The following is a 57671-nucleotide window of genomic DNA, read 5'->3' as shown; positions in this document are numbered from 1 at the left end:
AACATTAGTAGTATCTTTTTTTGGTATCATTGCATATGCTTCGGCTAACAGCATTAATACTATGGGTTATTTTGGATTCAATCCTTTTTATAGTAATAACAGCAATCATGCCGATACTACGGATAGTGATAGAAATGATTATAATTGGATACAAAACTTGCCTTTTGTACCAAATCAAGTTAAAGATATAATTCAAGACTCCATAGACGAAAGTATACACGATTCCATGATTACTGATTATGATTATACCATCTATGATAAGACTGGCGATACCATAGTAGATAATTTCCCTAGTGAAGACCTAGACAAAATATCTATGAACACAGATGTAGCTTTAATTGTTTTTAAGAAAGAAGATAGAAAAGATATAAAAGTTGAATACACATACACAAAACCAAATACCAATAATTATGCTATCAATTACAATACAGATGTAAACAATAATACTTTAGATATTACTCAAAGAATAGTTGCCAAAAATTTCTTTGGTAGCATGAACAAGAGTAATTATACAAACGATATTACAGTTTACGTTCCTAATGATTTTGAATTAGATACCTTAAATATCAATAATAATCTTGGAGAAATTAATAACAGTGAATTTTTCTCTGATGTCAAAAACATTGATATAACTTCCAGTTTAGGGAAAATAGACATTACTTTAGCTAATCGAAAAGAATCTGTTATCCTTAATAGTTCAATGGGAAAAATAAATTATTATAATAATGCCAAGGTTGATAAATTGAATATATCTTCTAGTAATGGTGTTATATATATGGAATCCAATAACACTATTAAGGATTGTACTGTCAATACAGATATGGGAAGTATCAACATCGTTTCTAATGGTAAGATTGATAATTGTGATTTGGAATCAGATATGGGGGCTATAACAGCCTCTTTCAAACAAAAAATAGATTCTTTTAATATTTCATCTGATATGGGAAGTATCAAGATAAGCCTATATGATAATGATAATTCAATCATATCCACAAATGTTTCTATGGGAAGGATAAAATCTGATTTCCCTACTTCTTCCAAAAAAGGAGATTATAATGTTGATTGTGACATGGGAGATATAACTATCAGGAAAAAATGAATTAAAAGTGGCACATATTAATAAATAATCTTTATTGTATAGTAATAATATTCTTTTTAAATGTTAAGTTGCAAAAAAATTAATTAATATAGCTAAAACTATAGACTTGGATTTATCTTTTATATATAATAATCATATCGTATTAATTATGGATTATGCAATTAACAAGGGGGAATAACAATGAAGTATGTACCAAATATCCTAACCATAATTAGAATGTTCCTTGTGCCACTATTTCCTGTAGTTTTCTTTTCATCGGTGGAGAATGCTCATATCTATGCATTAATAATATTCTTAGTTGCTAGTCTTACTGATTTTCTTGATGGGTATCTTGCAAGAAAATACAATGTGGTTTCAGTTGTAGGAATAGTCTTGGACCCTTTAGCTGATAAACTGATGCTAGTAACTACACTAGGGTGTTTATATTATTCAAAATATGTACCTATTTGGGTATTGCTTATAATTTTAATTAAAGAGACTTGTTTAGTTATATCAGGCATTGTCTTATATTTTAGAAAAGAAAAGACCGTTATACCATCTAACAAATTTGGTAAACTTGCAACTGTAACATTTGCAGTTGCTATATTTTTAATAATTATTTTGCCAAAGCATTTTATAAGTATTACAGTTATGTTCATAGCAATAATTTTGGAGTTGATTGCTCTTTCTAGCTATGTTAGTTATTATTTTAGGAATGTTAGAGCTAAGACTGCTACTAATTGAGAACATTAATAAAGATAGCTCACAGTCGCATAGGTAGTACCTGGGAATATTTCGTCAGCCCGTTAAACGTCCGTGTTTAAAGGGCTGAGTTCGCCGTCCATGGCTCACTGCTTCATATTCCCAGGTACTACCTATGCTCGTTATAATGTATAATTCATATATATAAACTACTGTAGAATTTGGAATGGTAGTTTTTTTGTAAAAAAAATCCTACCACGGCGGTAGGATAAAAATATGTAAATTTATCATAAATAAAAGGGGGGATAGTTTTCATAATTATATTATCATTTTTATGTGTATTTTAGATGTCAATAGCATTACAATTTAATTACATTGGACAATCTATTTCTTTGACCCAATATCCGTATTCTCCTGATTTAGTTTTGGCTCCTGAACAGCATAAAAAATCTTTAAACCCATAGAAATATGCAGCCACTTTATCTTTTGGATAGTATATACCAGGTACTCCAAGTATGAAATATGGTTTCCCTCTGTCACAATCCATATCTCTTCCAAGTATGAGATGTTTATATTTTCTATATGCATTGAGCAAAAATGTATTATTTGTTAGCAGCCAAGATTCTATAGGAAAATATATAATATCTGCAGGTTCTATACGAATCCATTCTTTATTGGAATACTTCCCCTCAAACGGTTTCATTTTTGGATATTCCTTAAATATATTATCATATATTTTAGTCAGTTCATTTTTATCGAAATGATCTTTTATTATATCAAAAGTTTGGTTTCCTATATCATCAATTTCGATAGATTTATCATTTTCTGATCCCTTATTATATGCGTTAGTATTATCTATGGTTGTTTTAGTTTCATCAATTTTTGAATCATTATTAATTTCATTACTTCGTTTTTTGGTTTGAGAATCATTTCTGACATTTGTCTCTGTAGTAATTGTATCTGTTTTGGAGTTATCAGTGTCTGCTTTATTAATATCGTTAGGTTGTGTCTCAATTACTTTATTGTCTTCAATCTTAATATCTTTATTAATTTGTGTTTTTTCTATTCTTGACTGTTTATTGATTTTTCTATCTATATTAATATTTTTTTTCCAAGGATAATCTATTTCTTTTATATATCCTACTAAAGGAAATTTAAATTTATTGTCATTTTCTTTACACGTTATAGCTATAATTGAAATATCATTGATTGGTATATCTTTTTTCATTATGTTATCAGTATCAGTATTTATATTTAAGCTGGCACAATTATTATTGTCTAATTCTATAACTCCTATAGGTATGATATCGCTACTGTTTTCAGTAGTCTTTATAAGACATGCTTTATAAATGTATTGGTTTGATTTTATAAGTCCATTTACAGATAATTTTATTCTACACTTATTACCTCTTGTTTCTATTTTGCAATATCCATAAGATTTGCTTCCTACAGAAACATATCCTTTATCTTCTTGTTCAAACATTGTTACCTGCCGATTATATTTATTTGATTGCACATTAAAACCCCCCTTTATACATTTATATTTATGTTAGGGAGGTTTTAGTATAATTAATAATTCATTTTATTTAATTAATCTGTATAATTCGTTTGCTAAATTAGAAAATTCCTCTAGGCTGAGAGTTTCTCCTCTTACATTAAGTTTTAATCCAATGTTTTCTATAGCCTGTTTTAATTGGTCTTTGTCAAACATACCATCTAAGTTATTATATAGTCCATTAATAAGAGTTTTTCTTCTTTGATTAAAAGATGCTCTAATGATTTTAAACAATAATTTGGCATCCACAACATCTACTGGGGGTTGTTTATGTTTTGTTAACTTGATTACAGCAGAACCGATTTTAGGTCTTGGCATAAAACAGTTGGGTGGTACATTGGCTACAATATAAGGTTCGCTATAATACCCGACAGCTAAAGATAGTGCTCCATAATCCTTAGTCCCAGGTTTTGCCTTCATCCTGTCTGCCACTTCTTTTTGTACCATTACTGTAATACTATCTACAGGAACATTACTTTCAAACAATCCCATTATTATAGGAGTTGTAATGTAATATGGGAGATTGGCAACGACTTTTATTGGTTTATTATCATTTTTTTCTTCTACTAGTTTTACTATATCTACTTTCAAGATATCTTCATTGATAATTGTAATATTATTATAGTCACTTAAAGTATCTTCTAATATAGGTATAAGTTTTTTATCAATTTCTACCGCTATTACCTGTTTTGCATTTTCAGCTAATTGCTGAGTAAGGCTTCCTATTCCTGGACCAATTTCTATTACTACATCTTCTTTATTAATATTTGAAGATGTAATGATTTTATTAAGTACATGGGAATCTATCAGAAAGTTCTGTCCAAATTTCTTTTGAAATGCAAAGTCATATTTTTTTATTATTTCTATGGTTTTTTTGGGAGAAGCAATTGGTTCTATAATATAAATCACCTCTTTTATTATTTTATTTATGTTGTTATGGTAATAAATTAAGTATAATCTGATAATAAATTATTAATATATTGAATATTTGTCATGTTTTACTAATTGTGAATTTAATTTTATAGATAATTGTACATTATATTAAATTCCAATATTTTACATTTATAAACAATATATACGGGGAATTATTTGTATTCTATACTATATATTGTATAATGATGTCATTTAGTTTAAATCCTAAACAAAACATATAAAAATAATTAATTTTTCGAGTTTTTATAAAAATTTACATTTTTTTCTTTATATATTCGATTTATATGATAGAATATATATATAAACAAATTTATTTTTACATAATAAAATATTAACCACTATTCCTGTACTAATTCATTATCTTATTCGCACATATTATTACCTATTATTACTTAATTATCAACGGGCTAGATTCAATTATCAAGTTATTCAAATTCCTATTAATAAGATCAAAAGTTAAGTGAGGTGCCTTCTATGCAAAGTACTGAAATAATTTACCAAGTAAATGAAAATCTATCTAATATCATCAATCAAATTAATAGCAATCTTACTATTGATACTGATATAATAGAAATGTCTAAACAAATTGATTTACTATTAGAGGAATTAATGTCAGAAATAGAAAAAAGTAATTAGAAGATAGGTTAAGTCATAATACTTATTATGGCTTAACCCTAAAACTATCTATTTTATTCTAAATAGTTTTTTTGCATTTTCATAAGTACTTTTTAATACTTCCTCGTAAGACATATTTTTTAACTCTGCAATTTGTTGGATAACGTATTTTAGGTTGCTGGAATCATTTCTTTTACCTCTATTAGGTACTGGTGCTAGATATGGTGAATCGGTTTCTATTAAAATGTTATCAATAGATATTTCTTTTACTACTTCTTTTAGCTTATTAGCGTTTTTAAAAGTAACAACACCGCCAACACCAATATAGAATCCCATTTTAACATATTCCCGTGCTAATTCGCTACTTCCTGAGTAACAATGTATTACTCCACCAATTTGTTTTGCATCAGTTGATTTAATTATATCCATTGTATCTATCGCTGCATCTCTGCTGTGTACTATTATAGGTAATTGTAATTCTTTTGCCGTTTCTATCTGCTCTCTGAACCAAAACTTCTGAAGCTCTTTTGAAGAATTTTCATAATAATAATCAAGCCCTATTTCTCCAACAGCTACAACTTTGTCATAAGCTGATAACTCTTTTATGGTCTTCAAGTCTTCTTTTTTCATATTTTCTACATCATCTGGATGAACACCAACAGCTGCATATATATAATCATATTTTTTTGCTAATTCAACACATTTATAAGCAGAATCAATATTGGCTGCAACATTGATTATATATTCTACACCTTCATTTGGCAGACGCTCCAATAAATCATCTCTATCAATATCAAATTTCTCATCATCATAATGTGCATGACTTTCAAAAATCATTGTTCTCACCTCAATTTTTATTACTATTAGAATAAAATACTAACATTGGCTCCGATAGTATAGAGTCACTACTCTCTACTTATATGCTTTCCTATAAAACAAGATAATTGGGTGTATATACATAATAATATAGTACATACACCCAACCTTAACCCAAGCCATTATCCGGCTAATTTATTAGTTACTCAACTTTCCCACCTTTAATTTAATGCAGGTAAATATAAGGGTTATAGGTTTGGTTTACAGAATAAAAAGATAGAAGAAACACCTATATTTTTATTCTGTAAAGCCTTTTAATTAGCTTACCCGCATAATATATTGAAGTGGGAAAGTTGAGTTAGTTACCTTACAACAGCTCCGCTATTGATGTCTCCATCAACAGTTGCTACAACTAAGTTCTTCTTAAGTGAAGCAGCTAATATCATACCTTCTGATAAGACACCTCTTAATTTGACTGGTTTCAAGTTAGTTACTACAATAACCTTTTTACCTATCATTTCACCAGGTGAGTAACTTTTAGCGATACCTGATACGATTTGTCTTACTTCAGTACCTATTTTTATTTTAGATACTAATAATTTATCAGCACCTTCTACTTTATTACATTCAATTACTTCTCCTACTTTTAATTCTACTTTTGCAAAATCATCAATAGAGATATAATCTTCTTCTTTTACTTCTTTTGGCTCTTCTTTACCAGCTTTTTGTGCTTCTTCTAATTCGTTTAACTCTTTAGTGATATCTATTCTTGGGAATATAATATTACCTTGATTAACTTTTATATCCTTAGATAGTGTACCCCATTTTTTAGTACTTTCCCAAGTCATGATACCTTCATCTGTTATTCCTAATTGTTCTCTTATTAATTTTGGTGTATTAGGCATAAAAGGTTCAATAAGGATTGATATTATTCTAAGATTTTCTGCTAGATGATAAAGAACATTTGCAAGTTCTGGTTTTTTATCTTCTTCTTTTGCCAATACCCATGGTCTTGTTTCATCAATGTATTTATTAGTTCTTCTTACTAAATTCCATATTTCTACTAGCGCATCACTAAAGAATAATTGTTCCATGACATCTTCTACTTTTTCCACAGTGTTAATTGCCATTTCTTCTACTTCTTTGTCATATTCAGTAGCTTCAAACTTAGTTAGGAACTCGTCACCAAAGTATTTTTTGATCATCGCTACGGTTCTAGATACCAAGTTACCTAAATCATTAGCAAGGTCTGAATTAATTCTCTGGATAAGTGTTTCGTTGGTAAAGTTACCATCTTGTCCAAAAGCAATTTCTCTCATTAAGAAATATCTTATTGAATCTGAACCATATCTATCTACCAATATCTTAGGATCTACTACATTACCTTTTGATTTTGACATTTTTCCGCCATTTATAACTAACCATCCATGACCAAATACTTGTTTTGGTAAAGGCTCACCAAGTGCCATCAACATAGCTGGCCATATTATTGTATGGAATCTTACGATTTCTTTTCCTACCAAGTGTACATCTACAGGCCAGTATTTTTTGTATTTTTCATCGTTATCTGAGCTGTATCCTAGTGCTGATATATAGTTTGATAATGCATCCAACCATACATAAACTACATGTCCCTTGTCAAATTCTACAGGAATACCCCATTCAAATGATGTTCTAGAAACACATAAATCTTCAAGTCCTGGTCTTAAGAAGTTATTAAGCATTTCGTTTTGTCTTGTTTTTGGTTGAATAAATTCTTCGTGTGATTCTATATACTCTATTAGTTTGTCTTGATATTTTGAAAGTTTGAAGAAATATGCTTCTTCTTTAACTTTATCCACAGGTCTTCCACAGTCTGGGCATTTTCCATCTTCCAATTGTCTTTCAGTGAAAAATGATTCACATGGAGTACAGTACCATCCTTCGTATGAACCCTTGTATATATCACCTTTATCGTATAATTCCTTGAATATTTTTTGTACAGTTTCTTCATGTTCTTTGTCTGTTGTTCTTATGAATTTATCATATGAAATATCCATGGTTTTCCACAGATCTTTTATCCAATCCACAATGTTATCCACATATTTCTTAGGAGTTATCCCCTGTTTGTTAGCAACTTTCTCTATTTTTTGTCCATGTTCATCTGTTCCAGTTAAAAACATGACATCATAACCACGCATTCGCTTGTACCTAGCCATAGTGTCGGCAGCCACAGTTGTATATGAATGACCTATATGCAACTTATCACTTGGATAGTATATTGGTGTTGTAATGTAAAATGGTTTTTTTGCCATTTGAATTTCCTCCGTTCGTTTTTCTTATGATTATTATCTACGTAATTAGAGTAATTATTTATGATTCATAAGTTTTTAACCTATTATATAGTAATAATCGTGCTTTTATCGTTATGATATATTATATAGTTTTAACAAAAAAAATGCAAAGTATTTTTTGTGTTGGGAAGTATAGAGGGTGGGGTGGTTTTAAATGTTTGGGAGTGTTATGGTGGACTAACGGATGTATAGGGGTGTAATATGTTTGAGGATTTGGGATTGAAATAGGTGGATTAAAGTATGTTTAGGGGTGTAATATGTTTGGAGATAGTTTTATATATATAAGTGGACTAACGGTTATATAGGGATGTAGTATAGGGTTCATTTTACTTCGCCTTACTCCAAGGATCGGTCTTCGTAAAATGAACCCTATACTACTTTCTCTCATGGTACGTTATATTACTAAAAAAAGTATCTATTATCTCTAAAATACGTTAGTCTTGTTCTTACCTATGTATTTTATGATTTTGAATGATTTCAAAATCTATATAATACATATCAAAACGCTATATATTACTAAATAAAAATCCGTTTAAACTTCTGTTAAAACAATTTACCTGGTTAAGTAACAAAATACATCATATTGAAGCTTGCGTAGTTTTACTCCATCAAGAGCGGCAAATATATTAATAACCATATATAGTGATAAGAACGATTTTTACAGCTTGTTGTCATTCCTTTAAAACAGATAAAGACAACAAATGTAACGAGAGTGATTATCACTATATATGGTTTTCACATACAACCGTTGTCAATAAAAATCTTCCTACCTCTAATCCCCAAAAATAATCCTACAAATTCCTTAAGCCTTCAAAGTCTTAAACATATTAGTCTTATAAGCTTCTACCCCAGGCTGATTAAAAGGATTTACCCCTAATATAGTAGCTGACAAATAACACCCGAATTCAAAGAAATAGAATAGTTGACCCATATAGTAAGGTGTTAGCTTAGGTACATTCAGTACTAAAACAGGAACTCCCCCTTCGTAGTGAGCTTTGACTGTAGCATCATATGCACTCTTGTTGAGGAAGCTGAAGTCCTTACCATTTAAATAGTTGAATTCATCTATATCCTCATTTTCAAGTGGGATAGGATAACTGGATTCCATATCTTCTATGTTGATAAATGTTTCAAATAGTATTTTTTGTCCATCTTGAATGTATTGTCCAAGTGAATGGAGGTCTTCTGAGAATGAGCATGATGATGGATAAATACCTTTTCCTATTTTTCCTTCACTCTCACCGAATAATTGAACCCACCATTTGTTGAAGTATTCCATTAATGGTTCGAATATACCCAATATCTCAATGTTGTATCCTTTTTCTAGGAGTATATTCCTTATTAGAGCATAGTTAATTACGTCATTGTTATTAAGGCTTGCAGAGTGGATTGATTTTTCCATTTCGCTTGCGCCTAGTAGGAGTTGTCTTATATCTACTCCTGATACTGCGATGGGAAGGAGACCTACAGGGGTTAGGACGGAAAATCTTCCTCCCACGTCAAGTGGGAAAGGAAGTAGAGTATATCCTTTCATCTTTCCTAGTTGCTCTAATGAGCTGCCATTCAATGAACCTGTCGCTATTATTCTATTGGCGGCTTCTTGTTCACCGTATGTCTTTTCTAGATATTGTCTAAGTACTCTAAATGTGATTCCAGGTTCTAGTGTAGCAAAATTCTTGGCTATTACATTAACGTAGACAGATTTATTTTTTATTTTATCCATCATGTTATTAAGGTATGCTGGTGATAAGTTGTTACCTGCGTATAGGATATCTACTTTGCTGTCTCCCATGGCTTTTATAACCGCTCTAGCTCCTTGATTGGAACCTCCTACACCTATTAATATGAAAACATCTGCATTTTCTCTTATTTCTGCTGCTTTGTCCTCTATTTTCTTTAACATATCTTCGTCATTAGAGTGATAGGTATTAATCCATCCCATAGAGTCAGAATCTGTTGCCTTTGATTTCATACAGTTTTCTAGTAATTGTTTGTTATCTTCAATTCTTTTTTGCAGTTCTTGGTTGTTTATATATTTATCTACATTGGAATAATCTAAACATATTGATTTCATTTTAAAACCTCCTTATAATATGAAGCATGCTATTTTCAATTGAGTACGTTATTTAATATGATTTAACTGAATATAATAGTTATAATGAACATAATTTAATAGTAATAAGCTAATAACAATTTAATAATCACCTTAAAGGGGAGAAACTAATGGGCAAATTTTATTTCAAAAAGAAGACTATAGTGAGTATCTTGAGTACTTTTTTATTGATTTCACTAATTCTTCAAGGTTGTACTAAAAAACCTAATGATGATATAACATATATACCTGACTTACCATCTGAAAAACAGATTACGGAAAATATTAAAATAGATGATAGCAGCAGGTTTGATACATTTCTTGATAATATGTTTAAAGAGTATATTACATCTTCACCACTGGAGATGTCTATGCTTATATCTTCTCCACAGGAATTTGGATTACAAGATACCTCTGATAAATTAGATGATTTCAGCGATGAAGCATTAAAAGCACAATATGATAATCTTCGTGATAATCTTAGAACCTTGAATACCTTTAATATTACTGGATTAACTAAGGACCAACAGCTTTCTTATAAAATAATTAAATATTATTTGGAACTTAATATTGAAGGCGAGGAATATGTTGATTATACTTATAATATTAAGCATACATTAGGTTTTCATATTGGTATACCACTTACTTTGTCCCAGATTCCTATTAAAAACAAAGCTGATGCTGATAATTTTATAGCACGTTTAAAACAATTTCCAATATCAATTACTGAGCTTATGAAAGGCGAACAGGCTAAAGCACAAAAAGGTTATATACAGCCTGAATACATCTCTAATAAAGTTATTGACCAATGTAAAGCTTTTATGACACCACCAGAAGAAAATTTTCTATATTTGGCTTTCTGTGATTATGTTAACCAATTAAGTGATATATCAGATTCTGAAAAAGAATCCCTCAAAGCTGAATGCCTAAAAACAATAAATGATTATGTTTATCCTGCATATACCAATCTCACAGAAGAACTAGAAAAGATAAAGTCCCAAACAATAATTACTTCTGGTGTTTACACTTTTCCAAAAGGTAGAGAGTATTATGCACATCTAATAAAATCTAATACAGGAACTAATATTACACCTGAAGATCTTTTTGAGTGGGCTAATGACTCATTTATTGAATCTTCTAAAGGAATACAATCCATACTTGAAAAATACCCTGACCTCACTGAAATAGATAACTTACAGTCTAAGCCCTTTAATAATTTTGAAGAGTTATACCAAAAATGTAAGGAACTAACCAATAAAAATTTTTATGATTATCATATTCCAAAAATCAATAGTAAAACTATCCCTAACTATCTGGAAAAAGACTTGCCAAGTGCATTCTACCTACCTGTTAGTATTGATCTTAAAAAATACGGAAACATGTTTTTGCAGAATTCTGCTTATAATAACCTTAACATCAATGATTTTCTTGTTGTTTGTCATGAGGGAATCCCTGGACATCATTTTCAATTTTCTATCGCATACCAACAAGAAAATATACCTGATATAAGAAAGGCTATTGATTTCACTTGTTTTTCTGAAGGCTGGGCTTCTTATATTGAAGGTTTGGCTTTTGATTCTATTGATTACGGTAACCCTCAGATAAATCAGTTGATGATATATAATCTTGATGCGTCATATGCACTTTTAACTTTGGTTGATTTATATCTACATTACTATGGAGCTTCTAGAGAAGAAGTTATCAACACTTACTCTTTGTATTTTGGCGAACAAATGGAATCCATAGTAGATAGAGCCATTGCTAATCCAGGTGAAACATTACATTATGCATATGGTAGATATTTTATTAATGATCTAAAAGAAAAAGCTATGAAAGCCCTTAGTGATGATTTTGACATAAAAGAGTTCCATGATGTCATATTAATAAATGGTGAAATTCCACTTTATCTTTTAGAGGAAAATGTATCCGAGTATATCAACAAAAAATCTAAAAGCTAGTTTATAGTTTTTAAAATAGAGCTGTCTAAATTAACCATATACAGTTGTTAGGCAACTCTATTTATTTATTGTATTAAATCAATGCCCTTATAAATATTCTATTGATTTACTAACCCTTATATCTTTTAATCATTTCTTCTAATGATACATTTTCGATTTTTGGAGCATACCCTACTGAACCGAAATTGACAATCAATGTTCCAACTACTTCTTTTACACCACGTCTAATACAATTTGTAATATCAGAAACATCACTATCTGGTTCATTTCCAGTTAATACAGTATCCATAATAGGTGTTAAGTAGACTCTAGGATCGAATGCACTCTTATTATTGTCCATAATAGTCCAAATACCCCCTATGGAATCACTTTTTTGTTTGCTTGGATTGTTTAAGAAATATTCTCTTATATTACGAGTAACTGCTAATCTTATATCTGTATCAACGTTTATTTTACCAATACCCAAAGGTATTACTGACATTAATTCCTTTACAGAGATACCATATGCATTTTGAATATCTCCATCTAAGTTATTGATCTCTTCTACTATGTATCTAGGAACTGTTGATGAACCGTGTGATACTAGAGCTCCGAAGATTCCTTCATGTCTTAAGTTCTCCATAGAAGCTATAGCTATTTCTTTTCTAAGTTTTGCATTCTTTCCTTTTGAAGCTCCGTGCATAGTTCCATAGGAAATAGCTAGACAGTCAACACCTGTTTTTCTAAAGAAATCGCACACTTTCATTGGATTAGTATAAGTTGATGTTTCTGAGAATACATGGTCTTCAACTCCTGCAAGTACTCCTAATTCACCTTCAACAGATACTCCTTTTGGATGAGCGTATTTAACAACTTCTCTAGTAAGTTCTACATTCTCATCATAAGGTAAATGTGAACCATCAATCATAACTGAAGTAAATCCATTATCAATAGCTGCTTTTACAGAATCAAAATCTTTACCATGGTCAAGATGGATGACGATAGGTATTTTAGAATGCTCTCCGATTTTTCTAACTGCATCTGCTATTCTTTTTGCACCTATTTTTTTATCTTCTAATGTTGCATTCATAAAGTCTTTTCTTCCGCCCATAAATCCGTTAGCTAAATCTGCTGCTTGTAGAATTGCTCCTGAACGAAACATTTCATGAACTTCTATAACTGCTTCTGCTTGAGCTACAGCATTCACGTTAAACGCTCCATGAGCAAATTTATATTTATTTGATGCTTCCAACAATGGTCTCAAAGGTACTATTGGCATAATTATGTCCTCCTGAATTATATTTTTTCTATATGAAGTTATAATGTTATATTCTACACTCTTAATATTTATTTTAAGGAGCTGACCAAGAGATAACTCTTCTTGGTAATAAACAGCTCCTTATCATTTTAATTATCTATTCTATAAAACTTCGTCTTTCATCATTAAGTGAACACCAGCTGTTCTAAAAGTCTTAGGTAAAGCTAAGATATTAGGGTTGTCTCCAACGTATTTCTTAGCATCTTTTAATGCCTCTTCAAAAGTAGCACGTGTCTTCATACCCATACCTCTTGCAAAACCTGGTTCATAAGCTCCTACTGCATATACAGCTGAACAATTTTTCTCAGCGATATGTCCACATGATATCATTGAGAATGCATGATATGGATGATAACCATAGTTAAATCTATATTTATCAATATATTCTTTGTTGTTAGATAAGTACTCTCCATATTTTTCTACGTCTGGTAAAGTATTATTATAATCTTTTTGGAATAGTTCATATACTTCTCTATATGAAGGGAACTCTTCATCATGGAAATAACCATTGCAGATTGTTGAGCATATAACTACACAGTTATCGCTTAATATTCTCTTATGACGAATAATGTTAGCAGCGATAGCTTGCATTATTAATATTGGATTGGTTCCATGACCATTACCATAGTGGAAGTTTTGAGGCATACCAAAAACTACTACATCATATTTCTTCTCAGCCCAAGGGATAAATGTACGTTTATCAGCCTCGTCCCAAGATAATGGCTGAATAGATTCTCCATATCCTGAGAAAACAGCTATTTGCCTTTGATAAGTATCTAGTACTGCATCACAACAGAAGAATTTTTTACCCATTTTATCTTCCATGTATTGGCTGATCTGATCGAATTTTTGTCTCATTAAGCTTGTTTTTGTAACAGGTGTAAAGTCGTCTCTATGCATAACTCTTGGAATGTGATGTGCACCTATACATTTCCAGTGAGTTATTCCTGTAGCACTATGCTTGTATCCTCCTGAATATCCTCCATAAGGATTACCAAGTGTATGTCCGATAAGAACTGCTAAATCTGAATCATAAACATCTTTGTTCATGATTATTCTATCACCATATTCATTATATCCTAGATCCACAAGATTATCCCAATCTTCACTATCATGATTAACTATTTGATGAGTATAATAAAAATCATTGAATACTTTTTCCCCTAGTATATTCTTAATTTCATCTTTTCTATTCTTTCTATGAAGTCCATTACTACAGATTAATTTGATATCTTTCTTCTCTACTCCTGCTTTTAAACACTCTTCAATAATTATTGGAATAGAAACTTTTCTATGTGAATTATCTTGGAATCCACCTTTTACTCTATCTGGGAAAATAATTGTTACTTTTGAACCTTTTTTAACTTGTTTAGAAATAGGCTCAAGATCTATTGGGTTAAGAATAGATTGTCTTGTTACCTCTTCCAATTTTTCAGCTGGTATAATCTCAGGGTCTGCTACTGTTTCTCCTGGAATAAAAACATCAGTATTATCTGGTAAATTTGCTTCCATTAATCCTTGTCCATATTCAAATTGTAATTTCATTTGGTTACCTCCGTTTTTTTATTATTTATCCTAATATAAATTCACTGTCAAATTAAACAGAAAGATTTATTGATATTTATAGCTTTTACTCATTATTATTACTAAAATTATGTAAACTTATTAACAATATTTCATAATTATATTTTTTAATCCTTCTGGCTCAAATGCAACAGGTTGAACAAATTTAGTAAGTGCAACTAATCCACCATTGATTGTATCAATACTTGCAATCATAGCTGCATTCTCTTCCTTCAATCCTCCACCATATACTACAGGTATATCATATCCAAATTCTTTCTTAACATAATCCTTGATACACTCAGAAACAAATGCTATATATTCTTTTCCTGGTGGTGTTTTACCTGGTCCAATGGCCCATATAGGTTCATAACCAATAACAATTTTATTATCCTTCATTACATCAGTTGTATTATCAAGACATAACTGTAATTGCTCTTCTAAGACTTCTTTGATACGAGGTTTCTGTTCTTCAAAAGACCCTTCTCCTCTTTCCTCTGCTGTCTCTCCAATACATAATAAAACATTCATATCTTGCTTTAGCGCACACATAACTTCATCATTTATCATTGAATTTACCGCAAAAGAAGCTTTCTTACTATCATAATCCTTATCAAATCTCTCAATAATACCAAGCTTATCTTTTCTTTCCTCAGAGTGTCCAATTATAGACCAGCTAAGTCCCATGCTCTTAGCTGCAGCTGCTGGCAAATTAGTAGTAAAAGCACCAAAATTACCACCTTTCGCAACATCCTCTCTATAAACACCCTCACTTCCCAAAAAGATATTAGCTCTAACATCTTCATCATAACTATTCAACTTCTCTATGGCAGGAATTAAAAGAGATTCTGGCAATAAATAAGTAACCGTAATATCATCTAATGTACCAAGATTATTCCTAATACTCTCAGCAATAACCCATTCAATCCATTCCTTGGAACTTTCCTTAGGACAAATACCACCCTTAGAAACAGGAACATCAAACCTCTTAAGATTCACAAATATTTCTTTCATAAATTTCCCTCTTTTCTTTTTATTATCAACATCTAAAATCTAGTATTAAACGTATTCTCCATCTATTTACTACTAATCTAAAAAAAACTTAAAATACTTACGTACTAACCGGTCGAAGGATAAAGTGTTACAATCACGCAGACCGACCGCTTCTCAGGGTAAGGCAAGTGATTGTAACACTTTACCCTGACCCTTATCTCCTTCTTTAATACAACCTCATATCTTCTTACTAACTTCCTTATTCCTCTCAAAATAAGCATAATCAGGAATATCTCCACCAATCAAAGGCTTACAGTATCTAATAAAGGAATCTGTAACATCAATTCCATTCTCATGAATAAACTCTTTTGGCATCACTTTTTCATCCATCATTACCTTTTCAATAGATATTAAAGTATATTCACATTCATATGGCTCATTACTAACTCTATCAATACCAACCATCATACCTGTATTACCAGCTAAAGCCGCCCTTACAGCTTCTCTACCTGCTTCTATAGCTTCAACTCTATCAACCGAAGACTGTAAAGTAGCACTGGCACGTCCTACAATACCTGGTTTTTCACTTCTTGCTTTGATACCTAGCTTTTTAATAACCAATTCAGCAAGATAAGAACCTACATCTCCAAAATATGTTGCTCTTTCTGTTTTAAAAATAGGTGGAACAATAGGTTTACCCTTTTCATCTTTCAAGCCTTCACTAGCTACTACAACTACGCCGCCTAATCTATTATATAGTTCCTCTACTTTAGTTAAGAACTCTTCCTCTTTGAAAGGAACTTCCGGTAACAAAATCATATGAGGCGCATCATCTTTATTTTTTCTAGCGAGTGCTGAAGCCGCAGTTATCCATCCAACATTTCTTCCCATAGCTTCCACAATTGAAACATGTATCGGCATAGCTCTAACATCTTGTGCTACTTCTGACACAGCTGTAGCAATGTATTTTGCCATACTTCCAAATCCTGGGCTGTGATCTGTAACTGCTAAATCATTGTCAATAGTCTTAGGTATACCCATTACACATATGTCATGTTCTTTGGCTGCTTTGGCTAGATTACCACAAGCATCCATAGTTCCATTACCACCATTAAATAATACATATTTGATATCATGTTTTTTAAGAATGTCTACCATCTGGTTATATTCTTTTTCATATAATGGTGTTCTTGATGTACCAATAGCTGTAGCAGGTGTTGTTTTCAGTAATTCAATTTTTTCTTGTGGTTCTTTATTAAAATCAACAAAATCTTCATTTAAGAATCCTGCTGTACCACCTAGTGCTCCGTATATAGCTTCTATTTCTTCATTTTTCTTGGCTTCCATAATAGCACCATATAAAGAAGCGTTTATTACTACTGTAGGTCCGCCACCATGGACGATTAGCATGTTACTCATTTGATGTTTCCTCCTTTTGTACCAAACGTTTGGATATATGATAAAAATTATGAGAGCTATGAGTGATTATTAATTTATAGCTCTACAACTTTCTCTTTCAATAATTGTAAAAGGTACGTTGACACGTACAGGTAAAGTATGACCATTTTCAATCTTATCTATAAGCATTTTGACTGCAAATTTTCCTAATTCAACTTTTGGTACCTTTATGGTTGTTAATCCTGGTGTTACATATTCTGATAGTTCAATATCGTCAAGTCCTATTATTGAGATATCTTCTGGTACTTTAATATTGTTCTTATGAAGTGCTTTCATTGCTCCAATAGCAACTAGATCATTAGCACAGAAAATTGCTGTTGGCAGCTTATCTTTTCCTAACCTTTTAATCATGTTGTCCATTCCAGTAAATCCATCAGCTGTAGATAGTTCTACATCTTGGATATACTCTTTTTTTACAGGTATCTCTTGTTTATTCATTGTATCCAGATAACCTTCGTATCTATGCTCATTTACTACATTTTCTAATTCTTTTGTTGAGCCTATAAACCCAATCTCTCTATGATTCAAACTAATTAAATATTCTACTGCAGCCATTGCTCCTTTATAACCGTCACATATAACTTCATCAAACCCTGCATCCACATAGTTGACTCCTGTATAAACGATATTCTTGATATTCTGTTTCAAGAAGTTAAGAACATCTTCACTGAATCTCCCAAGTATAACTGCTCCATCAACTGGATTGGATGTCAAGTTATTGTATAATGATGAAAAGGACATATCACAGGATGAAAATGAGTATCCGAGTATATATCCTCTTTTTGATACTTCGTCCTGTATACCTCTGGCTATTTGTGAGAAGAAAGGATCATTATATGTGTCTTTGGTTGATGTAAATATACAACCAATAGCTCGTGTATTAGTGTTTTCTATAATGCTTTCTTGTCCTTTGATCAAATTTCTTGCATTTTGATTAGGTACATAGCCTAGTTCTCTTACTATTTTCCAAACTTTATCCTGAGTTTCTTTACTTGCTGGTTTATTAGTATCGTTATTGATAACTCTGGATACAGTAGATATTGAAACTTGTGCTTTTTTAGCAATCTCTTTCAATGTTACGGACATTTGTAATTCCCCAATTCTTTTTGTAAAAACTAATCCAATCGTTTGGATTAAGTTTATTATATCATTGGAGTTTTTTGTTGTCAATTAAATTAAATGATAGGATTTAAGTTAAAATAAATTTGTTGGTGGTAAGTCAGAAAAATTGTTTTGTTCTGACGAGGTATTTGCAATATAGTATATGTATATGTTCCGCCAGCAAATTACTCGTCCTGAGTAAAAAGCTGGGTTCGGCGTCCATGCCTCACTACTCCACATATACATATACTATATTGCTTGTAGTCTTGTGGTATAGGTTACAAAACATTTTTCTTCTGACGTACAAATCTTTTGGCTAATACGAATTAGGCGATTTTGATTACTCACTGACGAAGGAAGTAAAGGGGTATGTGAAGTCGCGAACCATGGACGGTGAGCCCAGCAATTTAAACATGGACGTTTAACTTGCTGGCGAAACATACCCCTTTACTTCCTGACCGTCTAGGAGGGAGGTAAACAAACAACTAATTCCAAAGGCTCATCTAACTCATTGACCCATGTGAGGACTTTAGCCTCGTAAGGCAAGAATAATTCATCCCCTTGATCCAATTCTACTTCTTCCCCGTTACACAATAGCTTTCCCTTCCCTTTTAAGACTGCTACAACAGCAAAGTTATTGGCTTTATTGAATGATAGGGTTTTTTTGACCAATATTTTTTCCATAGTAAATAGTGGAGTATCTTTTTCAGATATAAGGCTAATAACGGTAGCATTATCATTGTCTAATAGGATACTAGGTTCTAGTTTATATTTTTGTGTTATCTTTTCACGGCTTAATCCTTGGAAATTAAAGCAATCAAACATTTTATGGAAGCCTAATCCTTGATGGCAGGAAAAGTCATCTATTTCACGACCATCTGGGGCAGTTTTTTCTACTCTTATTGTATAATCTGTGGGCTCTTGTATTTCTATAAGGAAGCAACCAGAACCGATAGCATGAGGAACTCCTCCTTCTATTAGGAATACGTCTCCTTCTTTTGCTTGGAATTTGTGCATAGAGTTTTCTAGGGCTTTTATATCCTGAGTTTCAAACAGTTTTTTATATTCTTCTTTTTTGATACCTTCTTTGAAGCCAATAAGTATATAGGGGTCTTCACCATCAATATTTCGTCCACCTATGATATACCATGCTTCTGTTTTGCCGAAGGGTGAGTTGAATAATCTTTTTGCAGTTTCTTTATTTGGATGTACTTGGATTATTAGTCTAGAATAGGCATCTAGTGCTTTTACTAGTATAGCTAAGCTTGTACCATATTTTTTGTAATGGTTGGCACCAAGGAAATCTTGTGGTGATGACTCTATTACTTCTTTTAGGGTAACAGTATTTCCTTCTATCATTAATCTACTCATACCTTCTTTTTCATTGATTTCTTGGCTTCTTATATTAATCAATGAAGCTATCCATCTTTCTCCATAATGATTATCTTTAGGGTTATCATTGCCTTCCCATTCATCAATGGATTTTCCGCCTATAAAGGGTCTGTATACTCGGTTACTTATTAACTTGAGGGGTATTTTTGATAATTTTCTGTAATCCATAGGTTTCCTCCTTATTCAAATAGATACTCCAATTTCAGTTTTCTTATCATTGATACGATTTCCTTGGTTCTCCGTTTTTGGAATTTCTTTAGTAAGCTTGTTATCTGTGATTTTATGGTTACGACTTCTACGTGTCTTAGTTTAGCTATCTCGGAGACTCTCTTGTTCATCAACAATAATCTTATGAGTTCTCGTTCCGTAGGTGTAAGTTTTGAAATGATGTCAAATATAAAAAGCAGACTTTCTTCATTACGTTTCATTCTAGAAAATTCATTTCTTATCTTTTCAGCAATATTGGAACGAATAACTGATTTTCCTTTTACTGCGTTTCTTATGCTCTCTAGGATTTCCTCATATGGTGAGGATTTCACCACATAATCAACTGCTCCTGTGGCAAAAGCGTTAAAGACTGTCTCGTCATCTTCATGGACTGTAAGAAATACTATGGCAATATCAGAATGGTATTGTAGAATACTTTGGGCGGCTTCTATTCCATCATGATATTTTTCCATCTCTATATCCATGAGTATGACATCAACATCTTCATTATCGGCTATTTGAACTACTTCTTTTCCGCTGGCGGCTGCTCCGACTACACCCATGTCATTTTGTTCATTGACCAGGTCACAAAATTCTTCTCTCAAAACTTCAATGTCTTCTGCAATAACAACATTTATTTTATCTGACATCATCATCATCCTTACTTGTCATTACTAAATGTCAATTGAATCTTTACTTACTATACCTTAGTTATTCTAATATCAAAGGATTATAATTTATTATTAGTGATGTTAAAACTTTGAATCGTTGATTTTCTTGTCTGTTTTGTAGATAGGCAAAAATATAAAAAATGTGGTTCCTACGTTCACTTCGCTTTTTGTTCTTATATAGCCAAATTGGGATTTTATTATCTGCTGAACATAGGAAAGTCCTACGCCCCAGTTATAATTTGTGTTTTTATTGGTATAGAAAGGGTCAAATATCTTGTTTATGTTTTTCTTTTCGATTCCGATACCATTATCTACAATCTCTATAACACACCAAGTACTTTCAAAGTGACAATCAATGATTAACCTTCCTATCTCATCACTGTTTTTGGCTTGTATGGCATCTATGCTGTTTTTTATAACATTATATAATGCTTCGGTTAGATGAGCAATATCAGCTAGAATCATTTTGTCTTCAAATTCTTTTACTAGTAAGAAGATATCTTCTGGGAATTTCTCTGTTTTATCAAGAGCATATTGGATTACTTGTCTCACTGATACAGGTTTCAGCTGCATGGAATTTGATTTGAATGTTCTATATAGCACATCCATTCTATCTAACATTTGTTCATTCAGTTGTTCCAAAGCTTTGATGTTATTTTCTAGCTTATCTACATCTATGGATTCTTTATGGAGTAGATTCTTTGTTCTTTTTAGAAGTACTCTGGTAGATAACAGTTGATTCTTGATTCCGTGTGTAAAAATCCTTGCACCCATATGTGCGGTTTTCAATTTTCTTTCTAAGAATAGATCTGGTTTTCCTATCTGCTCTTCTATCTTAGAATAATTCAATAAAAATACGAAACCTATCCCAATGAACAAGACTGCTGTGGTAATAATCACATACCATGGTAGCAAAGCCACTGATGACTGGAGCATAGCAAATGTTGAGTAAAGATATCCTAGAGTGTTAGGGTCTGATATCTGCATTGTACCAAAAAAACCAAATAAATAAAATAATACATTTATACTTATAACAGCAAAAAGTATATACTTTAACTGTTTTTTTATATAGGGTATATTAATGTTTCTGTATTTCATGAAAATCAGTAGGATGCTTATGACAGTATAGATAACGATACCTGTTCTAGAGATTCTATTAAGTAATAAGTAATTGTGAACAAAATACTCTCTGTACAAATGAGGCTGGTACCAGATTGTATGCAGTATAGGAAAAATAGATACTAGAAGGTATAACTTCTTGTTTTCCCTGATACTTTTTTTAAAATAAACTTCTATGGCAAAACATATATTTGAAAAGATAAAAATAGACCTGCCTAGTACAATGAACATACTTATTTTATCAAGTGGTATAGTAGAATACATCAAGTTATCCATAATCCTTTTGTGCAGAAACAGAAGAATATAGACATCTTTAGATACTCCACCATTTTTGGCATAGTAGTACATATATCCCAACACAACCAAAAAACACCCCACATACAAAGCAAGCATCCAGAACGATAACATGTTTTTAATTTTTAGCATGAAATAGAACATACAACCAATCAAGAGAATCAATATTACAATAATCATTTTCTTCTCCTCTATTCAAGTCAAATTATATAGTATCAGAATTCTACTGGAAATAAGCATAGACCCTTTAAACATTAGGTTTAAGGGTCTGGCTAGAGCGTATAAGCCCAATTATATTTATTATTTTAATGCATCTTTTATAAGATCAGTTTTGACAAAGTCTTCAACAGGCACTTGTTCCTCAATCTTTCCTGTCTTCAAGAATAATTTTTCAAGACCTTCGAACCACTTGAGAATATCTCCTGAATCTATGGCTTTCTGGATTTCACTAGATGTCATCATAATCATTTGAGGTACTTCCTGTTGTGCAACCTCTTTTTCAATATCTACTAATTCAACTGTCCAATCTACCATTTCATCAATATTCTCGGCTCTATAGTCCATTGCTTTATAAAGCCCTCGAACAAATTTTACCACAGTATCTCTATTATTTTCAATATATTTTGGTGTCGCTATCCAGCTTGATGGGAATACATAATCAGGCATAAAATCCTCATTCTTAGCTAATTCAACTACTTGGTCTTCTCCTAAGCTTTCTACAGCTTTTAGAGTATATGGTGCCCAGATTGCGGCTGCGTCAACTTGTCCTGAGATATATGCTGAAACAGCTCCTGCAATATCCATATTTACAACTTTGACTTTATCTCTAGGAACTCCTGCTCTTTTTAGTGCTAAATCAAATACAGTTTCTCCTGAAGTACCAAGAGGTATAGCTACCTTCTTACCTACCAAATCTTCTACACTTTCAATACCTGTCTCTTTTCTAGTCAATAATCTATCAGAGTTACCTAATGCATCTATAGCAATCAAGTCTACTTGTCCATCAATTGCAAGAAAATGCGCACCCATACCAATATATCCTACGTCTATATCTCCTGAAACCATAGCAGCTATTTCAGGTGGTCCACTTGTGAATTTTACTAATTCTATTTCTAACCCTTGTTCCTTGAACGCCCCTGTTTTGATACCTGTAATAATCGTTGATGCGCCACCCATATTAGGATGATATGCGACCCTTAACTTCTTTAAATTTTCTGGTTCCTGTGCTTCTTCTTTCTCTTTATCATCATTAGTTTCATTTTTTGATTTTTCAACTTGATTATTAGAATCAGTATTTGTTTCTTCCTTTTTACCAGTACAACCCACAAACAAACTCATCATTAATACGATAGATAACAAAACACCTAATATTTTTTTCATAAATTTAATCTCTCCTTAGAAAATTTATTTTTTAGACTCTAGATATTCTTCATATACTTGAGCCCAAATTTCATTTTTTAGTTCATTAAATCTTTCTGTCATTTTTGTTTCTTGTGTTCTTGGATATGGAATATCAATATTAACAATATTTTTAATTCTGCCAGGTCTAGCACTCATAATAATAACTCTTTGAGCTAATATAACTGCTTCCTCAACATCATGAGTTATGAAAAAACATGTTTTCTTTTCCGTTTCCCATGTATGTAATAATTCACTTTGTAACTGAGTTCTTGTCTGAGCATCCAATGCACCAAAAGGTTCATCCATGAGAAGTACTTCCGGATTGATAGCATATCCTCTGGCTATGGCAACCCTTTGTTTCATTCCCCCTGATAATTCTTTTGGATAAGCATGTAGGAAATCAGATAATCCAACCATCTCAATATATTTTTTGGCTTCCTGTTCACATTTTTCCTTAGAATAATTCTTTAACTTTAATCCGAACTCCACATTCTGCTGAACAGTCAACCATGGAAATAATGCATATTGTTGGAATATAACTCCTCTTTCAGGACCTGGTTCCTTAACTATCTCATTATTAACAGTAACCTCACCCGATGATGGATGGTCAAGTCCTGCAATAATATTCAACAAGGTTGATTTACCGCAACCGCTAGGACCAACAACACATACAAATTCATTTTCAGCTATCTGTAAGTTAACTCCATTAAGTGCTACTACTTCACCATTTCTAGTATTGAACATCTTCTTAACATTTTTTATATCTACTTTTACATTTGTCTTGTCTCTTGCCATCCTGTTAGCTTCCTTTCTAAAAATAAAACAATTTTATCAAGTGTAAATCCGATAATTCCAATAACTACTATTCCTAAAATAACAACATCCATTTTTAGATACAAACTTGCTGATTGAATCATTTCACCTAGACCAACCTGCGCCCCTGTTAACTCTGCAGCGACAAGTGTAGTTAAGGAAGCCGCAAGTCCTAATCTTACACCAACTAATATAAAAGGTGTTGATGCAGGAACAATTACTTTAAAAAATATATCTCTATCTCTAGCACCCAGTACCCTGGCAGCTTTTATCAATGTGATATCTACTGATTTTACACCTTGATAGATAGTTACTACCATCACTAGAAATGAAGCTAAGAAAATAACTACAATCTTAGCACTTTCCCCAACACCTAATGCCACTATTACTAATGGTATCAAAGCTATAGGTGGAATTGTTCTAAAAAATTGTATCCAAGGTTCTACTAATCCACTAAACTTTGGATACCATCCCATTAAAAATGCTACTGGGATTGCTACTACAAGTCCTATGGCAAATCCTCCTAAAACTCTGAATAGACTATATACTATATCAACGAACATGGAACCTTTTCTCACTTGATCCATGAATGCACTAACTGTTTCTGGGGGACTTGCTAAAAATACACTTACATTAGGTATTGATGCTATCAACTGCCATATTATTATTCCAACTATTACAGAAATAATGTTTAAATATTTCTTATTCTTCATAATTTCCTCCTTAAGCTTTTAATACTCTTAGTCGTTATTATGTATGTACAAACATTTACTATAATGTTATTATAATAGCTTCTATTCTTTCACGTAAGTTTGAAATTTTTTCATACCTTTTTACCAAGAACCCATACGCAATTATATATTTACATTAAAAATACTTATAAAAATATTTATTTAGGCGAATAAAAAACAGTTTAATTTCCACAAAACAAGAAATCAAACTGTTTATATACAGGTTACAATCATAACTGTATTCATACTATTCTATATTATTTTCCACTATTATTGTATACTACTCTACCTTCAACAATAGTATAAATAACATCATAATTCTTATTCATAATTACAATATCAGCATCTTTATCTACATCCAAAGAACCTTTATCATTATCTATATTAAGCATCTTGGCAGGATTGATTGTTATCATTTTTATACATTCTTCTATAGGTAATCTAGTGAACTCCATTAGATTTTTTAATGCTTTATTCATTGTCAATGTACTGCCTGCCCGCGAATCTCCATGTACTAATCTAGCATCTCCATCTACAACAATAATATCATTAACACCCAATTTGTATTTACCATCTGGCAATCCAGCAGCCATAACACTATCTGTTATTCCTATTACTTTGTTTATACCTTTTGTTTTTATCATCAATCTTACTATTGCAGGATGCAAATGAAGTCCATCAACTATAGCTTCACAATAAGCATCACTTTCCAATGCCGCACCTAGAATTGATGGATAATGCTGATGTAACTGTCTCATACCATTGAATGTATGTGTAATACGATTAGCTCCCTCTTCTATACACATCATACAATCCTCATAGGTGGCTCCAGTATGCCCTAGAGAAACTACTACCTCTTTGGATACAGCATATCTTATCAATCCTAGTACTCCTGGATTTTCTGCTGCAACAGTAATTGTTTTAATATTATCATTAGACTTCTTTTCATACTCCATAAACTTTTCTATGGAAGAATCAACAATCAGATCATCAGGCATAGCACCCTTGAATTCATGGGATAAAAATGGTCCTTCAAGATGGATACCTAATATTTTGGAACCACTTTCTTGTTCCTCCATCACATTTCCTATCATTTCAACTACTTCACAAGTCTTCTCATGAGTATCAGTAAGAAGTGTGGGAAGATACCCTGTTACTCCTTTAGAAGCAAAAAATCCTGAAAGCTCTTTTAGTTCTTTTTCATCAGCAAGGTTAGTGTCTATACCATTTCCTCCATGAGTATGAATATCAATGAATCCTGGTAATACATACATTCCCTCTGCATCAATTATCTGATTATCATTGAGACCTTCTACATTGAAATCTCTTATTTTACCATCTTCAATAAATACATCTTTTGTACTGATTTTCCCTTCTACTAAAACATTTCCATTTTTAATAATCATTTGGAATCGTCTCCACTTTTTATTTTAATATGATTGCTTGAGATAGATTCCTTGGACTATCTAGATCTAATCCTTTACTAATAGCACAATAATATCCTAGAAGCTGTCCAGATATTGCAACTAATGGTGTAATTAGGTCAGCGTTATATCCACAATCTAACTCAATATAGTAATCGGCACATTTCTTGGTTTCATTAGTGAGTTTATCTCCTATAATAAATATTCTACCGCCATACTCTTTCATTTCTTCCATTAGTGCAGCTTCTAATTCTTCACATTCTTCTGTTATATATTGAGTTATTAATGTTTTATCATCTACTAGAGCCATTGGTCCATGTCTATATTCTAAGCTGTAGTAAGCTTCAGAATTAGATATAGCCATTTCTTTTATTTTATTCATTGACTCGTTGGCTATACCATATAAGCTGCCTTGACCAAGAGTTATATATAGATTGATAGCATTATTCTCTTCAATTATTTGTTTACATATATCATTGATATTATCCATAACCTTACTACAATTTTCTGGCATACTGACTAACTTGTTCAATAACTCTTCTTCTCCTGCAACTGTCAAAGCAAGAATCTGATTCATGAATACCATACTTGTGAAAGATTTTGTCATTACGATACTTTTTTCTTTTGCCTTTGGTGATAGAATATAATAATCATTATATTCTTTACTGTTCTCATCACAAGTAACCGCTAAAGTCTTAACATTATCCAATAGCCTTACTTTATTTATTGCCATCTTCACTTCTGTTGTATCACTTCTTCTTGTAATCGGTATCACTAGACTTCTCTTACCCTTTACATATAATTCTGGTGTCAAATATAACTCTGAACAAGGTACAGCTTTTGCTGTTATTTCATTATATTTAGAAAAGATTGTAGCTGAAGTCTGTGCTAAATATAAGGAAGTACCACAACCAGTGAAAATGACTTCATCTGGATTAACTTCACTAAATGCTTTCTTGATTGTTGATGTTATAGTATCTAGAGTCTCAACAACTCCCCTGAATGCTTCTCCTTGTTCAAATATTTCTTTAATTGTGTGTTGCCCTAATTGTTTTTCCATGTTTTTCCTCCTTGAAAATTAAATATTATATGTACATAACTATATATATTGAACTTAACATCTGGCTTAGCCCTTGACAGAACCAGCAGTCAATCCTTGTATCATATATTTTTGCAGGAATATAAATAAAATAAGTAGTGGTATACTTGCCATAACGGAAACAGTCATAACATTGCCCCAGTCATAAGAAAGTTCACCAAGATATCTCATTGATATACCATTTGATAAAGTACGGATTTTGTCATCTGTAATAAGTGTTAAACAATATAGATAATCATCCCAAGCTATAAGAAATGTATATAAACCTATTGCTAGAATTCCTGGACTGCATAATGGCAGAATAACCTTAAATAATGTTGATAATCTTCCACAACCATCTATATATGCCGCCTCTTCCAATGCTCTAGGAATATCATCAAAAAATCCTTTCATCAGCCACATGCAAAATGGTACATTCGCAGCTGTTAATGTCAATATTACCGCAGTTCTTGTATTAAGTAATCCAACATTCTTGAATGTAGAATAAAGAGCAGTGATAATACCTACTACAGGGAATATTGAAACTGATAAAAATGCCATTATCAGAATCTGACTTCCTTTGAATTTGAATCTTGAAAAAGAATATCCTGCTAGAATAGATATAATGATTGTAAATAATGTTGTCAATCCAGCAGTTATGAAGTTGTTAAAATAATAAGTCATGAATAACTTATCTTTAAATATATTTAAATAATTACTTATAGTTGGCTTATGAGGTATCCACTCTGGTGGTATTTTATATATTGCAATATTATCCTTAAATGAAGTTACAAACATCCATAATATGGGACCAACCAAAAATACTAATAATATCACTAAGATTGTATAAGATCTCGCTTTCGGCTTAATATTCATATTTTCACTCCTTAATCTCTTACTGTTTTGAAGGCTTTGTTATAAACAGCTGAGAAAACTATTAAAATGATCAACCATATAGTTGAAACAGCTGCCCCTTTACCAAAGTTCAGATTTACAAAGGAATTCTTGTATGTCATTATTGCAAGGGTAGTTGTCTTATTAACTGGTCCTCCCCCTGTCATTATCCAGAACAATGGGAATTGCTTGAAGTTGGTGATTATAGAAATAAGTAGTGTGGATTTAATTACATTACTTAACATTGGTAAAGTCACCTTAAAAAAACATTGTCTGGAATTAGCTCCATCTATAGTAGCTGCTTCATATAAGTCGCTAGGGATTCCCTGCATACCAGCCAATAACATAATAGTGATAAATGGTATCTGTCTCCATACTGATGCAGTAACTACACTGTAGAGAGCGTATTTCATACTAGCAACCCAATTAATCGGGTCAGAGATTATATTTAGTTTCATCAAAAGATAATTAAGTACACCATATTGTGGCTGGAATATCCACATCCATAATAGACCTGTAACAATGGTTGGTATAATCCAAGGTAAAAGCACAACACTTCTCAGAACTGCTCTACCTTTAACGTCTTTATTAAGGATATTGGATAATATTAAACCTATAACAAATATCAAAGCTACTGTAATTATCATGAATTTGAAAGTTGTTCCTATAGCAGTGAATATTTCTCCTTCTTGGAATAACTCCTTGTAATTAAGAAAATCATTCCAATAATAATCTGCATTAGCTTTTAGTTTATAATTAAAGAAACTCATAATGACTGATTTGGCTATAGGAAAAAACGTTGTGAAGCCTACTACTATTATTGCAGGCAACAATAACATAATAGCGAATATGCGATCGTGTTTTTCCCTACCCAATTTCTTATAAAACCTACGAGCAGATTTTTTATTGCCCCCACTTGCTGCTTTCATATCAATTAGTCACTTCCTTTGCTAGAATATTTATAATATGTTAATTTTATGGGGCTGTATAGCCCCATAACCATCACTTCTCCTATTTTAGAACTTGCTTCAACTTGTCATCCAATTTCTTGACAACATCTTCAGGGCTTTCATTTCCAATAGTAACCCTTTGTGCTGCAGAAGTTATTTCAAGTAATGCATTCTCCATATCAGAATGTTGTTTTGCAAGTGCTATTACTTGTGTCATACTATCCTTGACTGGATCAATGAAATTATCATTAAGGTTAAGTGATTCATTAACTGATTTTCTAGCAACTATAAAAGGTAATGTTGTATTATAATACTCTTCTAGAACTTCTTTTGAAGTGATATACATAACAAATTCAGCAGCCTCTTTTTTATGTTTTGAGTCTTTCATTATATGTAATTCATGTGCCGCCAATAGACTTGCTCCATCAGTTGCATCTGTTGCTGGTATCATGGCTACTGCAAGACTGTCTTTTATCTCTGGATTGATTCCTACAACACCACTTGTTCCCCATACTTGGTCAAAATACATTCCTAATCTGCCGATAGCCATTAAGTTTCTTAGATCCTTTAATTTAGCAGCTTCAGGATTAAGACCTTTTTCTTGTACTTCTTTATAGAATTTTAGAGCATCCAGATTACCTTTTGTATCAACTTCCACTTCACCTTTATCGTTATATATGTTTCCTCCAAAAGTCAACATTGTACTTAATACGTTTTCACCACTGACAGGTACAGAAGCTGTTGAAGAACCTAGACCAAATACCTTATTTCCATCTTTATCTTTAAGTTCTGATATTTTTTCAGCATATTTTATCATTTCTGCATATGTTTTTGGTGGTGCATCAGGGTCTAAACCTGCTTGTTCAAATAAATCTTTATTGTAGACTAAAAGAAAAGTACTACATATCCAAGGTGCCCCATATAATTTACCATCATCTGACATTGCTTCTCTAACACCATCATAGATATCATTTACATATTCCGCTCCTAATAAATCATCAAGAGGCTCAATGAATCCAGAATTAAGATATGAGCTGAAAGCAGAAGACTCCCCATGTACAACATCAGGAGCATCACCTGAATTAGCTTTGATTAATACTTGTTGCTTAAGATCCCCATAAGGATAACTGACAAACTCTACTTTTACATCTGTTTTTGCTTCAAAATCCTGTGCCATTTTAGTATAAAATTTCTCCGTTGCTTTTTCTAAAAGGCCATATGTTGCAAATTGAATAGTTACTTGTTCATTAGAACTTGAAGCATTTCCCCCATTATCACTCTCTTTAGCTTTATTATTATCTTTATTTCCACATGCAGCTAAAGAAAACACCATAACAAAAATCAAAATACCCATAGTCATTGTTTTAAAAAACTTTTTAGACATATTAACACTCCTTTTAGTTATAATTTTAAATTTATAATGATAGACATATTACTTATGTAAATATATCTCACCACTTCAAAGAAAGCGTAAAAATATTTATTTTGTTTCTAATGAATCTGTAATATAAAATAATATATACACTCGTATGTACACACCCCAAAAAAATATATAATTCTACTGTGTCATAGATTTTGTGGTATTACCAATAATTAAATCAGTATCTATATCAATGTCTTTTACAACTTTTCCTTCTATTTTATCAATTAATAATTCCAATGCTGCCCTGCTTATTTTTTTTCTTGGAATTTCAACAGTTGTTAATCTAGGAACCATATATTTGGCTATAGTTGTATCGTTATATCCTATAATTGATACATCCTCTGGTACTTGCAGATTAAGGGACTTGACTGCACTCATTACAATATAAGCATGCATATCGTCATTCACTAAAATCGCAGTAGGTCTATCCTTAGATTGAAATAACTGATAACTTTTTTCAAAAACATCCTTGTAGCCATTTGCACCTTGAATAATATAATCTTTGTTAAGCTCCATGTTATACTTCTCATGAATCTCAGCATAACCTTTTACTCTTAGATCATTATAATCTATGGTATCCTGTTCTTTTAGACTTGAATCAACAAAAGCTATTTTTGTATGACCTTCCTTAACTAGATGCTCCATTGCTCTTAGAGTTCCTCCATAAATATCTATATTGACAAATGTAATATCCTTAGAAATATTTTCATGTATTCTATTTCCAAATAAAATAGTAGGAATGCCAATATCAGGGAATTTATTTATTAATTCTCCTTCTAAGATATCGGTACTTATTATAGCCCCATCAAATTGTCTACTTATTAATTTATTAATATACTGTTCATCTCTTCTTGTATTGCAAAAAGAAATAATATAACCTCTCTCATTGGCTATATCTTCCATATCCATTACAATTTTTGCAAAGTGTTCATTACTTATATCATCACATATAAAAGCTATATGATAACTTTTTTTACATTTCAAGCCTAGTGCAACAGTATTAGGGTGATAACCTAATTCTTTTATAGCTTGTAGAACTCTTTCTCTCTTCTCTTGACTTACATATCTATTATTATTAGTAACATACGATACAATAGTTGGTGTTACTCCTGCTCGTTTTGCTACATCTTTTCTTGTAACTCTTTTACTACTCATAAAAAATCGCCCCGCTTACCAATACATTAATATATTCTATAATTAATTTAATTTAATTTACAAATGTTTTTTTGTACATTTTTTTATATAATTTACTTTTTTGCTTGTAATAAAATGATTATATCACAAATATTATAGTTTGTACACACGAATGTATATATTTTTTTTATATTTCAACAAAATAAAAAAATAATCTATATATAGACTTTTCTATGTATAAAATCTATTATATAGATTATTGTAATGACTATTTCTTTATACCATATTTAAAAATAATATTTCTATTATACACTTATTGATATTATTAATATATCTTTAAAAATTAATAATCGGCTGAAATCCTTTCATTGTATGTACTAGAACCTCTTTGAATTATCCAAACAGCATTGTGTCCTGCATAACTATACTGAGTTTCATCAATTATCATATATGGCCAATCATAGCTTTTACTATAGCTAGTACCCGTTGTTTCAAATGATTCTGTTCTATTATTATTTGAATCAAACACAGAACCTTGTCCAGCAGTTATTTGAATTTCTTTAACTGTTGCTCCATCGTATAGAGCAAGTACTTCTCCTTCAATCTTTGATAATTTAATTATAATATCCCCTCTAAAATTAGTATCTTTACTTATTTCTGTTCTTATAAAAAGTTTAGCATGTGTTACTATTTTAGTTTCTTCAACACCTATTATACTTGTTGATGATTTCTCACTATAAATAATTCCAACAGTTTCTATTGCCGAATCATCATTACGAATTGTTGATGTAACAATTTTTGTTGATTCCCCGTTATTTAAGACTAATACATTAAAATTTTCCAAATTCTTTTTATCAATAGTTAATGATTTTTCCATTTCTTCAAAAACCGATGAATATTTTTCTAACTTTTCTTGATTAAATACTACTTCTTTATTATCAATAGAACATTTTGCATTAACTGGTAGTGTGGATATAGAGATTATAATTAATACTCCTATTAATAATAATTTTTTTACTTTCAAAAGCTTTTTCATGTTTTTCCTCCTTATGTAATTTTATAATCAAATCATTTCAAATATATCATATTGTTAGAAATTTTTCAATACTTATTTACATTATTGTTTAATTATGATATATTATATATATTACAAATCAATTCAACTCAACTATAATATTTTTATAATTAAATACCTCTAAAGGAGAATACTCTTATGAAAAAAACAAATATAAATTATATAATAAATTATATAATAATTTTGGTGATTGCATTTTTTAATTACAAAGTTATTAATCATACTAATAATTACATAAAAAAAACGTATAACTACAATATATTATTAGTTATATTTCCAATTATTTGTCTAATATTATTTGGTATTAGTATAGGATTAATTTCATTTTTTAAAGAAATTAATACATGCGGTAAATGGAAAAAAGATACTAATAAATTAATAATCATAGGGTTACCAAGCTTAATAATTAGTTTATTGCCACTATTAGTATATATAGGAATAATACCCTATTATTTTGCAGTAAATAATATGTTGTTTATTTCTAAATTATTTCAGATTCTTTTAGGCTATACTATAATTAGTAGTTTTCACAAATAAGTTATAATATGGATAACTATATAACAAAAAGCACCTATAAAATTTATAATAGGTGCTTTATAATGCTAGAATAATTGTTTTATATATATTAGTTTTTACTATTTTAATTAATATGGTTTCTTTGCTACATATTTAGAAATAGTTATTTTAGCATCATCATGTTCTTGTAAAAAACTAACTGGGAATTTAGCTGTTACCTCACCATAGATAGCTCGTCTTGTTACTGCTCTATGCCAATCTCTAAACATATACAGACGTATTTTTTTTGCACTAAGAATTTCCTTCATACCAATGGTAATACACCATTTTGGTAATGACTCAATAGCTCCACCTAATGCACCTGCTGCATTGATGGTTCTAGTTTCTCTTGATATCTTTAGAGTTCTAGTTCCAATATTTCTAAATTCTTGATCTATTATATTTTCACATTCTTCTGGTGGCTCATTAAAAGCAACATGTCCATTAATACCTACACCGCCAAAACATATATCAACTCCACCAAGTTCCTCCATCTTTTCGAATATTTCATTCTCTTTTCCAGGTTCAGGGAAAAATCTGTGGTCTTTGGGAACATTTATATCTTCGTCAATTTTACCATATAACTCTCTATCCATAAATCCTTTAAAACTAAGAGGGTCATCTGTATCAATCATAGTCATGTCATCATTAAGATATTCATCCATATTAAATATATATACGTCATTAAGATTAAGACGATACTTATTAACGATTCTTGCAAATCTTTTGTATTGACCAACTGGTCCTACTGGACAGATGAATATAGTATTTTTACCATTTTCATTATTTTCTTTTATAGCATCAAACATAGCCCATGCCATATCATGATACATATCGTCCTCTGTATCCATTATCTCTAATGGAATCTTACTATTTTCCCCTAATTTGCCTTCTCCAATTGTGTAATAGTCCTTCATTGTAAAGCCTCCTTGTGATTTTTTTACTTTAAAATATGTCTTTATAAACTAATGTACCAGCTGAAACTCCATTTACTATGTCAGCATCTTGTCTATGTACAAATAATGTATCTTCACCTACCAAATTGAACAACTGCTCTTTTGCATATAATTCAATTCTATCTGTTATATTGTCTCTGTATCTAAAAAACTCGCCTGAAAGAATAACCATATCAGGATTAAGTATATTGATTATATTAGATACACCAAGACTTAATGTTTTTTCAGCCTTATCCAAAACATTCCTACATAATTTATCATTATTAGAAGCACACTTGTTTATTAATTCAAATGTAATTTGGTCATAATCTTCTCCGATATAATCTGTTATTATACTCTTCGCACCTCTAGTCAATTCATCTTTCACTTCTGTTTCTATAGCTTCCGTACCACAATATGCCTCCAAACAGCCTTTTTTACCGCATGTACAGAGTCTGCCATCTTGTCCTATTTTTTGATGCCCTATCTCACCGGCAACACTATTTTTACCCCTTAATATGTTTCCTTCAACAATGATCCCACTTCCTACACCTTGATTGCACATGATGTAAATGATGTTTCTATATCCTTTGCCATAACCATACCAATATTCACCTAGAACAGAGATATTAGCGTTATTATCAATATAAACAGGCAACTTGAAAATTTTCTCAAGATACTCCTTAAGATTAATCTGTCTTGGTTCTTTATTTATGTTGAAATCCATTAGTATCCCTGTCTTGTAATCAACAGTACATGGAACACCTATTCCAATTCCTAATATTTTATCTTCATCAAGCCCAGATTGGGAAATCAATTTTTCTATTACTGTTTTTACATTATCGAGGAATTCTTTTTCTTCTTTTATGTATCTTACGCTTTCTTCTTTTCTAGCAATTATATTTCTATTAATATCAAGTATTGTTCCTTTTATGAGGGTTCTAGTAATATCCAAGCCAATACAGTAAAAAGCTTTTGGATTCACCTTCAAGAGAATGGGTTTTCTACCTACTGTCGTATTATCAGTTCCAGCTTCACCTGTTTCAAGTAGAATATCACTTTTAATTAGCTCATCTACTATCCTAGTTACTGTTGGCTTAGATAATGCTGTATTATTCCATACATCAGTTCTTGATACAGGTTCATTTTCTCTAATATAATTAAGGAGAACCTTTCTATTTCCATCAATAGATTTATTATTTATCTTCAATATTCCTCCCCCTTTATTTCACTACGAAACTATTATTTATCAATACATCAATTATAACTATAATCTACTTATTTTGTAGTTAGATATGTAATTTTATATATTCAAAATATCATAATACAATATACTTGTCAAGATATTTGACTCATAATGAAACCAATTACAATTCAAGATTACTTGATGCATATTAAAACCATTCTATTCTATTTCAGATATGTCATGATATGTTTTCGTAAAATGCAAAAAAGGTTAGCTCATAAATACTTTAATCAATAATAAAATGTTTATGAAACTAACCTTATTCTTATTTTGGTTTACATATAATGGCTCCAATCATCAGATTATAACCCACAAAGTTACTCTTGGTTTTTTTCTTCTATATCACTAATTAATTTTTTCAAATCAATAGTCTTTGTATATTCTACTAGTTCATCATTTATATATCTGAAAGGTTGATTTTCAATCCTTTCATCAATCTCTTCTTTTGAAAGAGTCTTTAATTCTTCATTAGTAAAGAACAAATTATAATTTTGGGCCTTATCAATTATTTTATACTCACCATCTTTTAATTCAAAATGATATTTTATGACACCATAATATTTGTCCGTTTTACTCTGAAATGTCTCTCTTACAAATACATAGCTCCAATCCTCATTATAATTATCTTGATAAACATCACTAATCTCTATTTCATGCATTTCTTCATCCATCATCTGTATAAAATTATCAGATGAGTCAAGAGGATAACCTGTACTTAGTAAATATTCCCTGGTTTCATCTATATCCTTACCAATAAAATCTTTCATGGGTACCCATTCAAAATCATCTTTTACAGCATTCATATATAGATATTGCTCATCAACCGCTTCCCCATCTTTCATATATTTAACATATATATCTCTATATTCATCATAGGGTATGTAGAATCTAGTTAGTAGATATTCTTTTTCTTCTAATAACTGTACTATCCCAGTTTGTGTTAATATCTCGGTGTCATTTGTATTTATGTTAGTATCATTTTTACATGATGTTACTAAAAAAATTGTTAAAATTATGCTTGATAATAAAATCGTTGTTCTCTTCATTTAAAAATTACCGCCTTAACAATAGAGTTACTTATACATATTTATTTTTATAACATTATATCATATATATATGAAAATTTCTACATTAACTAAATTTAAGGAGTAATTTCTAATTATAAAAAACATATTGAGCCTAAGCCTTTTAATTATAAAGACTTAAGCTCTTAATATAAACCCACCATATTCAAATTTACTTTTTTATTACCTAGAGTGCCTTAACACCCTCTTCACCCGTTCTAATCTTTATTACATTCTCAACAGGATATAAAAATATCTTTCCGTCCCCGATCTGTCCTGTTTTCAATACCTTTTTAGCCGTTGCAATAACCTTATCAACAGGCACTTCACATACTACCATCTCAACTTTTACCTTTGGAAGAAGATTTATAGTAAGGGGTATACCTCTATATGTCTCGGTAATTCCCTTTTGCATACCACAGCCTAGAACTTGTGTTACAGTCATACCTGTAATACCAATATCATGAAGAGCTTCTTTTAATTCTTCAAACTTGGAACTTCTTGTTATAATATCGATTTTAGTCATTTTATCCATATATAATCCTCCCTTTTAATATAGACCTATAAATATTCTCAGTATGATCACAGATTTATATAAGCTGAAATTCCATGTTCTATATTATCTAAACCATTAATTTCTGTTTTTTCTCTAACACGTAAACCAACAAAAAATCTAATCAACCAAAAAGTTATAAAAGCCAAAGTTATTGCAGTTATTCCGCATACCGTTACCCCAATTAATTGAGAGCTAAGCACCTTAAGCCCTCCTCCATATAACAAACCTCCATTAGTTGAAAAAACACCTATAGCTAACGTCCCAAATATTCCACAGACCCCATGAACTGATATAGCTCCTACAGGATCATCAATTTTCAATTTTGAATCCACAAACTCTACAGATAGAATCATAATGATACCACTCAATAAACCTACTATTATAGCACCAACATAAGATATTTCATTAGCTCCTGCCGTTATTCCAACCAATCCTGCAAGAGCACCATTCAAAGTAAGAGGCGCATCAGGATTTTTATACTTCAAACAACAAAATATCAAACTTGATAAAGTTGCAGCAGCCCCGCTAAGTAATGTTGTAACCGCACTATGTATAGTATCTGGAGATGTAATATCTAACGTACTCCCAGGATTAAATCCAAACCAACCAAACCAGAGAATCAACACTCCTAGTGCTCCTAATGGTATATTATGTCCTGGTATAGCAACAGGTTTATTTCTCCTATACTTGCCTGTTCTAGGTCCAACCATATATGCACCAATCAATGCACAAAAACCTCCTACAGCATGAACCGCTGTTCCACCTGCAAAATCTCTAAATCCAAATTGCTCAGCTAAAAATCCTCCTCCCCATATCCAATGACCTATTAATGGATATATAATAGTCGTAGCTACTAAACAGAAAATTATGTACGAAGTAAATTTTGTTCTTTCTGCCATAGCTCCTGATACAATAGTTGCACATGTAGCTGCAAATATAGCTTGAAAGAAAAAGAATACGTCAAAGGATATTCCATTTAAATCTTCAGGTTTTCCTATCAACATAAGCATATCCGTACCAATAATACCACCAAAATCTGTACCATACATTATTGAATAACCCACAAAGAAATAGCACATCACTCCTATTGAAACAGTTACAAAGTTTTTCATGATAATATTTACTGCATTTTTTGATTGAGTAAATCCAACCTCTACCATTGCAAAACCTGCGTGCATCAAAAAAACAAAAACGCTGGCTATCAGTACCCACATCGAATTGATTATAAATGCTGTATTCATTTTACTCATCCATCCCTTCTAGTATATATTTAACAGCTTACCCTCTAAAAGATAGAATAATTTGAGTTCCTAATTTGGGCTACGGTCGCTCCGATAGTATAGGGGAATATTCCGTCAGCCAATTAAACGTCCGTGTTTAAACGGCTGAGTTCGCCCTCCATGGCTCACTGCTCCATATTCCCCTATACTATCTACACTCGTTATTTCTATCATATCTACATTTGCCTTACACAGTATAACGATATGATTTATCTAACGTAATAAATTTAAACAAGAACGTAGTTCCTATAAAAAATAAATAAAAAAAGCCCATACGTCATTTTTGACGTATGGACTTCATTGTCCACTCATTTATCTAATATCTATTAGAGTTTCTATGTAGAATCCACCCTTGAATTCATGTTGAAAATTATACACTATACTTGAATTTCTGTCAATATTATTTTACAAATTTATTTTAATAACAATTCAATCAATTGAACTCACATCTACACCTTCTTGCATATTCACTATGTTTTATTAATATTATAACCCTACTGAAACTATCAAAGATTCCCCTCTCTTATACTCCTATCTATTCAATACACGAAACTACACGGTATATATAGTTAGTTTTACGAAGACCGTTCCTTGGAGTAAGGCGAAGTAAAACTAACTATATATACCAACGCAGCCTTGAATATAACCCCCTCATAATAAATTCCAACTACTAAATACACCTCCTAACCCATATTTATTAACTCCCCCCCTTCTAAAACCTATATTTTGAAATTTCTGGACATATTCCCTCTAATTATCTACCATCTTTCAAAAATGTTCCTCAATCTCTACTTGATTATTTCCCCAATAACGTATAAACTATATAGTTGGTGCAATAAATGATTCTTAAAAAACCTTAAATGAATTATCATTTAATTTATTATATATTGCTAGAAATATTTAACATACCAAAAGACATTAAAATTAGAAAGCAGGGTATAAATATGTCAGAACAAAAAATTATAAATATAGCAGTAATAGCCCACGTAGATGCAGGTAAATCAACTTTGGTAGATGCGTTCTTAACTCAAAGTGGTATCTTTCGTGAAAACCAAGAAATTGTTGACCAAGTAATGGATAGCAACGACCTTGAAAGAGAACGTGGAATAACAATATATTCAAAAAACTGTTCAATAAACTATAAAGACTATAAAATCAATATTGTAGATACGCCAGGACACTCCGACTTCTCGTCAGAAGTAGAAAGAATCATTAAAACAGTTGACACAGTAATACTATTGGTTGACTCAAGTGAAGGTCCTATGCCTCAAACTAGATTCGTACTTCAAAAATCACTTGAACACAACTTAAATCCAATACTATTCATTAATAAAATAGATAAAAAAGACCAAAGAGCAGAAGAAGTTGTAGACATGACTTTCGACTTATTCGCAGAACTTGATGCTAACGACGAACAACTTGACTTCCCAATCATCTACGGAGTAGCAAGAGAAGGTATAGCAAAATATTCTATGGATGATGATTATACAGATCTTACCCCACTATTTGAAACCATTGTTAACCATACAAAACCTTATCCGGACAAAAACAGCGAACCTCTACAACTACAAATATCCGCTCTAGCATATGATGACTATATTGGTAGATTAGGAATTGGTAGAGTTTCAAGAGGTGTAATAAAAGAAGGTCAGCCAATCGCTATATGTAAAAGGGATGGAACAACTGAAAAAGGTAAAATTTCCAAACTATTTACTTATGAAGGACTCAAACAAGTACCTAAAAAAGAATTAAGAAGTGGCGATATAGCTGTAATAGCAGGTATCTCTAATATCTCTATAGGTGAAACATACTGTGACCCAGAAAATATAGAACCTATGGAATTAATAAAAATAGAAGAACCTACACTATCAATGAACTTCTTAGTCAACAATTCTCCTTTTGCAGGACAATCTGGTAAATATGTTACAACTAGACATATAAAAGAAAGATTAGACAAGGAATTAGAAATCAATGTTGGTCTAAAAGTAGATGAATTAGGTGGTATTGATGGATATAAAGTATCTGGTAGAGGAGAACTCCATCTTTCAATACTAATAGAAAACATGAGAAGAGAAGGTTACGAACTAAGCGTATCCAAACCAGAAGTTCTTATGCATAGAGAAGAAGGAAAATTGCTTGAACCAGTAGAAAGGGTTATTGTCAATATCCCTGATGAATATTCTGGAACTGCAATAAGCAAACTTAATCTTAGAAAAGGTAGAATGGAAGTTATGCTTTCAGACAATGGTTTTACACGTATGGAATTCATTGTACCAACAAGAGGATTGCTTGGTTTCAGAAGTGAACTAATAACTGACTCTAGAGGAGAAGCTACAATAATTCGTTCATTTGAAGCTTACGAACCTCACAAAGGCGAAATACCTTCTAGAGGTAATGGTGTATTGATTTCTGGTGAAAAAGGCACAGCTATGCCTTACTCACTTAACAATCTCTCCCAAAGAGGAACAATGATTATACATCCTACTACAGAAGTATATGAAGGTATGATTATAGGTATTAACTCTAGAAAAGAAGATATGACAGTTAATCCATGTAAAAATAAAAAATTAACTAATACTCGTTCATCTGGAGCAGATGATGCAATAAAATTATCACCACCAAAAATATTCAGCTTAGAAGAAGCATTAGAATTCATTGATAATGATGAATTAGTTGAAATAACTCCAGATAGCATTAGATTAAGAAAAAAATACCTTACAGAAAGTGAAAGAGTTAAATTTACTAATAGAAATAAATAATTAAAAATTACGTATACTAAAACTGATATGATACCTCTAAAGTAGACATCTAAATAATTAAAATTAGATGATTTACTTTGGAGGTTTTTATTTTTAAAAATATATATTACCAGACAATATTTTATGGTTATTATAATAAATAGTAATATATTTTTAATTAATACACAAACTTTAAATAGATACAAACTTTTAAAAATATCTGATGATTTTTTATGACATTTTTTTATTTTTTATTTCAAAGATTGACAAAATTACTAGAAAATCCTTTAAAATATGTAATCCTTTAAAAATCCTAACAAAACCTCAATAATTAATTATATAAGTCTTGGTTGACATTTGCAAAACGTAATATTATAATTAACATGGGGAAGATTTGAAAGTATTTTAAAATAAAAAAATTGACTTAGTCATTAAAAAACTTTTTAATAAAAATATATAAACTTTCTAATATAATAAAGATAATAAATTAATCACTGTGTGATGAATTTATATATATATACTATTACAAATTAATATACATGAAGGAGGAATACCTAATGGCAACAAAAAGAACTTATAGTTGGGATCAAATTAAAAAAGATAATCCTATCTTTTCACAAATTCGTACTACAATCGAGACACCATTTTATGGAAACAACGTAGTTAATGTAAACTCTCTTAAGGAAGCTTACAAATTAGCAAAAAATTCTCCAGGAACTATTGTAACTGATATTCCTGTATATCAACCAGCAAAACTTGGTCTTGACGAAGATGCAAAAGTATTATTATTCAATGATGGTGCTGTTAAAGGACGTTGTGCAGCTGCAAGAAGAATCATTGGTGAACCAAATGTAGATCAAGAAGAATATGCTACAAAAATCAGAGAAGCCGTATACAATACTAGATATCGTAAAATGTATCATGCTCAAGCTTATGTTGGCTTAGATGCAGATTTTATGGTAAAAGCTCACCTTTTAATTCCAGAAGGTTTCGAAAACATAATGTATTCTTGGTTACTAAACTTCCAATACTTAAATGAAGAGTACAATAACCTTTATGAAAAATCAAAAGTAATTGAAAATGAAGGAGATATCTTTATTTTCTCTGATCCTGATTGGGCACATGCAGATCATCCACTTGGACTTACTTTCTTTGATCCAACACATAACTGCGCTGCTTTACTTGGTATGAGATACTTCGGAGAACACAAAAAAGGTACATTAACACTTGGATGGGGAACAGCTAACAGACACGGATACGCTGCTTGCCACGGTGGACAAAAACGTTATAACTTATCTAATGGAGATAAATTCGTTGCAGGTGTATTCGGATTATCAGGTTCAGGAAAATCTACTATTACACATGCAAAACATAACGACAAATATGATATCACAGTACTTCATGATGATGCATTCATTATTTCAACTGAAAACAGTTCATCAGTAGCACTTGAGCCATCATACTTTGACAAAACTCAAGATTACCCAATGGATAACGACGACAATAGATTCTTATTGACTGTACAAAACAATGGTGTAACAATTGATAATGATGGAAAAGTAGTTCTTGTAACTGAAGATATAAGAAACGGTAACGGCCGTGCTGTTAAATCAAAATTATGGTCACCTAACCGTGAAAATAAATTTGCTGAACCAGTTAATGCTATCTTCTGGTTAATGAAAGACCCTACACTTCCACCAATCATGAAATTAGACGGAGCTTCATTAGCTTCTGTAATGGGTGCAACATTAGCAACTAAGAGAACATCAGCTGAAAGATTAGCAGAAGGTGTAGACCCTAATGCTCTAGTAGTAGAACCATATGCTAACCCATTCAGAACTTATCCTCTTGCTGATGATTATAACAAGTTCAAGCAATTATTCAGTGATAACGATGTAGATTGTTACATCTTGAATACTGGATTCTTCATGGGCAAAAAAGTTACACCTGCAATTACTTTAGGTTCATTAGAAGCTATTATTGAAGGTACTGCTAAATTTGTACCATGGGCTCCATTCAATGATATTCAAATCATGGAAATCGAAGGATTTGTTCCAGATATGAAGGATTCTGAATATGTTGACCAATTAAAAGCTAGAATGATTGACAGAGTTAACTTTGTTAAATCTACTGAAACTGATAAAGGCGGATTTAATAAGTTACCAGCTGAAGCTTTAGAAGCTTTACAAAAAATCGTTAACGAATTAAAATAATAACTATTAATAATAAAATGATTTTCACCAATCATAAAACAATGCAATTCACCAATAAAGGCTACCTTAACAGGTAGCCTTTTAATTATTTCTTTTTAGTCTTTTTATATTTAACTTTTTTAGATTTCATTTTCTGAAAATATTCATTTATTCCACCTATACCTTTTAAGAATACATTCATTTCTTCTTGGTCAAGTATTGCTATAATATCTTCTATCATATTTTTGTGGAACGTTGCATGATGATTATATACTTTTAATCCCAGATCTGACAAGGAGATAAGAACTACTCTTCTATCTTTGGTACTTCTATTTCTATTAACATAACCTTTTTTAACAAGATTATTGATAGCAATGGTTAATGTCCCTACAGTAATTTCTAAATCTTTGGCAACAGATGACATATTTCTACCATTTCCCAATCCTATGGCTTCAATAATATGCATATCTGTAATGGAAATATTACTAAACTCATCAGTTATAAGTGCTTTCTCTTCAATTGTCATAATCTCATTAAACAAATTCACTAGTAAATCATTTAAAGTTTCATAAGTATTTTCCATATCTCACCTAACCTTGTACCATAATATAATCGAAGTATATAATAAATAGCTATTATTGTCAAACTAGTATTTGCTATAATTAGATAAAATAAGTAAAATATTAATAATTAACTAAGCTTGGTTATAACTGTTATAATAATTTTTTCAAAATTTTTCCTACTTCAAATAGATCTTTTTTTAGTAATTCTTTCTTAATCTCGTCATGGAAAACAACGCTGGGGTGATAAGTAGGCATTATTTGTATATTTTTTATTTGTTGCCATACCCCACGAATTTCTGTTATCTTTGCCTTTGGATTGATAATTGCCTGAACAGCTATACGACCAAGACAAACAACTACTTGTGGTTTAATCAATTCAATTTGTCTTTGTAAAAAAGGAAGTGATTCATTTACTTCAGATTTTTTAGGTGTTCTATTTCCTGGTGGTCTTACTTTTACAACATTTGTAATATAAGCTAATTCTCTGTGGATATCTGATTCTTCTAAATATCTATTTAATATTTTTCCTGCGTTACCTATAAAAGCTCTTCCAATCTTTGCCTCATGTGCCCCAGGAGCCTCTCCAATTAACATAAATTTTGCATTTGCAGGTCCTTCTCCGAATACAACCCGTTCTCCCTCATCTGGTATAAATGTCTCCATACATTTTTTTTCTAATGAGTTAAGATCATTTACTATATTTAGATTAACTTTTTCATCCATTAGCATCATGTTAATACAACCTCCTTTTCAATCATTTTACGTAACATTCTACCATTTATTACAGCTTGAGCACGATAATGATTATTCATGCTTACAAAAGTTTTTTTGGTCTTTGAAGAAAGTTTTAAAATATGAGGAACCCAATCCTCTAGTTCGCCCTTTGAATAAAGGTAATCATATCTTTCATGTGTCTTTTCATGGTGCCACCATTTCTTATAATTTCGACCATGAAATCTAACATAACCAATATCACTAGTTGCCCATACTGTAGGAGGAACTAATGTTTTGAACTGAGGTTCATCAACACACACATAACCTAAATGTTCCTCTTCTAATAGGTCAAAAACTCTATCATCAATCCATTCTTCATGGCGAAATTCAATAACTATAGGAATATCTCCCATTCGTTCTCTAAAATCTCTTAAATAATCCCTATTCTCATCTCTATTACGAAAACTAGTTGGAAACTGAGCCAAAATACAACCAAGTTTATCTACTTCAATGAGTGGTTGTAAGGCTTCTCTAAATTCATTAAATAGTTTATCATTATCCTCTCTTTTATGAGTCAAACCTCTATGAGCCTTAATAACAAATTGAAAATTATCAGGCGTTTTCTTCTGCATATGATATAACATAAATTTATTAGGCATTTTATAATAAGTTGAGTTCACTTCTGTAAAATCAAACTCCTTAGCATAAAACCCAAGATATTCTTTTTTATCTAAATCCTCTGGATAATATATCCCTTTCCAATCTTCATAACTGTATCCTGCTGTTCCAACATAAAACATAATTATCCTCCTAATCCCTTTATTTTTTCAGCTTTTACATATAATCTTGTATCTAAATTTGTTAGGATGCCCTCTACTATTATGCCCTGAGGGTTTAATTCATATAAGTACATTTCATATGTTTTTGGATAAACTAATATTTCTACCATTTCAGAATGATCCTGTAACACTATGATTAAAAGATATTCCCCTGTTTTTGTAGGTTGTCTCCTTAAATGAATAATTGCTCCTGCAATTCTTACCCGTTTGTTGTTAGTAGTATTCCATAAATTTTCTATGGGTATAATCCTGTACTTATTTAAGAAATGTTTGATATTATAAGTTGCTACTTTCTTTAATGAATAGCCTAAATATTCTTTTTCCAGCTTTCCCTTCTGTTTTTGTGAATAATCCTTATCTATGTCTTCAGTTAGGTATTCAAAAATATTAATTTGAGGTGATGTCAATAAATTAATCATCTTTTTTCTATTATTATCTAAATTATCGCAAGCACCTACAAAAACCCATACTTTTAGCACTGATCTATTAACTTGATATCTTTGTATTCTTGTAAGAAAATCTTCAAAAGAAATAAACTTACCATCTTTTCGACAGTGTATAAGGGAAGATACTGCATTAGCTCCAGATCCTTTTATAGCATCCATTCCAACACGGATACCCTGCTTTTCTACCTGAAATCCTATTCCACTTTTATTGACATCAGGACATAACAAAGTTATTCCCATTTTTTTAACTTCTCTGATGTAAACACGTCTGTCAAAATACCCACCTTGTAAGCTTAGCAAAGAAGCCATATATTCTTTTGGATAGTGAGTCTTTAGATAGACCGTCCAATAGGATATATAGGCATATGAAATACTATGTGCTTTGTTAAAACTATAGCCAGAAAACCTTTCTAAGAAATTAAATACTCTAAGAGCTTGTTGCTTTTTATAGCCTTTTTTTGAAGCTCCTAGAATAAATTTTTTCTTATACTCCTCTATAGAATATAAATGTTTTTTTGCCAATACACGTCTCAGGATATCTGCCTCTCCCATAGAATATCCTGCAATTACATGAGCAATATCCATAACCTGTTCTTGGTATATTATTAATCCATAAGTAGAAGATAATATATCTTCCATCTGAGATAAGATATAATTATATTTTTCTTTTCCATCTCTTCTTTTAAGATAAGTATCTATTATACCTTCTTTCCAAGCTCCTGGACGATATAGAGCCAATAAAATTGCAAGTTCTTCAATAGTTTTAGGTTGCATTTTTCTTAATAAATAGCGTATGCCCATACTCTCTAATTGGAAACATCCTAAAGTATTCCCAGCTTTAAGTGCTAAAAATGTTTCTTTATCATTTAGACCTATATTCTCTACACGAAGCTCTTTACCTTTTTCTTTTAATATTGTACCAAGAGTGTCATCAATTATAGTTAAATTCCTTAAACCAAGTAAATCATATTTTAATAAACCAAGTTCTTTTATATCTTCTTTATTAAAAGTAGTAATAGAATCTCCATCATTTCTTAATTTAATAGGAATGAGAAAAGGTAATCTATCACCTATTAAAACAGCTGATGGATGGCTAGAATAATTATTAGGTAATCCTTCTATTTTTTGTGCGAAATGAAATAAAGATTTATACGGCTCTTTGTCAACTGGAAGTTTTTTTAGTTCAGGTAAAGTTTCTAGGCAATGACGAAGACCACCTGTACCGCTAAAAGCAGGAAGAAGACTTGCAATAACATCTATTTGTTGTTTTTTTAGATTAAGAAACTCTCCTGCCTTCCGAATGGAACCTCGTGTACCAAAAGTATTACAAACACCCAGATGTACTACCTTATCATTTCCATATTTTTTCTTTAAATACTCTAAGATTTCATTTCTTCTTCTCCGACAAACATCTATATCTATATCAGGTATATCGCTACGATCTAGGCTTAAAAAACGTTCAAAAGATAATTTATACAAAATAGGATTTACTTGTGTAATACCAAGTAAAAATGCTACCAGACTACCAGTAGATGAACCTCTCCCAGGTCCAATAGAAATTTTTCTTTTTCGTGCAAAATTAACTATATCCCATACTATAAGGAAATAGGGGCTCAATTTTCTTCTACTGATTATATTTAGCTCATAATTCAATCTTCCTATAATTTTAGCCTGTTCCTTACAACTTAATTCTGTAAAATCAAAATATTTATATAATCCTTCAAAACATAATTTTTTAAGATAACTATCATGATTCCTAGAATTTAGAAAAGGATAACTTGTATGCTGATTTATATCATGGTAATCTTTATAGTTACAACGTTTTGCAATAACATACGTATTGTGAATTGAATTAGGAAATCTCCAAAACTTCTCACTCATTTCCTCTTGGGATGGAAAATAAAAAGGACCAGTTTTTGATATATTTATACCCTTATCATTTCTAATAATATTTAATTCGACTGCATCTTCAGGCTCCAGATAATGAATATTATGAGTAGCAACAACTGGAACATCCATTTCTTTTGAAAGATTTATAGTTTCTTGTATCACAATATCATCATCCTCAAAAAAATGGTTTTGGATCTCTAGATAGAAATTTCCATTACCAAACGAATCAATATATTTTTGAACCATCCTTTTGGCTAGATAACGTTTTTTTTCCTTTAATAATTGATAAATACTACCTCTTATTCCACCACTTAATGCAATAATTTCACCTTTAGAAAATTGCTGTAATGAAAATCCGAAATTAATCCATCTTAGTATTTGTTCATATCCTTTATATGAAACAGCCAGCAATACTAAGTTTTCTTCTTTTCCAACACTTAATTCACATCCAATAATAGGACGTATATCATATGCTTTAGCCAACTGTAAAAATCTAATAACACCATTTATAGAGTTTATATCTGTAATAGCTAAGGCTTTCATATTCATTAACTTTACTTTTTGAAAAAGTTTCTCCAGTCTGCAAGTAGCTTGACCTAGACTATATTCAGTATGAACATGTAAATGCACATATTCTTTCCCATCTATCATTTTAACAATACTCCTCATTTTAGCTATTTATATTATAGTTTCATTTCAATTCTTTACTTATATTATATCCAATTCTATGTATAATCAGTTAAACTGTCGAAGTCAATAAAAATGGCCATTTTAAATTATTTTTCGTTCTTATTTTACATATAATATATATACTGCTTTTTTTATTTAATAACTAGATTAACTATCATTAAATAGGACTAGAAAAATAGGGGAGTTTTTTCATATAATGTCTAACTGATAATAATAAACTTATAATCCACTAGATTTTTTTGATGAAGGGAGAAATATCATGATATTAAATCCATATAAAAATGGTGTGGGTAAGATTAAATCTTACTTAGAAAAAAAATGTCCTAAGGCATTGGAGAAACATATACTACCAAAAAGTGTAGTTATTTTTGATCGCCTTTTTACCCATAAAAGTAAAAAATTAGCTAAGAAATATGTTTCTATGAAGGAATTTCCTGTCTTTCAAACTATTGAGGTTGAAACAATCAATAGATGTAATGGCAGCTGTGCTTTTTGCCCTGTCAATAAACACAATGACCCTAGACCTTTTAAAATAATGGATGAATCCCTATTTACTTCTATCATTACACAACTGGGTGAAATAAATTATTCTGGTAGTTTTGGATTATATTCTAATAATGAACCATTATTGGATAAACGGTTGATTGATTTATTAAAACGCTCAAGAGAAGCTTTACCTAATGCAGAGCTATATTTATTCACTAATGGTTCATTACTGACTATTGAAAAATTTATAGAGATCAGGAAATATCTAGATAAATTAATAATCGATAATTACAATGACCTATTAGAAGCCAATGAGAAGGTTAAAATAATCGACAGCTATAATGAAAAGAATCCATCTGCCTGCAAAGTCTTCATCTATCTTAGAAAAGAAACTGAAGTATTGACCAATAGAGGTGGACAAGCAAATAATCGTACAAATAATAAGTTCAAGCTGAAATCATCCTGTATGTATCCTTTTGAACAAGTAGTTGTACGCCCTGATGGCAAATTAAGTCTATGTTGTAATGATGCAACTGGTAAAATTACTATGGGAGACCTAACAAAAGAAAAACTTATAGATATTTGGAGAGGGGAAAAATATCAAAACCTTAGGAAAATGATGTTGAAGGATAGAAGTCTTCATCAAATGTGTAAAAATTGTGATGTAGTAACACCAAAATTCGATTCCGGCTCAACTTTCCATATAAAAAATATCTTTAAGATGCTCGCAAACAAAAATACTTCCAGTAATTAAATAACAGCTTACACACCTAACACAATCTCATTACTTATAACATAATATTTATTATAATTATTTATAAGGTGATTCAATGAAATATACTATTAAATCAGGTGATACATTAGCAAAGATAAGCTATCAATATAAAACTCCTTTAAAAAGTATTATTTATGCTAATAATATAACTAATCCAGATACCCTAAAAGTTGGAGATATCATTATTATTCCAGATGAAAAGGACAATCCATTCTCCATTGAGATTGTATTAAAAAATAGAATCCTAAAATTATTAAGTAATGATAGGGTTATCAAGCATTATCCAGTAGCTATTGGTAAACCATCTACCCCAACTCCAAAAGGTTCTTGGAAAATAATAAAAAAAGGGTTATGGGGTGACCAATTCGGCGGACATTTCATGCAGCTAAGTGTTCCTTGGGGTATTTATGGAATACATGGAACTAATAAACCCTGGTCTGTTGGTACAAGAGCTAGTAATGGTTGTATACGTATGTACTCTAATCAAGCAGCAGAGCTTTATTCAATTATTCCTTTAAATACCCCTATTTTAATATATTAAAATACTACTTAATTACCAAAAACACTATAAGTTATTATTACTGATGCAATTATACCAGCTAGACTAACTAGTAAAGCTCCTGTCAACGTATATCTGGTTTTCTTGATTTTAACTGTCATAAAATATATTGATAAAGTATAAAAAACAGTTTCTGTACAACCCATCATAACAGATGTCATTCTCCCAATAAGAGAATCTGGACCATATGTCTTGAATAGATCCAGTATTAACCCTGTAGTAGCTGAGGATGATACTGTTCGCATTAATGCTATTGGTACTAATTCGGAAGGAAAATGTATCTTACTTGTTATTGGAGTCAAAACATTGGTAAGCACATCTAAAAAACCTGATGCTCTAAGTATCCCAACAGCCACCATTAGCCCAATCAATGTAGGCATAATCTGTAAAACAATCTTAAAACCTTCCTTGGCTCCAATTATGAATGTATCATATACTTTGACATTATTCAATAACCCATAACCTATAATTAGAACAAATATAAGTGGAATCATAAAATCCGAAATCATAAGGACAATTTTCATTTTTTACTCACCTTCATCATTATTTTTGCAAATATAACTCCTACCAAAGTAGATATAATTGTCGCTAATATGGAAGGTCCTATGATTTCTGCTGGATTTTCTGAACCATATTGGGCACGATAAGCCAATATGTTAACTGATATTAATTGAACAGAGGAAATATTTATTATTAAAAATGTACACATTGCTGTACTAGCTATACTCTTATCCTTATTTAACTTCTGCAATTCTTCCATTGCTTTCAAGCCTGGAGGTGTAGCTCCCCAACCTAGTCCAAGCATGTTAGCTATAATATTAGTAGCAATATATCTCTGTGCTGGATGATTATCAGGTACCTTTGGAAATAAAAATCTGAGTATAGGTCTCATCTTTTTTGTTAAGCCTTTAATAAGCCCAGCCTTTTCTGCAATTTTCATAAGTCCAGTCCACATAGCCACTACTCCGACCAACATAATACATAAGCTAACAGCTTCTTTTGATGATTCTATAGCTGCTTCTGTTACTTCACCCATTTTCCCATTGAATGCACCGAATATTACTCCTATCAATATCATAAATGCCCATAAATAATTAAGCATACCTTACTCCATATACAATCTTTTACCTATTTATATGCAATAAAAGTATGCTTTATTTCAATATACACCTAAATTAATATCTTATTGTTTTATAGTTTTTTGTACAGATATATGAAGAATAAGATTAACATAACTACCGAGGCAATTAACAAATTAATCTTAATACCAAAATCATCATTTAACATGCTAAATAGATATAAACCCCCTGTATATCTACCAAATGTGAACATATCAAGCATATAATAGACAAAAGGTATAATATACCCTACTGATCTCTGACCTGTAAGATAAGCTGAAATCATACCTATAACCCCTAGATATAATGCAGTTATAAAACTGCCATTAACACAATGAACAAAAACAAACTCTGCTCCAAATACTTTCTCAATGCCAAATACAATCAATATAACCAAATACATACTAATCATATAGGAAATAACCCGTGATATAACAATTATACAATGTGGTACTTTTTTTATATAGGTTAATTCATACACTCTAATCTCTTTTTCAAATCCAGCCAAATGAGTGAATAATAATACTCCTAATGGTGTCAATAAATATTCTCCAAGATGAATTGGTGAGAAATTAAGAGTATGTGACACATTTAATGCAAAGATAATTATGATAGTATATGAAACACAGAATATTAATATCCCTTTGGGAAGAGTCTTTATGTTAAAGCTTAATATCCCTGCCGTATGTTTAATTTTTCCCACAGATATTACCTCTTTTCTTCTCGAATATCCATATGGCTCCAACCAACAATACTATAGAAATAAATGTTATAACTATCCTATTGAATATGATATCATTAGCTACCTTTTGATATTCAGATAATGTAGATACATAATTATATCGAATCATATATTTACTAACATTGTATTGGCTGCTGCTAAATGGTACACTGTAATTCCAATAAATAAATTGAACTATTATTGGTAATATACCATTTCCAAAGGCAACCTGTAATATATATGCCAATGAAGTTACAATCATTATTGTTGGCAAAATCCAGGTTATTGATATTTTAATGAAAGCAAAATAATCAATCTTATCATAATGATTTGCGAAATCTATAGTTGAATAACCTGCTAATATCAATACGACAATCATCATTAATAAAACATTTCCTATATATTTACTTATAACATATTTTATTGAAGATATTTTTTTTGTATAAATAATCTCATAAGCTTTATATTTCCTATCTCTAATCAAGGAGAAAGCTGCTATAAAAACAGAAAAGAATCCTACAGCAATTCCTATGTAATCAGCAAACAACCTTGCATAAGAACCTGTAACTTTTTCTGATTTCCTTATCTCTTCTTCTCTTTTAAGAGTTTCTTCAAACAATACTTTCTTTGCTGCTAGATTTTTGATTTTATCATCTTCATACATGTTTATATGTCCAAGCTCATTATGAACCTGTTGTAATATATTATGATATTCTTGCTCTGATATATCTTTCTCTTCTATTTGTTTTTTTATAATTGATACTACCTCTAACTGTTCATTGTTCAATTCTTCTATCTCAACTACAGACAGTTCTGATAAAACTACAAAGCTTTTATTTTTCACATCATTCTCTAATAAATTATGTAACATATCTAATTTTTGATTAAAACCTATACTAGACTCATCTTCTAGATTGCTTTTATAATAGACACTACCTTCTACTAATAAATCTCGTGGAGAATTAGTATATACTTCTTCCATATTGATATCTCCAACAAATTGAGTAATATAAAATAAAACTACAAAAACGCAGAAAATACCAAAGGTAATACTTTTCAATTGATATTTAATTTCTTTATTAACCAATTTCCAGAACATTTTCATCTACCTCCTGCATCAAACTCATGTAAGCATCTTCTAAAGTAGGATTAACAGGTTCAGCACCTTTTGGTTTAATCTGGGAGATAATTTTCAAGTTCGCCCTATCTTCTTCTAATACAGTTGAAACAACTAAATATTCCTTTTTAATTTCATCCAGCTTATCAATTTCAATAGGAAATTTCCAAACCTTATTTTTACCAATCTTGATGAAATCACTAACTTTCCCACTATATTTGATATTACCTTCTTTTATTACTGTTAGACTTCTACAGCTTAACGCTATATCTTCAACGATATGGGTAGATAATATAATAACTTTATCTTTACTAAAATCCGATAATAAATTACGGAATCTTATTCTTTCTTCTGGATCCAGTCCTGCTGTTGGTTCATCTACAATTAATACTTTTGGGTCATTTATAAGAGCTATTGCAATACCAAGTCTTCTTTTCATACCTCCGGATAATGCTTTTACCTTAAGTTTTCTACAAGTTTCAAGATGTACTTCTTCTAACAAACATAATATCTTTGATTTTGTAGGTTTTATATCTGATAACAAATAAAAATATTCTACAGTTTCATATACTGACATATTGGGATATAAAGAAAATTCTTGTGGTAAATATCCTATTATTTTTCTTACTTCTTTTTTATTCTCAACTTTTATACCATCATAAGTAATTTCTCCTGAAGTCTTAGGTAATAAAGTTGTTAGAATTCTCATAAGTGTTGTTTTTCCTGCTCCATTAGGTCCAAGTAGACCATGCATGCCATTTTCTAGTTCCAGGTTAATATTATTGAGTACTTGTTTATCACTATAACTTTTATTCAAATCTCTAATACATATTTTCATCTATAATCCTCCTGTATATTTTTCTTTCAATAATATTTTCATAATATAAAGCTACAATGAATAGTACTGCTCCCCCTGATAAAATAACAGTTAAATCAAATTTAAATAAAATGATGAAAACCATAATAATCAATGAAAAACATCCAAACAGCTTAAGCTTTACTTTTCTTTCTCTTTGTTTAATCAACTTGGAAGCTAACTCTGCTTTATCTTTTTGAATCCTTTCATATTCCATCCATCTTACTTTTTTCCAAACCTGCTCCACATAATCATTATGATTATTTTCCATATAATCAACTCCTATATTTATCTCTCATTCCTTATATTAATATCAGTCAATTGATACTATTAATTTTAGTTTTTAGTTTCTTACGTGCACGAAATATTATAGCTTTTATCTGTTTTTCCGTCTTCCCTAGAACTAATGCGATCTCTTTGTAGTTAAGATTTTCATATACATATAAATATATTGCATATCGTTGTATGGGTTTAAGCCTGTTTATAGTCTCATTTATAAGCTCATTTCTTTCTTGTTTGAGTATTATATTTTCTGGGGATGAACAATTTATTATTTCAAATTCGAGGGACATCTCTCTTTTACTTTTTCTAATATGATCTATCGCCTTATTCCTTATAATTGAGAAAAAGTAAGATTTTATAGATTTATTCTTATCAATTTTATCTCTATATACATATAATTTTGCAAAACTATCTTGTACTATATCTTGTGCCAAATAATTATCATGCACTATGTTCATTGCGAAATTTTCAGCTGATAATCTATAGTTATGTACAAAACTCTCGAACTCATTATTATCACCTTGCTTTAGTAATTCAACATTAATTTCCAAGTTATTTGCCTCCAAGATATTCATATAATAATTATTATAATTCCTATGTTAAACATGCTCTATAATTAATACGAATAAATCCATAAAAAGTTACGTTAATTTTAATAAAATATTTAATAATTTTCTTTATATATTCTAATCAGTTATGGAATCTTTCCTATAGCATAAAAAATAGAGTTATCCAATAATACATAGTCTAGCAATAATTGGAAGCTAATACCCCTTTTTCATTAATGCAAAACGTAAATGGATAACTCTATATTAAAATTAGTTTATTTTATCTTCCCCAAATATTTTCTTTCTCAATTTTCTACCTGTAGGTGTAGTTGCTATACCACCTTCTGCTGTTTCTCTAAGATTGACTGGCAGCATTTTCCCTACTTTTCCCATAGCTATGACTACCTCGTCAAATGGTATTACACTTTTGATACCAGCTAGAGTCATTTCTGCTGAAATCATAGCATTAGAAGTACCTATAGCATTTCTTTTTGCACATGGAGCTTCTACAAGACCTGCCACAGGGTCACAAATCAGCCCCATTAGGTTTTTAAGTGCAATCGCTGATGCATTCAAGGCTTGTTCCGGTGTTCCTCCCAGCATCTCCACAATTGCTGCTGCTACCATTGCTGATGCAGACCCTACCTCAGCTTGACATCCCCCTTCTGCTCCTGATAGACAAGCATTCTTACCAATGATAATACCTACCGCACTAGAAGTTAATAATCCCTTTACAACAGTTTCTTCATCTAGGTCAAATTTTTCTTGTACAGCTAAAAGTACCGCTGGTAATACTCCACATGAACCTGCTGTAGGACAAGCTACGATTCTCCCCATAGAAACATTTACTTCCATTACACTAAGAGCATAACTAATAGCTTTGGACATTGTTTTTCCACATATGGATTTATTGTTTTCATAGAATCTTTTTAACTTTTTTGCTTCCCCGCCGATCATAAAGCCCTTTATATTCTTTTCCTTTTCATCAAGACCCTTTTCAATTGAATTTTTCATTATATCTAGATTATTTTTCATTGCATTATATATTTCCTCTTTAGTTAGAGAGCTATTAATACTTTCATTTAAAATTGCTACATCATATATTGCCAGATTCTTTTCTTTACATATTGCTAATAGCTCTTTCCCATTTTTATAATTCATTACCTCACCCTTTTCAAGTCATTGATATTATAGTTTTAACTTATCTATTTTAGTTACATCATCTACATAATCTATTTTTTTAATATCCTCTAGTACACACATTTCAATCTCTTCATCAGATTCTAAAATAAGTCTGGCATAATCTCCTTTAGCATCTCTGTATAACTTCATAAATGCAATATTAACCCTATCTTTAGCTAAGATTGATGTAATAGCTGCCATTACTCCAGGTCTATCTAGATGTTTTGTAATCAACGTAGTATATTCTCCATTGAAATCAACATCAAAATCATTTATTTTTATAATGGAAACTTTACCTCCGCCAATAGAGGAACCCATTACCATCATTTCATGACCGTCTTTTGAAAACATATTAATCCTTACCGTGTTAGGATGAACATCTCCTAAATCTTTTGAATTGAATTTATACTTGATTCCCTTTTTCTCAGCTATCTCATATGCATTTCTAAGTCTTTCATCATCTGGAAGAAAACCCATTACTCCTGATAACAGTGCTTTATCAGTACCATGCCCTAAATAAGTTTTTGCAAATGATCCATGAAGATAAAATCTTACTTCACTTACTTCCTTACCAAAAATTTCTCTAGCAATATAACCAATTTTGGCTGCCCCAGCAGTATGTGAACTGGAAGGTCCAATCATTACTGGTCCAATAATATCAAAAATACTATATTCCATTTTACGTTCTCCTTTGATAGATTCTAGATAATTATTACTTCTTTAACTATACCTTCTTTATTCCTATATTTCAACATTATATATATTATTATTTGCGTTAAAGATGATAAATAATACTTACTTTATAATATTCGTCAAAAAAAGATTATATTTACAAGATTATCCATTTTATTGACACTTATTACCTTTTGTGTTATTCTTATATAGGATAAACATAACGGTTTGAGGGGGAAATATTATGAAATCAACAGGAATTGTTAGAAAACTTGATGAATTAGGTAGAATAACTTTACCAATTGAAATACGTAGGAATTTTGATATTAAAGAAAAAGATGCTCTTGAAATTTATGTCGATAATGAACAAATCATACTTAAGAAATATCAGCCTGCTGATATATTCACTGGCAATATGGATGATTTAATTGACTATTATGGAAAGAAAGTATCTAGACAATCAATTATTGAAATGGCCAAAATTGCTGGACTTAATGTAGACTAAATAAATATACTTGAATAAAAAACTAACCCTCTAATTATAAGA

The 57671-nt window shown here is 30.9% G+C and carries 51 protein-coding genes (1 of these 51 running past the window's edge); 10 read left to right on the top strand and 41 right to left on the bottom strand.

Features of this window, described 5'->3' with window-relative positions; all coding sequences use genetic code 11:
* Together AACQ14_RS02505 and pgsA are read left to right on the top strand one after the other, a co-directional pair.
* Nucleotides 1–1099 carry the 3' portion of a DUF4097 family beta strand repeat-containing protein gene (locus tag AACQ14_RS02505; protein ID WP_339361983.1) on the top strand. 38 nt of this gene lie to the left of the window's left edge, so 1099 of the gene's 1137 nt are visible here — the last part of the coding sequence; the start codon falls outside the window, past its left edge; its stop codon occupies nucleotides 1097–1099.
* A 180-nt stretch (nucleotides 1100–1279) separates the two neighbouring features.
* Nucleotides 1280–1822 carry a CDP-diacylglycerol--glycerol-3-phosphate 3-phosphatidyltransferase gene (gene pgsA, locus AACQ14_RS02500; protein ID WP_339361982.1) on the top strand — a complete coding sequence of 181 codons (543 nt, stop codon included), beginning with the start codon at nucleotides 1280–1282 and terminating at the stop codon, nucleotides 1820–1822.
* Nucleotides 1823–2150: 328 nt separating this feature from the next.
* Here the strand turns inward: pgsA and AACQ14_RS02495 are convergent, their stop codons facing one another.
* Both AACQ14_RS02495 and rsmA read right to left on the bottom strand, forming a co-directional pair.
* Complete coding sequence (locus tag AACQ14_RS02495) at nucleotides 2151–3296, bottom strand: DUF6128 domain-containing protein (RefSeq protein WP_339361981.1); 1146 nt, start codon at nucleotides 3294–3296, stop codon at nucleotides 2151–2153.
* Nucleotides 3297–3362: 66 nt separating this feature from the next.
* Nucleotides 3363–4244, bottom strand: a complete 882-nt coding sequence (gene rsmA / locus AACQ14_RS02490; protein WP_423247981.1) for a 16S rRNA (adenine(1518)-N(6)/adenine(1519)-N(6))-dimethyltransferase RsmA — start codon at nucleotides 4242–4244, stop codon at nucleotides 3363–3365.
* Nucleotides 4245–4742: 498 nt separating this feature from the next.
* Here rsmA and AACQ14_RS02485 point away from each other — a divergent pair, with 498 nt between their 5' ends.
* Nucleotides 4743–4904 carry a hypothetical protein gene (locus AACQ14_RS02485; protein ID WP_193774503.1) on the top strand — a complete coding sequence of 54 codons (162 nt, stop codon included), beginning with the start codon at nucleotides 4743–4745 and terminating at the stop codon, nucleotides 4902–4904.
* A 48-nt stretch (nucleotides 4905–4952) separates the two neighbouring features.
* Here AACQ14_RS02485 and AACQ14_RS02480 read toward each other — a convergent pair whose 3' ends face one another.
* From AACQ14_RS02480 to AACQ14_RS02470, 3 genes are all read right to left on the bottom strand, one after another.
* Nucleotides 4953–5720: a TatD family hydrolase gene (locus AACQ14_RS02480; protein WP_339361980.1), complete on the bottom strand. Its 768-nt coding sequence runs from the start codon at nucleotides 5718–5720 to the stop codon at nucleotides 4953–4955.
* A gap of 341 nt (nucleotides 5721–6061) precedes the next feature.
* Complete coding sequence (metG, locus tag AACQ14_RS02475; RefSeq protein WP_339361979.1) at nucleotides 6062–7993, bottom strand: methionine--tRNA ligase; 1932 nt, start codon at nucleotides 7991–7993, stop codon at nucleotides 6062–6064.
* 841 nt (nucleotides 7994–8834) lie between these two features.
* Nucleotides 8835–10106, bottom strand: a complete 1272-nt coding sequence (locus tag AACQ14_RS02470) for a glucose-6-phosphate isomerase (protein ID WP_339361978.1) — start codon at nucleotides 10104–10106, stop codon at nucleotides 8835–8837.
* Nucleotides 10107–10255: 149 nt separating this feature from the next.
* On the opposite strand from AACQ14_RS02470, the gene AACQ14_RS02465 reads away from it, so the two are divergent.
* Nucleotides 10256–12082, top strand: a complete 1827-nt coding sequence (locus AACQ14_RS02465; protein WP_339361977.1) for a DUF885 domain-containing protein — start codon at nucleotides 10256–10258, stop codon at nucleotides 12080–12082.
* A 109-nt stretch (nucleotides 12083–12191) separates the two neighbouring features.
* On the opposite strand, the gene AACQ14_RS02460 is transcribed toward AACQ14_RS02465, so the two are convergent.
* The 18 genes from AACQ14_RS02460 to AACQ14_RS02375 all read right to left on the bottom strand — a co-directional run bounded on the left by AACQ14_RS02460 (nucleotide 12192) and on the right by AACQ14_RS02375 (nucleotide 33061).
* Nucleotides 12192–13340: a class II fructose-bisphosphate aldolase gene (locus tag AACQ14_RS02460; RefSeq protein ID WP_339361976.1), complete on the bottom strand. Its 1149-nt coding sequence runs from the start codon at nucleotides 13338–13340 to the stop codon at nucleotides 12192–12194.
* Nucleotides 13341–13481: 141 nt separating this feature from the next.
* Nucleotides 13482–14924, bottom strand: a complete 1443-nt coding sequence (locus AACQ14_RS02455; protein ID WP_339361975.1) for a lactate racemase domain-containing protein — start codon at nucleotides 14922–14924, stop codon at nucleotides 13482–13484.
* 120 nt (nucleotides 14925–15044) lie between these two features.
* On the bottom strand, nucleotides 15045–15956 hold the full coding sequence (locus AACQ14_RS02450; RefSeq protein WP_339361974.1) for a triose-phosphate isomerase family protein: 912 nt from the start codon (nucleotides 15954–15956) through the stop codon (nucleotides 15045–15047).
* A 216-nt stretch (nucleotides 15957–16172) separates the two neighbouring features.
* Nucleotides 16173–17354, bottom strand: a complete 1182-nt coding sequence (locus AACQ14_RS02445) for a 6-phosphofructokinase (protein ID WP_339361973.1) — start codon at nucleotides 17352–17354, stop codon at nucleotides 16173–16175.
* Between the two features lie 69 nt (nucleotides 17355–17423).
* Complete coding sequence (locus tag AACQ14_RS02440) at nucleotides 17424–18479, bottom strand: LacI family DNA-binding transcriptional regulator (RefSeq protein ID WP_212693498.1); 1056 nt, start codon at nucleotides 18477–18479, stop codon at nucleotides 17424–17426.
* A gap of 477 nt (nucleotides 18480–18956) precedes the next feature.
* Nucleotides 18957–20054, bottom strand: a complete 1098-nt coding sequence (locus AACQ14_RS02435; protein WP_339361972.1) for a type I phosphomannose isomerase catalytic subunit — start codon at nucleotides 20052–20054, stop codon at nucleotides 18957–18959.
* A gap of 11 nt (nucleotides 20055–20065) precedes the next feature.
* Complete coding sequence (locus AACQ14_RS02430; RefSeq protein ID WP_339361971.1) at nucleotides 20066–20743, bottom strand: response regulator transcription factor; 678 nt, start codon at nucleotides 20741–20743, stop codon at nucleotides 20066–20068.
* A gap of 102 nt (nucleotides 20744–20845) precedes the next feature.
* Entirely contained in the window at nucleotides 20846–22357 is a 1512-nt protein-coding gene (locus AACQ14_RS02425; protein ID WP_339361970.1) for a HAMP domain-containing sensor histidine kinase, read from the bottom strand.
* Between the two features lie 120 nt (nucleotides 22358–22477).
* The gene (locus AACQ14_RS02420; RefSeq protein ID WP_339361969.1) at nucleotides 22478–23557 is read right to left on the bottom strand and encodes an aliphatic sulfonate ABC transporter substrate-binding protein; all 1080 of its coding nucleotides are present in this window, start codon (nucleotides 23555–23557) and stop codon (nucleotides 22478–22480) included.
* 24 nt (nucleotides 23558–23581) lie between these two features.
* Nucleotides 23582–24373 (bottom strand): ABC transporter ATP-binding protein, encoded by a 792-nt coding sequence (locus AACQ14_RS02415; protein WP_113673027.1) that lies wholly within the window; start codon nucleotides 24371–24373, stop codon nucleotides 23582–23584.
* Nucleotides 24349–25104 carry an ABC transporter permease gene (locus AACQ14_RS02410; protein WP_339361968.1) on the bottom strand — a complete coding sequence of 252 codons (756 nt, stop codon included), beginning with the start codon at nucleotides 25102–25104 and terminating at the stop codon, nucleotides 24349–24351. The genes AACQ14_RS02415 and AACQ14_RS02410 overlap by 25 nt, the downstream gene beginning before the upstream one ends.
* A gap of 275 nt (nucleotides 25105–25379) precedes the next feature.
* Complete coding sequence (nagA, locus tag AACQ14_RS02405; RefSeq protein ID WP_339361967.1) at nucleotides 25380–26528, bottom strand: N-acetylglucosamine-6-phosphate deacetylase; 1149 nt, start codon at nucleotides 26526–26528, stop codon at nucleotides 25380–25382.
* A gap of 19 nt (nucleotides 26529–26547) precedes the next feature.
* Nucleotides 26548–27606 (bottom strand): SIS domain-containing protein, encoded by a 1059-nt coding sequence (locus AACQ14_RS02400; protein WP_339361966.1) that lies wholly within the window; start codon nucleotides 27604–27606, stop codon nucleotides 26548–26550.
* 66 nt (nucleotides 27607–27672) lie between these two features.
* Nucleotides 27673–28500: a carbohydrate ABC transporter permease gene (locus AACQ14_RS02395; protein ID WP_339361965.1), complete on the bottom strand. Its 828-nt coding sequence runs from the start codon at nucleotides 28498–28500 to the stop codon at nucleotides 27673–27675.
* An 11-nt stretch (nucleotides 28501–28511) separates the two neighbouring features.
* Nucleotides 28512–29447 (bottom strand): carbohydrate ABC transporter permease, encoded by a 936-nt coding sequence (locus AACQ14_RS02390; protein ID WP_339361964.1) that lies wholly within the window; start codon nucleotides 29445–29447, stop codon nucleotides 28512–28514.
* A gap of 82 nt (nucleotides 29448–29529) precedes the next feature.
* On the bottom strand, nucleotides 29530–30852 hold the full coding sequence (locus AACQ14_RS02385; protein ID WP_339361963.1) for an ABC transporter substrate-binding protein: 1323 nt from the start codon (nucleotides 30850–30852) through the stop codon (nucleotides 29530–29532).
* A gap of 174 nt (nucleotides 30853–31026) precedes the next feature.
* On the bottom strand, nucleotides 31027–32046 hold the full coding sequence (locus AACQ14_RS02380; RefSeq protein ID WP_339361962.1) for a LacI family DNA-binding transcriptional regulator: 1020 nt from the start codon (nucleotides 32044–32046) through the stop codon (nucleotides 31027–31029).
* 322 nt (nucleotides 32047–32368) lie between these two features.
* A complete protein-coding gene (locus tag AACQ14_RS02375; protein ID WP_339361961.1) occupies nucleotides 32369–33061 on the bottom strand; it encodes a hypothetical protein in 693 nt (230 codons plus the stop codon).
* 177 nt (nucleotides 33062–33238) lie between these two features.
* Here AACQ14_RS02375 and AACQ14_RS02370 point away from each other — a divergent pair, with 177 nt between their 5' ends.
* Nucleotides 33239–33637: a hypothetical protein gene (locus AACQ14_RS02370; RefSeq protein WP_339361960.1), complete on the top strand. Its 399-nt coding sequence runs from the start codon at nucleotides 33239–33241 to the stop codon at nucleotides 33635–33637.
* A gap of 107 nt (nucleotides 33638–33744) precedes the next feature.
* On the opposite strand, the gene AACQ14_RS02365 is transcribed toward AACQ14_RS02370, so the two are convergent.
* The 5 genes from AACQ14_RS02365 to AACQ14_RS02345 form a co-directional block, all read right to left on the bottom strand.
* Nucleotides 33745–34572, bottom strand: a complete 828-nt coding sequence (locus tag AACQ14_RS02365; protein ID WP_339361959.1) for a sugar phosphate isomerase family — start codon at nucleotides 34570–34572, stop codon at nucleotides 33745–33747.
* Nucleotides 34573–34600: 28 nt separating this feature from the next.
* Nucleotides 34601–35800, bottom strand: a complete 1200-nt coding sequence (locus AACQ14_RS02360; RefSeq protein WP_339361958.1) for an ROK family transcriptional regulator — start codon at nucleotides 35798–35800, stop codon at nucleotides 34601–34603.
* A 353-nt stretch (nucleotides 35801–36153) separates the two neighbouring features.
* Nucleotides 36154–36882, bottom strand: a complete 729-nt coding sequence (locus tag AACQ14_RS02355; RefSeq protein ID WP_339361957.1) for a hypothetical protein — start codon at nucleotides 36880–36882, stop codon at nucleotides 36154–36156.
* A 205-nt stretch (nucleotides 36883–37087) separates the two neighbouring features.
* Entirely contained in the window at nucleotides 37088–37435 is a 348-nt protein-coding gene (locus AACQ14_RS02350; protein WP_339361956.1) for a P-II family nitrogen regulator, read from the bottom strand.
* 47 nt (nucleotides 37436–37482) lie between these two features.
* Nucleotides 37483–38706 (bottom strand): ammonium transporter, encoded by a 1224-nt coding sequence (locus AACQ14_RS02345; protein WP_339361955.1) that lies wholly within the window; start codon nucleotides 38704–38706, stop codon nucleotides 37483–37485.
* 974 nt (nucleotides 38707–39680) lie between these two features.
* On the opposite strand from AACQ14_RS02345, the gene typA reads away from it, so the two are divergent.
* Both typA and AACQ14_RS02335 read left to right on the top strand, forming a co-directional pair.
* A complete protein-coding gene (typA, locus tag AACQ14_RS02340; protein ID WP_339361954.1) occupies nucleotides 39681–41495 on the top strand; it encodes a translational GTPase TypA in 1815 nt (604 codons plus the stop codon).
* 536 nt (nucleotides 41496–42031) lie between these two features.
* Nucleotides 42032–43687, top strand: a complete 1656-nt coding sequence (locus tag AACQ14_RS02335) for a phosphoenolpyruvate carboxykinase (ATP) (protein ID WP_339361953.1) — start codon at nucleotides 42032–42034, stop codon at nucleotides 43685–43687.
* Between the two features lie 85 nt (nucleotides 43688–43772).
* Here AACQ14_RS02335 and AACQ14_RS02330 read toward each other — a convergent pair whose 3' ends face one another.
* The 4 genes from AACQ14_RS02330 to AACQ14_RS02315 all read right to left on the bottom strand — a co-directional run bounded on the left by AACQ14_RS02330 (nucleotide 43773) and on the right by AACQ14_RS02315 (nucleotide 48769).
* Complete coding sequence (locus AACQ14_RS02330; protein WP_339361952.1) at nucleotides 43773–44249, bottom strand: MarR family winged helix-turn-helix transcriptional regulator; 477 nt, start codon at nucleotides 44247–44249, stop codon at nucleotides 43773–43775.
* 130 nt (nucleotides 44250–44379) lie between these two features.
* Entirely contained in the window at nucleotides 44380–44961 is a 582-nt protein-coding gene (locus AACQ14_RS02325; RefSeq protein WP_339361951.1) for a uracil-DNA glycosylase, read from the bottom strand.
* Complete coding sequence (locus tag AACQ14_RS02320) at nucleotides 44958–45743, bottom strand: DUF72 domain-containing protein (RefSeq protein ID WP_339361950.1); 786 nt, start codon at nucleotides 45741–45743, stop codon at nucleotides 44958–44960. Before AACQ14_RS02320 ends, AACQ14_RS02325 begins: the two co-directional genes overlap by 4 nt.
* A gap of 2 nt (nucleotides 45744–45745) precedes the next feature.
* Nucleotides 45746–48769 carry a DNA polymerase III subunit alpha gene (locus tag AACQ14_RS02315; protein WP_339361949.1) on the bottom strand — a complete coding sequence of 1008 codons (3024 nt, stop codon included), beginning with the start codon at nucleotides 48767–48769 and terminating at the stop codon, nucleotides 45746–45748.
* A gap of 298 nt (nucleotides 48770–49067) precedes the next feature.
* Between AACQ14_RS02315 and AACQ14_RS02310 the strand changes: the two genes are divergently transcribed.
* Together AACQ14_RS02310 and AACQ14_RS02305 are read left to right on the top strand one after the other, a co-directional pair.
* Nucleotides 49068–50048 carry a radical SAM/SPASM domain-containing protein gene (locus AACQ14_RS02310; RefSeq protein WP_339361948.1) on the top strand — a complete coding sequence of 327 codons (981 nt, stop codon included), beginning with the start codon at nucleotides 49068–49070 and terminating at the stop codon, nucleotides 50046–50048.
* Nucleotides 50049–50124: 76 nt separating this feature from the next.
* Nucleotides 50125–50610, top strand: a complete 486-nt coding sequence (locus tag AACQ14_RS02305) for a L,D-transpeptidase family protein (RefSeq protein ID WP_339361947.1) — start codon at nucleotides 50125–50127, stop codon at nucleotides 50608–50610.
* 8 nt (nucleotides 50611–50618) lie between these two features.
* On the opposite strand, the gene AACQ14_RS02300 is transcribed toward AACQ14_RS02305, so the two are convergent.
* The 9 genes from AACQ14_RS02300 to sdaAB all read right to left on the bottom strand — a co-directional run bounded on the left by AACQ14_RS02300 (nucleotide 50619) and on the right by sdaAB (nucleotide 57130).
* On the bottom strand, nucleotides 50619–51152 hold the full coding sequence (locus AACQ14_RS02300) for a spore maturation protein (RefSeq protein ID WP_339361946.1): 534 nt from the start codon (nucleotides 51150–51152) through the stop codon (nucleotides 50619–50621).
* Entirely contained in the window at nucleotides 51149–51730 is a 582-nt protein-coding gene (locus tag AACQ14_RS02295) for a nucleoside recognition protein (RefSeq protein ID WP_339361945.1), read from the bottom strand. Before AACQ14_RS02295 ends, AACQ14_RS02300 begins: the two co-directional genes overlap by 4 nt.
* An 89-nt stretch (nucleotides 51731–51819) precedes the next feature.
* The gene (locus AACQ14_RS02290) at nucleotides 51820–52449 is read right to left on the bottom strand and encodes a hypothetical protein (RefSeq protein WP_339361944.1); all 630 of its coding nucleotides are present in this window, start codon (nucleotides 52447–52449) and stop codon (nucleotides 51820–51822) included.
* Nucleotides 52436–53566, bottom strand: coding sequence for an ABC transporter permease (locus AACQ14_RS02285; protein WP_339361943.1), 1131 nt, complete (start codon nucleotides 53564–53566; stop codon nucleotides 52436–52438). The genes AACQ14_RS02290 and AACQ14_RS02285 overlap by 14 nt, the downstream gene beginning before the upstream one ends.
* Nucleotides 53547–54422: an ABC transporter ATP-binding protein gene (locus AACQ14_RS02280; RefSeq protein ID WP_339361942.1), complete on the bottom strand. Its 876-nt coding sequence runs from the start codon at nucleotides 54420–54422 to the stop codon at nucleotides 53547–53549. Before AACQ14_RS02280 ends, AACQ14_RS02285 begins: the two co-directional genes overlap by 20 nt.
* Nucleotides 54406–54711, bottom strand: a complete 306-nt coding sequence (locus AACQ14_RS02275; protein WP_339361941.1) for a hypothetical protein — start codon at nucleotides 54709–54711, stop codon at nucleotides 54406–54408. The genes AACQ14_RS02280 and AACQ14_RS02275 overlap by 17 nt, the downstream gene beginning before the upstream one ends.
* 46 nt (nucleotides 54712–54757) lie before the next feature.
* On the bottom strand, nucleotides 54758–55273 hold the full coding sequence (locus AACQ14_RS02270) for an RNA polymerase sigma factor (RefSeq protein ID WP_339361940.1): 516 nt from the start codon (nucleotides 55271–55273) through the stop codon (nucleotides 54758–54760).
* Nucleotides 55274–55540: 267 nt separating this feature from the next.
* On the bottom strand, nucleotides 55541–56431 hold the full coding sequence (sdaAA, locus tag AACQ14_RS02265; protein WP_339361939.1) for an L-serine ammonia-lyase, iron-sulfur-dependent, subunit alpha: 891 nt from the start codon (nucleotides 56429–56431) through the stop codon (nucleotides 55541–55543).
* 27 nt (nucleotides 56432–56458) lie between these two features.
* Nucleotides 56459–57130: an L-serine ammonia-lyase, iron-sulfur-dependent subunit beta gene (gene sdaAB, locus AACQ14_RS02260; RefSeq protein ID WP_339361938.1), complete on the bottom strand. Its 672-nt coding sequence runs from the start codon at nucleotides 57128–57130 to the stop codon at nucleotides 56459–56461.
* 238 nt (nucleotides 57131–57368) lie between these two features.
* Between sdaAB and AACQ14_RS02255 the strand changes: the two genes are divergently transcribed.
* Nucleotides 57369–57629, top strand: a complete 261-nt coding sequence (locus tag AACQ14_RS02255) for an AbrB/MazE/SpoVT family DNA-binding domain-containing protein (protein WP_113672991.1) — start codon at nucleotides 57369–57371, stop codon at nucleotides 57627–57629.
* Nucleotides 57630–57671 lie beyond the last annotated feature (42 nt).

It is taken from the genome of Vallitalea maricola (assembly GCF_036985595.1).
Lineage (GTDB): Bacteria > Bacillota > Clostridia > Lachnospirales > Vallitaleaceae > Vallitalea > Vallitalea maricola.
Note: the sequence above shows the minus strand (reverse complement) of the source record. Positions and strands in the feature narration are given on the sequence as shown.

What these genes read in the sequence shown, in the direction of transcription:
- AACQ14_RS02285 (WP_339361943.1), bottom strand. Translation starts at nt 53,566, where the DNA reads ATGTTCTGGAAATTGGTTAATAAAGAAATTAAATATCAATTGAAAAGT.
- AACQ14_RS02310 (WP_339361948.1), top strand. Translation starts at nt 49,068, where the DNA reads ATGATATTAAATCCATATAAAAATGGTGTGGGTAAGATTAAATCTTAC.
- AACQ14_RS02410 (WP_339361968.1), bottom strand. Translation starts at nt 25,104, where the DNA reads ATGAAGAATAAGAAATATTTAAACATTATTTCTGTAATAGTTGGAATA.
- AACQ14_RS02380 (WP_339361962.1), bottom strand. Translation starts at nt 32,046, where the DNA reads ATGAGTAGTAAAAGAGTTACAAGAAAAGATGTAGCAAAACGAGCAGGA.
- sdaAB (WP_339361938.1), bottom strand. Translation starts at nt 57,130, where the DNA reads ATGGAATATAGTATTTTTGATATTATTGGACCAGTAATGATTGGACCT.
- typA (WP_339361954.1), top strand. Translation starts at nt 39,681, where the DNA reads ATGTCAGAACAAAAAATTATAAATATAGCAGTAATAGCCCACGTAGAT.
- AACQ14_RS02305 (WP_339361947.1), top strand. Translation starts at nt 50,125, where the DNA reads ATGAAATATACTATTAAATCAGGTGATACATTAGCAAAGATAAGCTAT.
- AACQ14_RS02330 (WP_339361952.1), bottom strand. Translation starts at nt 44,249, where the DNA reads ATGGAAAATACTTATGAAACTTTAAATGATTTACTAGTGAATTTGTTT.
- AACQ14_RS02435 (WP_339361972.1), bottom strand. Translation starts at nt 20,054, where the DNA reads ATGGATTACAGAAAATTATCAAAAATACCCCTCAAGTTAATAAGTAAC.
- AACQ14_RS02425 (WP_339361970.1), bottom strand. Translation starts at nt 22,357, where the DNA reads ATGATTATTGTAATATTGATTCTCTTGATTGGTTGTATGTTCTATTTC.
- AACQ14_RS02455 (WP_339361975.1), bottom strand. Translation starts at nt 14,924, where the DNA reads ATGAAATTACAATTTGAATATGGACAAGGATTAATGGAAGCAAATTTA.
- AACQ14_RS02325 (WP_339361951.1), bottom strand. Translation starts at nt 44,961, where the DNA reads ATGATGCTAATGGATGAAAAAGTTAATCTAAATATAGTAAATGATCTT.
- AACQ14_RS02450 (WP_339361974.1), bottom strand. Translation starts at nt 15,956, where the DNA reads ATGAAAGAAATATTTGTGAATCTTAAGAGGTTTGATGTTCCTGTTTCT.
- AACQ14_RS02255 (WP_113672991.1), top strand. Translation starts at nt 57,369, where the DNA reads ATGAAATCAACAGGAATTGTTAGAAAACTTGATGAATTAGGTAGAATA.
- AACQ14_RS02345 (WP_339361955.1), bottom strand. Translation starts at nt 38,706, where the DNA reads ATGAGTAAAATGAATACAGCATTTATAATCAATTCGATGTGGGTACTG.
- AACQ14_RS02480 (WP_339361980.1), bottom strand. Translation starts at nt 5,720, where the DNA reads ATGATTTTTGAAAGTCATGCACATTATGATGATGAGAAATTTGATATT.
- AACQ14_RS02365 (WP_339361959.1), bottom strand. Translation starts at nt 34,572, where the DNA reads ATGAAGGACTATTACACAATTGGAGAAGGCAAATTAGGGGAAAATAGT.
- AACQ14_RS02275 (WP_339361941.1), bottom strand. Translation starts at nt 54,711, where the DNA reads ATGGAAAATAATCATAATGATTATGTGGAGCAGGTTTGGAAAAAAGTA.
- AACQ14_RS02370 (WP_339361960.1), top strand. Translation starts at nt 33,239, where the DNA reads ATGAAAAAAACAAATATAAATTATATAATAAATTATATAATAATTTTG.
- AACQ14_RS02300 (WP_339361946.1), bottom strand. Translation starts at nt 51,152, where the DNA reads ATGAAAATTGTCCTTATGATTTCGGATTTTATGATTCCACTTATATTT.
- AACQ14_RS02485 (WP_193774503.1), top strand. Translation starts at nt 4,743, where the DNA reads ATGCAAAGTACTGAAATAATTTACCAAGTAAATGAAAATCTATCTAAT.
- AACQ14_RS02350 (WP_339361956.1), bottom strand. Translation starts at nt 37,435, where the DNA reads ATGGATAAAATGACTAAAATCGATATTATAACAAGAAGTTCCAAGTTT.
- AACQ14_RS02445 (WP_339361973.1), bottom strand. Translation starts at nt 17,354, where the DNA reads ATGAGTAACATGCTAATCGTCCATGGTGGCGGACCTACAGTAGTAATA.
- AACQ14_RS02420 (WP_339361969.1), bottom strand. Translation starts at nt 23,557, where the DNA reads ATGAAAAAAATATTAGGTGTTTTGTTATCTATCGTATTAATGATGAGT.
- sdaAA (WP_339361939.1), bottom strand. Translation starts at nt 56,431, where the DNA reads ATGAATTATAAAAATGGGAAAGAGCTATTAGCAATATGTAAAGAAAAG.
- AACQ14_RS02460 (WP_339361976.1), bottom strand. Translation starts at nt 13,340, where the DNA reads ATGCCAATAGTACCTTTGAGACCATTGTTGGAAGCATCAAATAAATAT.
- AACQ14_RS02390 (WP_339361964.1), bottom strand. Translation starts at nt 29,447, where the DNA reads ATGAAAGCAGCAAGTGGGGGCAATAAAAAATCTGCTCGTAGGTTTTAT.
- pgsA (WP_339361982.1), top strand. Translation starts at nt 1,280, where the DNA reads ATGAAGTATGTACCAAATATCCTAACCATAATTAGAATGTTCCTTGTG.
- AACQ14_RS02295 (WP_339361945.1), bottom strand. Translation starts at nt 51,730, where the DNA reads ATGCTTAATTATTTATGGGCATTTATGATATTGATAGGAGTAATATTC.
- AACQ14_RS02335 (WP_339361953.1), top strand. Translation starts at nt 42,032, where the DNA reads ATGGCAACAAAAAGAACTTATAGTTGGGATCAAATTAAAAAAGATAAT.
- AACQ14_RS02355 (WP_339361957.1), bottom strand. Translation starts at nt 36,882, where the DNA reads ATGAAGAGAACAACGATTTTATTATCAAGCATAATTTTAACAATTTTT.
- AACQ14_RS02400 (WP_339361966.1), bottom strand. Translation starts at nt 27,606, where the DNA reads ATGGAAAAACAATTAGGGCAACACACAATTAAAGAAATATTTGAACAA.
- AACQ14_RS02465 (WP_339361977.1), top strand. Translation starts at nt 10,256, where the DNA reads ATGGGCAAATTTTATTTCAAAAAGAAGACTATAGTGAGTATCTTGAGT.
- AACQ14_RS02430 (WP_339361971.1), bottom strand. Translation starts at nt 20,743, where the DNA reads ATGTCAGATAAAATAAATGTTGTTATTGCAGAAGACATTGAAGTTTTG.
- AACQ14_RS02415 (WP_113673027.1), bottom strand. Translation starts at nt 24,373, where the DNA reads ATGGCAAGAGACAAGACAAATGTAAAAGTAGATATAAAAAATGTTAAG.
- nagA (WP_339361967.1), bottom strand. Translation starts at nt 26,528, where the DNA reads ATGATTATTAAAAATGGAAATGTTTTAGTAGAAGGGAAAATCAGTACA.
- AACQ14_RS02385 (WP_339361963.1), bottom strand. Translation starts at nt 30,852, where the DNA reads ATGTCTAAAAAGTTTTTTAAAACAATGACTATGGGTATTTTGATTTTT.
- AACQ14_RS02315 (WP_339361949.1), bottom strand. Translation starts at nt 48,769, where the DNA reads ATGATAGATGGGAAAGAATATGTGCATTTACATGTTCATACTGAATAT.
- AACQ14_RS02395 (WP_339361965.1), bottom strand. Translation starts at nt 28,500, where the DNA reads ATGAATATTAAGCCGAAAGCGAGATCTTATACAATCTTAGTGATATTA.
- AACQ14_RS02470 (WP_339361978.1), bottom strand. Translation starts at nt 10,106, where the DNA reads ATGAAATCAATATGTTTAGATTATTCCAATGTAGATAAATATATAAAC.
- AACQ14_RS02440 (WP_212693498.1), bottom strand. Translation starts at nt 18,479, where the DNA reads ATGTCCGTAACATTGAAAGAGATTGCTAAAAAAGCACAAGTTTCAATA.
- AACQ14_RS02375 (WP_339361961.1), bottom strand. Translation starts at nt 33,061, where the DNA reads ATGAAAAAGCTTTTGAAAGTAAAAAAATTATTATTAATAGGAGTATTA.
- AACQ14_RS02280 (WP_339361942.1), bottom strand. Translation starts at nt 54,422, where the DNA reads ATGAAAATATGTATTAGAGATTTGAATAAAAGTTATAGTGATAAACAA.
- metG (WP_339361979.1), bottom strand. Translation starts at nt 7,993, where the DNA reads ATGGCAAAAAAACCATTTTACATTACAACACCAATATACTATCCAAGT.
- AACQ14_RS02320 (WP_339361950.1), bottom strand. Translation starts at nt 45,743, where the DNA reads ATGTTTTATGTTGGAACAGCAGGATACAGTTATGAAGATTGGAAAGGG.